Origin of the sequence: Methylobacterium sp. GXS13 (genome assembly GCF_001455965.1) — a bacterium.
GTDB lineage: Bacteria > Pseudomonadota > Alphaproteobacteria > Rhizobiales > Beijerinckiaceae > Methylobacterium.
On sequence record NZ_LKKO01000080.1, the window covers coordinates 1 to 55,849 of the forward strand.

Sequence of the window (55,849 nt, forward strand, 5' to 3'; positions counted from 1 at the left end):
GACCGAGGACGGCTCGGGCGGCTGCGCGGCCGCGGCGATCGATGGCCCGGTGACAAGCTGGCGCTTCCGACCCCTCGACCGCACCACGCCCTTCGTGCTGATCCCCAGCCCGGCGGACCGGCGCGTCGCGACGCGGCCGATCACGCCCGCCAGCAGCGGCATGGAACTCGACGCAGAGGGGCGGATCAGCGTCCGGGCCGTCGTCCTGTCCGACGCGCCGCCGGACTACGTTCATTGCCGGGTCGATACCGGACCCTGGCTGCGGATGGAGCGGCGTCCGGATTCGCGCTGCTACGAGGCGGCCCTGGCCTGGGACGGCAGCGGGCGCAGCATCCAGGTCGAGGCGGTGGACGGGCGCTGGCCCGGCCACGGCCCGGACTACGTCGATACCGACGTGATCGAGCCCGTGATGGCCGCCTCGGACAGCGCGGCGCCACCACCAATGCCGCAGAAACCGGGTAGCGACGCGGGCCGGATTCCGTCCTGGGTCGGCAAAGGCGTGCGCGGCGACCAGCTCGGGCCCAACCGCTACGGCCGCAAGTGGTGATCCTCACCACGACTCCGGGGGGAGATTGTAAGACGTGATCGCTGGACTGACCCTCACACCGAATTTGGCGACCTGGGGCATCGCTGCGCTCGCCACCCTGGGCGTCATCGTGCGCCCGTTCTCGTGGCCGGAGGCGATCTGGGCGGTGCTCGGCGCAGCCCTTCTGGTCGTGCTCGGCCTGCTGCCCTGGCAGGTCGCCCTCGACGGCGTCGCGAAGGGTACCGACGTCTATCTGTTCCTCGTCGGCATGATGCTGCTCGCAGAGATCGCTCGCAAGGAAGGGCTGTTCGACTGGCTCGCCGGCCTGGCGGTGCGTGCCGCAAAGGGCTCGCCGACCCGGCTGTTCCTGCTGATCTACATCGTCGGCACCGTGGTCACGGTGTTCCTCTCCAACGACGCCTGCGCGGTGGTGCTGACGCCCGCAGTCTACGCCGCCGCCAAGGCGGCAGACGCCGAGCCCCTGCCCTACCTGTTCATCTGCGCCTTCATCGCCAACGCGGCGAGCTTCGTGCTGCCGATCTCGAACCCCGCCAACCTGGTCGTGTTCGCCACCGACATGCCGCCCCTCGGCCAGTGGCTCGCCACCTTCGCGCTGCCGTCGGTCCTGGCGATCGTCGCGACCTACGCGGTGCTGCGACTGACGCAGAACGCCCGGCTCAAGGGACAGACCATCAAGACCGACGTCGAGACCGTGAGCCTTGGCCTCGGCGGCAAGGTCGCCGGGCTCGGCATCATCGCCACCGCGGGCGCGCTGATCGGGGCCTCGGCCGCCGGCATCGAGCTCGGCCTGCCGACCTTCGTGGCCGGCCTCGCCACGACCCTGCTGGTGGTGGCGTTGAACCGCGGCGGCCTGGTGGAGGTGGTCAAGGACGTATCCTGGGCGGTGCTTCCGCTTGTGGCCGGGCTGTTCGTGCTGGTCGAGGCGCTGGAGAAGACCGGAATCCTCACCCTGCTGGCCGATACCTTGAAGGGTTACGCGCAGGGGGATCCCACCGCCACCGCCTGGGCCGGCGGCGCTCTGGTCGCGTTCGGCACCAATTTCGTGAACAATCTGCCCGCGGGCCTGCTGGCCGGCGCCGCGGTCCAGGCCGCGGACGTCTCGCACAAGGTCGCGGGGGCGATCCTGATCGGCGTCGATCTCGGGCCGAACCTTTCGGTGACCGGCTCGTTGGCCACGATCCTGTGGCTGACCGCGATCCGCCGCGAGGGCGAGGATGTGTCGGCCTGGCAGTTCCTCAAGCTCGGCCTGCTGGTGATGCCGCCGGCCCTCGTGCTCGCCCTGGGCGCCCTGCTGCTCGTCTGAGAGCCCGGTCTCCGGTTCCCAGGACGACGCCTTTGCAAACCGCCTCGCCCTTCCACGACCGGAGACCATGCCGTTGAACGCCGCCCTGCTCTATCCCTTCATCCTGGTCGCGGGTGCGCTCCAAGCGCTCGGCAACTCTATGAACGCGCGCCTGCGCGACGCGCTGGTCAATCCGTGGCTGGCCGCGACCTACTCGTTCATGCCGATCGTGATCGTGTTCACGATCCTGTTCTTCACCATGCCGACGCCGCTGCCGACGCTGCAGACCCTGGGCGCGATGCCCTGGTACGCGCCGCTTGGCGGCGTCGCCGGGGCGGTGGCGGTGTTCGGCGGACTCGCCTTCGTGGACAAGGTCGGGGCCGGCCCGTTCAACGGCTTGACCATCACGGCCAACATCCTGACCTCGCTGGCGCTCGACAGCCTCGGACTGTTCGGCCTCAAGGCCGGGGGCTTCAAGGCGATGCCCTGGCTCGGCGGCCTGCTGATGGTGGTCGGGATCGTGTTCATCGCCCGCGCCACCGGCCCGAAATTGGAGGACGAGAAGGCTGAAGGCAGCGAAGGCGGCCTGATGGCCCGGCTGCTCTACCCGTTCATCCTGGTCGCGGGCTCGCTTCAGGCGGTCGGCGTGGTGCTCAACGCGCAGTTGCGCGGCGCCCTTGTGAACCCCTGGCTCGCCGCCACCGTGTCGTTCATCCCGGTGGCGCTCGTCTTCCTGTTCGTGTTTCTGCTCCGCCCGACTCCGCTGCCGACCCGGGCGGACGTGGCCCGGGTGCCGTGGTGGGGCGCGCTGGGCGGCATCGCCGGGGCGGTGGCGGTGTTCGCCGGCCTGCTGTTCGTCGACAAGGTCGGCGCCGGTGCCTTCAACGGGCTCCTGATCACCGCGAACCTGTTCACCTCCATCGCCATCGACCATTTCGGCTGGCTCGGGATGAAGCGCGTCCGCGCCGGGATCGGCCGTCTGATCGGCGGCGTGCTGATGGCGGCCGGTATCGTGCTGATCTCGGTGTTCTGACCGACCGCAAGATCGCGCCGGCATCGTCGCCCTCTGACGATGCCGGCGCCGGGGGTTTGCGGGACCCGATACGTCTTTCGACGCGCCGGCTTGCCCTGTGCACACCGTCTACCGCTTAAGACCATCTGGGTGCCGCGTCGGAAGCCGGCCTCTTTAGAACCTTGCTAAAGATCAGCCCGACAGGCCCCCCATGCCGCCGCGTCACCTTCCCGTGCTCGACGGCTGGCGCGGCTGCGCGATCCTGCTGGTGCTCGTCGGCCATTTCGCGACGAGCCGCGGGATCAATCTCGGCCGTTTCGGGGTGGAGCTGTTCTTCGTGCTCAGCGGCCGGCTGATGGCCGAGATCCTGTTCGTGCGCGCCACGCCGCTGACGCGGTTTTTCGTCCGTCGGGCGTCCCGGATCTATCCGGCGCTGATCTGTTTCGTGCTGGCGATGAGCCTTCTCGTCCTCGCCACCGGCCATCATCGGCAGCTCTACGGCTGCCTCGCGGCCGTGACCCTGACCTACAACTACTATCACCTGTGGTTCGGTGAAGTCCCCAATGTCGACCACATCTGGTCGCTCTGCGTCGAAGAGCACAGCTATATCCTGCTGGGCGTCATCGCACTCCTCTGGCACAGATTCGGGTTCCCGCTGCTCCCGGTCCTCGCGACGCTGGCGGCCCTGGCCTGCGTGAACGGGCTGGTCTCGACGCTGACCGGCGGCACCTACACGGAAGTGTACTGGCGCAGCGATGTCCGGGGCGCGTCGATCCTGCTCGGGGCCGCCGCCTATCTGAAGTTCGGCCGCGACGACCCGACGGATGAGACGCCCTCCTGGAGGCCCGTCCTCCTGCTGCTCCTCGGCCTGATGCTGAACGTCGAGGCCGTCCCGGACCCGATCAAGTACAGCCTCGGTACCGCGCTGCTCGCTGTGGCGGTCGCGGCGATCCCGCGGGCGCCGGCCGCCGTGCGGGAGAACCTGGCCGTGACGCCGCTCCTGCTGTTCGGAGCCTGGTCCTACTCGATCTATCTCTGGCAACAGCCCTTTTATGTGCTGCACGAGAGGATGGGCGGACGGATCAGCAAGGCTCTCGTCGTGCCGGCCATCGCCATGGGCATCGCCAGCCGGTTCCTGATCGAGCGACCGATGCGCGGCTACCTCAACCGCCTGTTCGACCGCGCGACGGGCCGGGGCGGCGAGGCGGTGAAATCCTATGCGACCTCATGAGAAACCGACGACGGGTCCTGATGGAGGGACAGTCGCGCGGCCGACAAACCCGTAGCGCCGGGACGCGGTGCCGACGGCCGGCGCGGCGCGACGGGCGTTGAGCGGGCCGCCCACGCAGGCCCGGAACCGTAAAGGGCGCGCGCTCTCTCTGTGACCGACCCGCTCAGACAGCTGCCGCCATCTGCGGCACGGCGGCGGCGAGCATGGCAGGCGTGGGCTCCGGCGGAGCCTTGCGGGAAACGTAGTACAGATCGACCGCGCGCCAGAACGCGGTCTGCTCTTCCACCGACCGGCGAGCGAGCGCCGATTCGAGGATGGCCATGGCGGCCCGTGCGGGCTCGCTCCGCTCAAGCTCGTCGAGCAGTCCGGCGAGATGCAGCATGGGGGTCTACCTCCGAACGAACGACGATAGGGAGAAACGCCCAAGCTTACGAAAAGGATCCCTTCGCCAGCGGATCGCCTGCACGAAACTTGCCTCGCACCGGGCGGGGTCTACGATCCCGGCCGGCGAGCCCGACTCGCGATCGCCTTTCAAACCGAAGGATCCCCGATGATCTCCTGCCGAAGCGGCGCGGCCCATGCCCTGCGCGGAGCGACCCTGGCGCTGGCGCTCGCCGGCGCCCTGGTGGCGCCCCCGCTCCGCGCCCGCGAGATGACGGATGCCAGCAATGCGGCGGCCGTGAAGAAGCCGAACGTCGTGATCCTGGCCACCGGCGGCACGATCGCGGGGGCGGGCGCCGACGCGGCCAACAGCGCCACCTACACGGCCGCCAAGGTGCCAGTGGACAAGCTGATCGCGGCCGTCCCGCAGGTCAGCACCATCGCCAACGTGCGCGGGGAGCAAGTCTTCCAGATCGCCTCGGAGAGCTTCACCGACGCGCAGCTGGTCCAGCTCGGCAAGCGGGTCTCCGCCCTCTTGAAGCAGGACGACGTCGACGGCGTGGTCATCACCCACGGCACCGACACCCTCGAAGAAACGTCGTTCTTCCTCGACCTCGTGGTGAAGAGCGACAAGCCGATCGTTGTCGTGGGCTCGATGCGGCCGGGCACGGCGATTTCCGCCGACGGCGCCCTCAACCTGCTCGACGCCGTGACGGTGGCGGCGAGCAAGGAGGCGATCGGCAAGGGCGTCACCGTGACGATGAACGACACGATCCAGTCGGGCCGTGACGTGAACAAGCGGACCAACGTGGTGCCCAGCGCCTTCTACAGCCAGTGGGGGCCGCTCGGCATGGTGATCGAGGGCAAGACCTACTTCGTCCGCTCCCTGGCGAAGCGTCACAACAGCAGTTCCGAGTTCGATATCGATACGATCGACAGCCTGCCGCTGGTCGGCATCGTCTACGGCTCGGGCAACATGATCCCCGGGGTATACGATGCCGAGGTCCAGGCCGGCGCCAAGGCGATCGTCAATGCCGGCACGGGCAACGGCTCGGTGGCCGGCTACCTCGTGGACAAGCTCAAGGACATCCGCTCCAAGGGCACGATCGTGATCCGCTCCTCGCGGGTTCCGGACGGCCTGGTCCTGCGCAACGCCGAGCAGCCGGACGACAAATACGACTGGGTCGTCGCCCACGACCTCAACCCGGCCAAGGCCAAGATCCTGGCCGCCGTGGCGCTGACCAAGACCCAGGACACCAAGGAGCTGCAGCGCATCTTCTGGGAGTATTGAGCGGCTCTTCTATTAGGATGACTCTCACCCAGCCTCTTTGAAGATGCATGAGGCCTGAGACGGGCACCTCCCCCTCCCCCCCCTGCGGGGGAGGGAAAGCCGCGGTGCTTTCCGTGTATTCTGCCGACCCGATGTACGAATCCGCGAGCCTGCAAAGGGGGGGAGGAAGGGCGCGTGTCCATTCTCGTGGCGTTTCATCCGACAGCGGGCGATCCGGGTCGGGATCGAAAAACCCGCCCTTCTGGAGCGCAAGCTTCGGCCCTCCATCGATCGCGATGGTCATACGCCGTCGCGCCCATCCCGCGTCGGCGGCCGCGCTCGGCCGCCCTGCGCGGGGGCCGGGTTACAACATCTCGGCCACCGCCTAGATAGCCCGGTGCGACGCGGTCGCGGCCGGGATCGGTACCGGCCCGGCGATCCGTCGCCATCCTGGACGGAGGTACGTGCATGACCGAGCTTCATCCCGAGGTCGCGGCGGTCACCGAGCGCGTGGTCGCGCGCTCCCGCGAGTCCCGGCGGACCTATCTCGACCTGATCGCCCGGGAGCGCGATTCGGGCGTGCACCGGCCGACGCTCGCCTGCGGCAACCTCGCCCACGGCTTCGCCGCCTCCGGCGAGGACAAGCCGGCGCTCCGCGACGGCCGGACGGTGATGAACATCGGCATCGTCACTGCCTACAACGACATGCTGTCGGCCCATCAGCCCTACGGGCGCTATCCCGACCAGATCAAGGTCTTCGCCCGCGAGCGCGGCGCCACCGCCCAGGTGGCGGGCGGCACCCCGGCGATGTGCGACGGCGTCACGCAAGGGCAGCGCGGCATGGAGCTGTCGCTGTTCTCCCGGGACACGATCGCGCTCTCCACCGCGGTCGGCCTGAGCCACGGCATGTTCGACGGCGCCGCGCTTCTCGGCATCTGCGACAAGATCGTGCCGGGCCTGCTGATCGGGGCGCTGCGCTTCGGCCACCTGCCGACGATCCTGATCCCGGCCGGGCCGATGCCCTCGGGGCTCGCCAACAAGGAGAAGCAGCGGATCCGCCAGCTCTACGCCGAGGGCAAGGTCGGCCGCGCGGAACTGCTCGAATCCGAGTCCGCCTCCTATCACGGGGCCGGCACCTGCACGTTCTACGGCACCGCCAACTCGAACCAGATGATGATGGACATGATGGGCCTGCACATGCCGGGCGCCTCGTTCATCAACCCGGGCACCAAGCTGCGCCAGGCCGTGACCCGGGCGGCGATCCACCGGCTCACCGAGATCGGCGCCGCCGGCAACGATTACCGGCCGCTCGGCCTCTGCGTGGACGAGAAGGCGATCGTGAACGCCGCGGTGGGCCTGCTGGCGACCGGCGGCTCGACCAACCACGCGATCCACCTGCCGGCCATCGCCCGCGCCGCCGGCATCGTGATCGACTGGGAGGATATCGACCGGCTGTCCAACACCGTGCCGCTGATCGCCCGGGTCTACCCGAACGGCGCCGGCGACGTGAACCACTTCCACGCCGCCGGCGGGATGAGCTTCGTCATGGCGGCGCTGCTCGATGCCGGGCTGCTCCACGACGACATCCTCACGGTGGCCGGCCAGTCGCTGCGCGATCACGCGCGCGACCCGAAGCTCGACGGCGAGGAGCTCGTCTTCCAGGATGCGGTGCCGGAGAGCCTGGACGACACCATGATCCGCCGGCCCGACAACCCGTTCCAGCCCGATGGCGGCATGCGGCTGGTGTCGGGCAATCTCGGCCGGGCGACGTTCAAGACCAGCGCCGTGGAGGAGAGCCGCCGGACCATCGAGGCCCCGGCCCGGGTGTTCTCCGACCAGGACGACGTGCTCAAGGCGTTCAAGGCCGGCGAGCTGGAGCGCGACGTGGTCGTGGTGGTGCGGTTCCAGGGGCCGCGGGCCAACGGCATGCCGGAACTGCACAAGCTGACGCCCCCGCTCGGGGTGCTGCAGGACCGCGGCCACAAGGTCGCTCTGGTCACGGATGGGCGCATGTCCGGCGCCTCCGGCAAGGTCCCGGCCGCCATCCACCTGAGCCCGGAAGCGCTCGGCGGTGGTGCCATCGGGCGGATTCGCGACGGCGATATCGTCCGCCTCAGCGCCGCCGAGGGGTTGCTGGAGGTCCTCGTCGACGCCGCCGAACTGGACGCCCGCGAGGCAGCGGTCCAGCCGGTTCCGGAAACGGGAACCGGGCGTGAGCTGTTCGCTCTCATGCGCCAAGGGGCCGACACCGCGGAGCGGGGCGCCTCAGCCATGCTCGCCGCGGCCGGCCTGTGAACGTCGAACGGGAGAAGCCGATCATGAACGATCTGACCAGCATCGACGCGCTGATGCGCTCCGTGCCCGTCATCCCGGTCTTGGTGATCGAGGATGTCGCCCAGGCTCGGCCGATCGCCGAGGCTCTCGTGGCGGGTGGGCTCACCGCCCTGGAGGTCACCCTGCGCACCCCGGCAGCGCTGGATGTGATCCGCGAGATGACCCAGGTCGAGGGTGCGGTGGTCGGGGCCGGCACAGTCCTGAACCCCGTCGATCTCGAGAACGCCCTGGCGGCGGGCGCCGAGTTCATCGTCTCGCCGGGGCTCACGGAGCCGCTGACCGACGCCGCCAAGGCCAACGGCGTCCCCTACCTGCCGGGCGTGGCCACGGCGGCCGACATCATGCGCGGGCTCGATTACGGGCTCGACCGGTTCAAGTTCTTCCCGGCCGAGGCCGCGGGCGGGATCAAGGCCCTGAAGGCGATGACCGCGGTGTTCGGCCAGGTGAGGTTCTGCCCGACAGGTGGGATCACCGAGGCGACCGCTCCGGATTGGCTCGCCATCCCGTCGGTGCTCTGCGTCGGCGGCAGCTGGGTGGTGAAGCCCGGCCCGCTCGACCGGGACGCCATCAAGCGCGCGGCCCGGAATGCCGCCAACCTGCGCAAGGCCGCCTGAACAGGGCGCCCAACAAGAACGCCCGCCGCGGCTGAGCCGGGCGGGCGTTCCATCATCCAAAAACTTGCGTGGTGACGATCAGCAGTCGTCGCCGCCCTTGCCAGCCTGCGCGGCGGTCGGCTTGCCCTGCGACTGGGCCTGCACGTCCGACGGCGACGTCGCGGTGCCGGCATTGGTCATGGCACCGACGGTCCCGGGGGATTCGGCCTTGGCGCCCGGGGTGGTCGGGGTCTTCACGCTCGGATCGACGGTCGAGGCCTTGCTGGCTTCCTTGTCGCGCGTCACGGTCGTCCCGGTCGCGCACGGCGCCGCGAAGGCGGCGGTCGACATCAGGATGAGAGCGCCGGCGCCCGCAAGGGTCTTGATCTTGGTCATGCGTTCCTCCGATTTATTCAGCGCATGACAAACGGACCCCGCAGTCTCAGGTTCCTTAATATTTCCAACTCGCAACTTCTGCGGGGCATTTTCCCCGGGCCGTCGTGACGAAGTCCACTTATTCCGCCGGTTGCGGCGCGCGGCGTTCCCGCGGGGTGAAGACGCTGCCCTGGGGCTCAAGGACGATCCGCCGGTCGTGGAACGCGTCCAGCGTCGAGCGGTGGCCGATGGAGACGATGGTGGTGTCGGGCAGCCGCTCGCGCAGCATCGCGTAGATTTTCGCCTCGGAGGGCTCGTCCAGGGAGGCGGTGGATTCGTCGAGGAACAGCCAGGCGGGCTTGGCCAGGATCGCCCGGGCGATGGCGAGGCGCTGCTGCTCGCCCCCCGAGAGGCGCCGCTCCCAGGTGTCGGTCTCGTCCAAGCGGTCGATGAGATGCGGGAGCTGCGCCGCCGTCAGCGCATCCCGGATCGCGGCATCCGAGAACTGGTCGGTGGTGTTCGGGTAGACCACGGCGCCCCGCAGGGTCCCCTGCGGAATGTAGGGCCGCTGCGGCAGGAGCAGCGTCGATTGGCCGGCCGGCACGTCGACCCGGCCCTTGCCGAACGGCCAGATCCCGGCGATCGCCCGGAACAGCGTCGACTTGCCGGAGCCCGAGGGGCCGGTGACCAGAGTCGCGCCGCCGCGGGCCAGGGTCAGTTCCGGCGCCGACACGATCTCGCGGCCATCCGGCAGGGCGAGAACCAGCCCGCGCGCGGTGACGCCGTTGGCGGTCTCGTTGCCCTGGACCAGTCCGTAGCCCGCCGATTCCAGCGCCTCGGCCTTGCTCATCGCCCGGCGGAAGGACCCGAGACGGATGGTGTTCGCCTTGTAGGAGGCGAGCGTGGTGTAGGAATCCACGAAGAACGACAGGGAACTCTGCACCTGTCCGAACGCCTGCGAGGTCTGCTGGAGCGCGCCCAGGGTGATCTTCTTGGCGAAGAAGGACGGGGCGGCGAGGACCATCGGGAAGATGACGCTCGCCTGCCGGTAGCTGAACGTGAAGGCGATCAGCTTGATGCGGCGGAAGATGATGCCGACGTAATTGTCGATGATCATGTGGAACAGCGAGCCGAGACGCGTGGCCTCGGCGCGCTCGCCGCGCAGCAGCGCGATCTGCTCCGAATAGATCCGGTTGCGGGCCAGCGAGAAGCGGAAATCGGCCTCGACCTGCTCCTGCCGGAAGTTCAGCCCGATCAGGGGCCGGCCGATCAGGTGGGTGAGCCAGGTGCCGACCACCGCGTAGGCGATCACCAGCCAGACCAGGAAGCCCGGGATCACCGTGTCGGTGAACGGCACGACGAAGTCGCGCGACAGCGTCCACAGGATCACGATGAACGAGACGAGCTGCGCCGCCTGGCTGAGCAGCCGGATCGACAGGCTCGCGGTCTGCTGGATGAACAGGTTGACGTCGGCCTGGATACGCTGGTCCGGGTTGTCCGCCTCCTCGTCGGTGAACGGGATCCGGTAATGGGTGCCCTTGCCGAGCCAGCGCTCGTACAGGCTGTGGGTCAGCCAGGTGCGCCAGCGGATGTGCAGCGAGGAATCGACGAACAGGTCGAACATGCCGATGGCGATGTTGAGCGTCGCCAGTGGGACGAAGATCCAGAGCAGCTGGTACCAGAACGCCGCCGCGTCGTATTCCTGCAGCGAGTTGTAGATGTCGCGGTAGAAGAAGTTGAACCGCAGGGTCAGCGCCACGTCGGCGAAGTTCACGAAGATCGACAGGGCGACGAGGTTGCGCCCGATCCGGCCCTCGGTGCTGCCGAACCAGCGGAACAGGCCGATCTCCTTGGTCGGCTTATCGCGGTTGGCGAAATACGGGTCGGCGATGTCGGTGATCGCGCGGATCGGCTCGAGATGCGAGACGCCGAGCACGATGGCGCCGAACACCACCGCGCCGGTGGCCGCGAAGTCGGGCGGCAGCAGCGCCGCCACCACCGGGGGCAGCAGGCCCATGGCGGCCACGGTCTTCATGCCGGCGAGCAGCAAGTAGCCGAACCCGTAGACCGAGACGAACACCTTCAGGTAGGCGGAGATGCCGTTCGCCGCGAGCAGGATGCCGGCCATCACGAAGCCGGCCAGCGAGACGTAGAGCGGCGGGCTGGGGATCCCCGGGAGCGCCAGCAGGATCAGCGCGGCCAAGGCCGTGAGCACGGCCTGGATCCCGAGCCCGGTCCTGAGTGAAGCCACGCGTGTCTCCCGCCTAACGTGAGCGCCCCTTTGGGAACGCAACCCGGCGGCCTTGGCCTTGGGTCGTGGCGACAACGTGGCACTTCGCGTGTGCTGTCACGTGAAAGTTTCGTCAGAATCCGGCGGTCGCGACGTCACGCCGCTTCCCGCGCTACCAGTTCCACTCCTCGAAGCCCGGCTCGCGACAGCGATAGCCGATCGGGCATTGCGGATTGTCGCGGGTGGGGACGAAGCGCAGTTCCGCGATCTCGGAGCCGTTGCACTGGTCGGGGCCGCTGACGAAGCGCTCCGAATTCGTCCCACCGGCGATCACAACGTCGCCCTCGTTCTTGATGAGCGCCATCGCCTCCGCGCAGGTCATTCGCGTTGTCCCGGCGGGACGCGGCGTCCGGGATTGCTGGGCGAGCGCGCCCGCCCCGATCGCGCCAGCGACCAAGTGAATGCACAGCCAGGCGAGGACCAGCGGCCTCATCAAGAGTGGGTTCCAGAACGCACGCACCCGAGAAGAAAGTCCTCGGGTCTCGCGCCATCCTGCACGGCTGAGGGGCCCGCGACTGTCACCGGAATGCGCCACCATGCGGCTTTCGCCGTTGGACCGCCGCAATCACCGGATTATGGGATTCCCGGACCACGGAGAGCGCTCGTCACTTCGGGACCGCGGATGCCCCAGGGGCAGCCCCGGCACGAGCCTCCCGGTCGGCCCTCCGGCACGCGCCTCCGGCGCCCAGCGTGCCGGCCGACGTGCGCTGGAGCCCAGGGACCCGCAGATGTCCGCCCTCTCGATCCTCGATGTTTCGGCCGTGCGCGCCGCCCCGGTGGCCCGCGAGCCCTACCCGTACACCCTCGGCACCAACGTCCTGAACCCGGACGCGATCGACGCGATCCGGCGCGACTTTCCGGACATCGCCAAGCCCGGCTACCTGACGGTGGACGAGGTCGCCCTCAAGGGCCGGTTCAAGGCGCTGATCGACGAGCTGGAGAGCGACGCCTTCTCGGAGATCCTCGGCGAGAAGTTCGGCATCGACCTCGTCTCCTGCCCGCGGCTCACCACGATCATGCGGAAGAGCCAGCTGAAATACGGCTCGATCCACACCGACGGCCCGTCGAAGGTGCTGACGCTGCTCGTCTACATGAACGACGCCTGGGATGCCCCGGCGGCCGGCCGCCTGCGGGTCCTTTATGATGGCCGCAACTACGCGCCGTTCGCGGTCGAGGTGCCCCCGACCATGGGGACGATGTTCGCCTTCCTGCGGGCCGACAATTCCTGGCACGGCCACGAGCCGTTCGAGGGCGAGCGCCGGGTCGTCCAGGTCGCCTGGCTCAAGGACGCGACGGAACTGGAGCGCAAGCGCAAGCGCAACCGCACGGCGCAGTTCCTGAAGGGGATCTTCGGGCGCTGAGCACGGCGGCAGTTCCCCATAGTCTCTTGTTGGGGCATGCTTTTCACCCGCAGGCCGGTGACCGAATCGGCACCGGATGCCTGGACCAGGGGGATCGAATGGGCGCGGTCGTGCTGGCCGATCCGGGTGAGGAGACCCGAACCGGTTCCAAGCGCCGCTTCATCGTGCCGGACCTCCTCGTGCTCGGCTGGGTGGGGCTGTTCGCCTACAGCGCGGTCTACCTGACCGAGGACCTGCCGTTCCGCTCCCAGCCCGCCGCGACCCGGCCGGCGCCGAAGCCCCCCGGCCGCCGGGTCGTGATGCTCGACATGCCGGAGGAGGCCATCCCGGACGTGCAGCGCCCCGACGCCGCGTTGCAGGCCGCGACGCAGGCGGCCCCGAGCCAGGCACCGCCGAGCACGCGGGCGGCCGCCTCCGCCCCGATGGCGGCCGCATCCGCCAAGCCGCAGACCTTGGGCAGCGCCGAGTTCGTCGGGATCTGGGGCCCGACCGCCGAGGCCTGCGGCGCCCGCTCCCGCCGCCGGGGCTTCATCCCGGCCACGATCACGCAGGAGCGCGCCCGGGCCGGAAGGACGATCTGCACGTTCCACGACAGCCGGCGGGTCGGCAACGCCTGGGTGATGGGTGCCGAATGCAGCGACCGCGGCCGGCACTGGTCCTCCCAGGTCCGCCTCATGGTCGCCGGCGACCGCCTCACCTGGTCGAGCGCGCGCGGCACCGCGGCTTATGTCCGCTGTGGCCGGCGCGGAGGGTGAGCAGCACTCTACGGCAACAGTTCCCGGTTGGGCTTCTCGGCCGATAATGCCCGCTCCGTCATTGCGAGCGCAGCGAAGCAACCCAGGGCAGCGCGCGATCTGAAACCGTGCCGTTTCACGAGGTTGCTTCGCTGCGCTCGCAATGACGGTGGGAACTTCGCCTGACCTGCACCGGAACGTCCGTTTCGGCTCCGGTCATCCTCGATACGTCAGGCGATCCCGCTCATCCGCCCCCCGGCGGCGGCGTTCAAAACAATCCGTGCGGCGGCCTGGCTCGGCGTGTCGTCGCCGGAGAGCCGCATCGTCCCGTCGATGCGGGAGAGCGCATCGCTCTGCGCGTCCCGCTCCGCCCCGCCGACCAGCAGGGGCAGCAGCGCCCGGGTGAGACGCTCGGGGGTGCACGCGGCCTGGACGAATTCCGGCATGGCGTTGTCGGCCAGGATCAGGTTCGGAAGCACGATGCTTGGGACCTGGATCAGGCGCCGGGCGATGAACTCTTCCGCCCGCGAGACCTTGTAGGCCACCACCATCGGGACGCCGGCCAGAGCCAGCTCCAGCGTGACCGTGCCGGAGGCCGCGAGCGCCGCCCGGGCGCCCCGGAAGGCGGCGTATTTCGACTCCCCGCCGGTGAGAACCCGCACCGGCACGGGCCAATCCAGGGCCAGTCGCTCGATCAACGCCCGGTGGCGGGTCACCGCGGGCAGCACCGCCTCGACCTCCAGGATGCGGGAGACCTGCTCCAGCACCCGCCCGAACACCGGCATCAGCCGGTCGATCTCGGCCCGGCGCGAGCCCGGCAGGATCACCAGGCTATAGGGCACCGCCTCCCGCCGCCGGATCTCGGCGCCGGAGGGGCGCAATTCCGAAAAGCGCTCGATCAGCGGATGGCCGACATAGGTGCAGGGCGGGCCGCCGAGCCGCCGATGCGCCTCCGGCTCGAACGGCAGCAGCGCCATCACATGGTCGATGAAGCCGCGCATGCCCTTGGCCCGCCACGGTCGCCAGGCCCAGACGCTCGGCGACACGTAGTCGACGATCGGGATGCCGGGGGCTGCCTTCCGGACCCGCTGGGCCACGGCGTGGGTGAAGCCCGGGCTGTCGATGATCACCAGCACGTCGGGCCGGGCGCGCACCACGGCGTTCGCCGTTTCGCGGATCCGGCGCAGCAGGGTCCGGGCGCGGGCCAGCACCGGCAGGTAGCCCATGACGGCGACGTCATCGAGGGGGAACAGGGAGACGAACCCCTCCTCGGCCATGGCCTCGCCGCCGACCCCGCCGAACACGGTCCCGGGCGCGGTCGCGCGCAGGGCCCGCATCAGCTTGGCCCCGAGCTGGTCGCCCGAATCCTCGCCGGCCACCAGCCAGATGTTTTTGGATGGGAACACGGAGGCGGCGCTCACGGCTCGGCTCCGTAGCCGACCAGGAACAGCCCCAGGCGGTCGGCCTCTGCGGCAGTGGCCGCACGGTCGATCACCAGGGTGCCGCCGGCCTCCAACGCCAGGCCGACGCAGCCGGCGGCGGCGGCGTTGCGCACCGTCCGGGGGCCGATGGCCGGCAGGTCGATGCGCAGGTCCTGGCCGACCTTCGGCGCCTTCACCAGCACGGTCGCGGGCAGCGCCCGCCCCCGCCCGAACGGCTTGCGCCCGAGCGCCCGGGCGCGGGCGAGCATGCGGTCGGTCCCCTCCGGCCCCTCGACCGCGATCACCCGCTCGCCCGAGACCGCCGCGGCCTGACCGAGATCGTAGGGCGCGAGCGCGTCGAGCACCCCGCGCCCGGTGCGGATCGATATCTCGGCATCGCCATCGGGGCCCATGCGCCCGAGGCGGCCCTTCGGGCAGAGGAGATCGGGGGCGGCCTCGTGGACGCCCAGCACCCGGTGGCCCTCCTCCTCGACCAGCGCCAGGGCGGCGCGCAGCAGCCGGTCGTCGCCGCCGCCGGCGATCGCCCGCAGGGTCTCACGGTTGCGCAAAGCCGCGCCGGCATTGAGCAAGGCGGCCGGACTCGGCCGGGAGACCCCGCCCGCCGGCACCATCACGGCCGGCCCCCAGCGGCGCAGCAGCTTGAGGATCGCCGCGAGGTCGAGGAGATCGACGGTGGCGTCGGCCCGGGCGCGCAGGGACCTATCGGTGAAGCCGCGGAGCGCAATCAGCCGGAACGGCCTTTGCGTCCGGGTCAGCGACTCGGCGACGAGCTCCGGCAACCGGCCGGCGCCGGCGATCAGGACGAGCGTGCCCTCGGGCAGCGGAGCGGCCTCGGCCATGCGGGGAGGCTCAGGCCGCCCCGATCGGAACCGGAAGCTCGCGCGGCGTGCAGATCGAGCGCTTGCCGCCGGCGCGGATGAAGGCAAGGATCTCGGACACGGCGGTGTGGGACTCGAAGGTCGCGGCCACGTCCTCGACCCGCTCCATCAGCGTGCCCTCGGGGGCGAACAGCAGCCGGTAGGCCCGCCGGAGGGCGTGGATGTCCTCGCGGGCGAAGCCCCGGCGCTGCAGGCCGATGATGTTGAGCCCCGATAGGTAGGCGCGGTTGCCGAGCACCATGCCGTACGGGATGCAGTCGTTCTCCAAGCCCGAGAGGCCGCCCACGAAGGCATGCGCGCCGACGCGCGCGAACTGGATCACGGCGGCGCCGCCGCCCAGGATCGCATAATCGCCGACGCTGCAATGGCCGGCCAGCATCACGTTGTTCGAGAAGATGACGTGATCGCCGACCCGGCAATCGTGGCCGACATGGGAGTTCGCCAGGAAGGTGCAGTGATCGCCGATCGCGGTCTCGAGGCCGCCCCCGCTGGTGCCGGGGTTCATGGTCACGCCCTCGCGGATCAGGCAATCGGCCCCGATCGTCAGCGTCGAGGCCTCGCCCTTGTATTTCAGATCCTGCGGCTGATGGCCGATGGAGGCGAAGGGGAAGATCCGGGTGCGGGGGCCGATCGTGGTGCGGCCGGCCAGCACCACGTGGCTGAGGAGCTCGCAGCTGTCACCGAGCACGACCTCAGGCCCGACATGGCAGAACGGGCCGATCCGCGTCCCGTCGCCGATCACCGCGCCGGATTCGATCACGGCGCTCGGGTGGATGAGGGCGTCGCTCACTCCGTCACCAGCATGGCGCCGATCTCGGCCTCCGCGACCAGCACCCCGTCGACGCGGGCCTCGCCGCGGAACCACCACATGGTCCGGCGCTGGTTCATCTTCTTCATGTGGAAGCGCACCTGGTCGCCGGGCGTGACCGGCTTACGGAACTTGCACTTGTCGATGGTCATGAAGAACACCTGCTTGGTGCGCAGCTCGTCCGTCCGGATGTGGCGGCAGCAGATCGCGCCGGCGGTCTGGGCCATGCCCTCGATCAGCAGCACCCCGGGGAAGACCGGCAACCCGGGAAAATGCCCCATGAATTGCGGCTCGTTGGCGGTGACGTTCTTGATCCCGACGCAGGATTCGTCGCGGTCGATCTCGACGATGCGGTCGATCATGAGGAACGGGTAGCGGTGCGGCAGCAGCTCCAGCAGCGTCTGGATATCGGCTGTGCCCAGCTCCTCGTTGGTGTCGCGTGCCGCCTCGCTCATCGAATCCCGTACCTTGCCTCACCGCCATCGGGCGGACCGATATCCGCCCCCCATGACGGGCGGACGCCCTCTTCGGAAGAAATCGCCGGAAGCGCAAGGGTTTCCGGGACGTGCGGCCGATATCACGCGGCGTCGGGGGCCGGATCCTTCTCCGGGTCCTTGCCCGAGCGCTCGGCCAGGCGTGCCAGCGTCGTGAGCTCGCGGAACCAGGCCCGCACGGGTTTTGCCGGCGTTCCGCCCCAGCGGCTTCCCGGGGGGACATCGCGGTTGACGTTGGAGGAGCCGGCGATCTGGGCGCCGCGGCCGATGCGCAGATGGCCGACGACGCCGACCTGGCCGCCGAGCACCACGTAGTCTTCGAGGGTGGTCGAACCCGAGATGCCGACGCCGGACACGATCACGCAATGGCGCCCGATCACGACGTTGTGGGCGATCTGCACCAGGTTATCGATCTTGGTGCCCTCGCCGATCACCGTATCGCGCGAGGCGCCCCGGTCGATCGTCGTGTTGGCGCCGATCTCGACATCGTCCTGGACGATCACCCGGCCGATCTGCGGCACCTTGAGATGGGTGGCGCCCATGGCGAAGCCGAACCCGTCCTGGCCGAGCCGGGCGCCGGGATGCAGGATCACCCGGTTGCCGACGAGCGCATGGCTCAAGGTCGTGCCGGCGCCGATGGCGCAATCACGGCCGATCCGGACGCCCGGGCCGATCACCGCGTTCGGGCCGATGACGCTGCCGGAGCCGATCTCGACGCCGGGCCCGATCACCGCGCCGGGATCGACCGTGACCCCCTCCTCCAGCCGCGCATCCGGATGGACATGGGCCCCCGGGGCGATGCTGCGGCCGCCGAACTGCGAGCCCGGCCGCATGGCATCCGGGTGCAGGCGCCCGAGCAGGGCCGCGTAAGCCCGGTACGGGTCACGGGTCACCAGCGCGACGGTTCCGGCCGGGCAGCGTGCCGCGAAGCGCGGGCTCACCAGGCAGGCCCCGGCCCGGGTCGCGGTGAGTGCCTCGCCGTAGCGGGCATTGTCCATGTAGGCGAGGTGGTGGGGGCCGGCGCTCTCGAGGGGCGCGGCGCCGGTGAGCCGGTATTCCGGGTCCGCGCCCTCAGGCAGGGCTATGCCAGCGGCGGCGGCGACGTCGGCCAGGGTGAGGGAGCCGGTCGCGGCGAAAAAATCGAGATCTGACATGCCTGACAACGCGCCGGCCGGAAAACCCGGCCGGCGCGCCTGTATTTTATCAGAACCGCGAGCCGCCGGAGAAGCGGAACGCCTGGGTCTGATCCTTGCCGATATGGCCGACCTTGCCGAGCAGCGGCACGTAGACCGACTGGCCCTCGTCCTTGGTCAGCGCGTAGGCGTAGTCGAAGCGGATCGGGCCGAGCGGCGAGTTCCACAGAATGGACGCGCCGATCGAGGAGCGGATCGCGGCGGTGTCGCGGACGTTCACACATTCCGGCTCGACGCCGATGTTGAACGCGGAGAAGTTGCACTTCCCGGTCTGCGGCGAGATGCCGTTGATGAAGCCGTCGCCGTTCACGTTGAACTCGCGCCGACCGTGATAGCCGAACAGCGTACCGGCATCGGCGAAGACCGCGCCCTTCAGGCCGAGATCCCGCGGGATGAGCGGCAGCGGGAACTGCACCTCGAGGGTACCGCCGATATAGGTTGAGCCGCCGATGGCATTGGAGCGGGCATCGGCGATGCCGACGTCGCGCGGGCCGATACCGTTCGGTGCGAAGCCGCGGACCAGCGACGGGCCGAGGAAGAACTCGTCGGTGACGCGCAGCGGCTTGCCGTCGATGGCGTTGATGTGGCCGCCCTGGAACCGGACGAAGCCGATCACGTCCTCGAACAGCTCCTTGTAGTAGCGCGCATCCGCGGTGACGCGGAAGAACTTGGAGTCGCCGCCCAGGCCGGCCACGTCGGGCTTCAGCTCGGCGTAGAGGCCGTTGCGGGGCGCGCCGACCACGTCGAGGGTCGAGTAGGCGAGCGTCAGGCCGGCCAGCGAGGTCAGCGTGTTGCCCTGCGAACCCTTGATGGCGATCGAAGCTTCGCCGTCATACGCGCAGTTCGGGTAGATCGACTGGCCGCCGATGTTGCGGCCGCTATTCGGGTCGATCGTGCCGCCCGCGTAGGTCGCGGTGTAGCCCGGGATCGGCGTCGAGCAGTCGTTGTACGGCCGCTTGAGGGTGTTCGGGACCTTCAGCTCGGTGTTGTACAGCGAGTAGCGCAGGGTGATGCCGAACTCCTCGGTGATCGGCAGGCCCAGGCGCAGCTGGCCGCCATACACCGTGGTCTCGTAGCGCGAGTACCGGGTCAGGTCGGAGTACTTGTAGAAGGCGTCGAAGCCGGCGGCGAGCCGGTAGCCGAGGAAGTACGGCTCGGTGAACGAGAAGTCGACGCCGCGCGAGTACTGGCCGCCGGTGCCGGCGAGGCGGACATACTGGCCGCGGCCGAGGAAGTTGGACTCGGAGACCGAGACCTCGCCGATGATGCCGTCCTGGGTGGAGTAGCCGCCCGCCACCGAGAACGAACCCGTGGGCTGATCCTCGACATCGATGTTGATGACCACGCGGTCGGCCGCGGAGCCCGGCTCGTTGGAGAACCGGACCTTCTTGAAGAAGCCGAGGCCGTTCAGGCGGCGTTCGGCCCGGTCGGTCAGCACGCGGTTGTAGGCGTCGCCTTCCGCGATATCGAGCTCGCGACGGATGACGTAATCGCGGGTGCGGGTGTTGCCGCGGATGTTGATGCGCTCGACGTAGACGTGCGGGCCGTCCTCGACCACGAAGCCCAGGGACACCTGGTGGGTCGCGGGATCGCGCTGGCCGGTCGGGCGGACCTGGGCGAACGGGTAGCCGGCGCGGTTGACCTCGCGGGTGACGTTGTTGAGCGTCCGCTCCACGTCATCGGCGTTGTAGACGTCGCCCACGGCGGCGGTGATGTTGCCGTCCAGCTTGGCGGTGTCGACGCCGGGCAGGCGGGAATCCACCGCCACCGCGCCGACCTTATACTGCTCGCCCTCGTTCACCGTGATGGTGATGACGTAGCCCGAGCTGTCGCCCTCGACGTAGCGGGCGTCGGCGCTGACCACCTGGAAGTCGGCATAGCCGTTCTTCAGGTAGTAGCGGCGCACCTGGTCGAGGTCGTTGGTGATGCGGTCGGGATCGTAGACGTCGGAGGTCTTGATGAACGACAGGAAGTTCATCTCGGAGGAGCTCATCAGACCCTTCAGGGTCCGCTCCGAATAGGCGTTGTTGCCGACGAAGTTGATTGAGATGATGCCGGTCTTGTCGCCCTCGTCGACCTGGTAGATCACGTCGACGCGGCCGTTGGGCAGGTCGACGGTCCGGTAGGTGACCTTGGCGGTGCCGCGGCCGAAGCGCTTGTAGACGTCGCGGATGCGGGCGAGGTCGGCGTTGACGATGGCCTCGCTGTAGGGGCCGCGGGCCTTCGCCTCGACGATGCCCTCGAGCGTGGCCTTCTCGACCTTCTTGTTGCCCTCGAACACGACCCGGTTGATCAGGTTGTTCTCGCGGACGGTGACCACCGTGCGCCCGCCGGACTGGGCGACCTTCACGTCCGAGAACATGCCGCTGGCGAGCAGGTTGCGCCGCGCCTCCTCGGAGGAGCCCGAGGCGGTCCCCGTCACGTAGGAGCGGATGGTGTCGGCATCGACGCGCTGGTTGCCCTGGACGACGATCTGCTGCGCCTGGGCGGCACCGCTCAGGACGAGGCCCGCACCGGCAGCGACTAGGACGATGGTCTTCCGCACCGACTTACGTCGGGGCTTCCCCGTCAACGACATCATGCAATCGCCCGTTTCTGTTCTGGTCGCGGGGGTTAGCCCGTCACAGGCGGCCGTTGACCGGTCGTCCTGTCACCCTGGTCCAAGCGTGGCTTCAGGTCCAAGCGTAGCTCTTAGCGGGATTCCCCTGCCAAGCAAACGCGCGGGAGGCCATCGTCAGGGGATTTTGGGGGGTCGTGGCCTTCGAGCCACTTAACGGAGCGGGAGCCCCGGAGGCAAAGCGCCGAACATGGTAAATGGCCCGTAAATCTTTGTCAGATCGACTGTTTTCGGGCCAGCCGTGACTGGCGTTAACCGTGTTTTAAGCCTCCGCCGGGCCGCCGGCGCGGCGCCTTCTGGGCGCTCTCCGGGCGGCATCGCGGCGGGATTGCGGCACCGATTCCGGTGGAGATCGGAACCGGTGCGCATGCGGGTCCCGAGATCAGGTGTTCCGCCAGGAGGCGCCGAGATTGAGGATGTCGTTCCAGGCGGCGAACAGCATCAGCATCAGCACCAGGGCGAGGCCGATCCGGAAGCCGATCTCTTGGGCGCGCTCGCTCAGCGGGCGGCCGCGGACGACCTCGAAGGCATAGAACAGCAGGTGCCCGCCATCGAGCAGCGGCACGGGGAAGAGGTTCAGCAGGCCGATCGAGACCGAGAGCAGTGCGATCAGCCCGACCAGGCCGCCGACGCCGCCGGTCTTGGCGACCTCACCGGAGACCCGGGCGATGCCGATCGGTCCCGAGAGCTGGTCGGCGGATTCCCGGCCGGTGGCGAGCTTGCTCAGGTACGAGAAGGTCCGCTCCACCACGAAGTAGGTTTCGCGCACCCCGAGATCGAGGGAATCCAGCGCCCCGTACCGGACGAGCCGGGCCTCCGAGCCCGACGGCGAGCGGATCCCGAGCCGGCCGATCCGATGGCGGCCGAAGGGCGTCTTCTCCTCGTAGGTGGCGGGGGTCGCCTGGATGGTGATGGGCTGCGCGTTCCGCTCCACCGTGAAGGTCAGCGGCGTGCCGGCGCTGCCGGTCACGGTGCGGTACATGGCGTTGAAGTCGCCGATCTTCTCGCCGTCGATGGCGGTGATCACGTCGCCGGGCTGGAAGCCGGCCTGGGCAGCGACGCTGCCCGGCTCCACCGAGGACACCCGGGCGGGCAATTCGTAGCGGCCGGCAAGCCAGATCGCCCCGGCGAACAGCAGGATCGCGAGGATGAAGTTCGCCACCGGGCCGGCGGCGACGATCGCGGCGCGCTTGGCCACGGGCTGCGTCGGGAAGCTGATCGCCCGCTCCTGCGGGGACATCCGGGCGATCGCCTCGGGATCCGGTATACTCGCGCCGTTCACATCGCCATGGAACTTGACGTAGCCGCCGAGCGGGATCGCGCACAGCTTCCAGCGCGTGCCGCGGCGGTCGTTGAAGCCGAACAGCTCCGGACCGAAGCCGAGGGAGAAGGCGTGCACGCCGACCCCGCACCAGCGCCCGACCAGGAAGTGGCCCATCTCGTGGACGAACACCACGACCGTGAGCACGAACAGGAACGGGATCACGGCCCCGAAGAAGCCGCCGGCGGTCCCGCCCATCGCGTTGAGGAAGTCCATGAGCCGATCCCTGGCCGTCTCTGCGCCGGCTTCTCAGGCCGGCCATCGCGCCGGTTTAGCAGATCGGTGCGGCTTACCGCCAACGCAATCCGCCGGGACCTGCCGCGGGAGGTCGCGGGCCTCGCGCGGCGCGGCGGCGCACGTCGAGGAAAGCAATCCCCCTCGGTCCCGCGCCCCGGAAACCGTCAATGCCCCCCACCCCCGCCCGCGGCCGCGCGGGGTCGGCGGATCAGCGGCACGGCGCAGGCCATCGCCAGGAACAGCACGGTGAGCGCGAGGAACACGTCCTCGAACGCCATCACCAGCCCCTGGATCCGCACCGTGTTGGACATGGCCTTGAGCGCCATGCCGGGGGCGGCGCTGCCGAAGGCGTCGAAGCCGCGCTGCATGGAGTCGAGGCGCTCCAGCGCGGCGTCGTTGGCCCAGGTGAAGCGCTCGTGGAGCCGGGCGAGATGCAGGTCCCAGCGGGCGTTGAGCACGGTGTTGATCAGCGCCAGGCCGACGGCGCCGCCGAGGTTGCGGGTGAGGTTGTAGAGCCCGGACGCGTTCTTCATCCGGGCCGGCGGCAGGGTGCCGAGCGCGATGTTGTTGATCGGGATCATGCAGAGCATCAGCGAGCAGCCGCGCAGGATCTGCGGCCACAGCAGCTCCGAGAAGTCCCAGTCCTTGGTGAGCCCGGTGACGATCCAGGTGCCGCAGGCGAAGCCGACGAAGCCGATCCCCATCATGATCCGGGGATCGACCTTGCCGGAGAGCCGGCCGGCGATCGGGGCGGTGGCGAACATGCACAACCCTGAGACGAACATGGTCTCGCCGATCATCAGCGCCGAGTAGCCGCGCACCCGGGCGAGATAGACCGGGTAGATGTAGGTCAGCCCGTAGAGGCCGATGCCGAGCACGAAGCTCGCCATGCAGCCGCTCGCGAAGTTGCGGTCGGAGAAGGCCCGCAGATCGACGATCGGCTGCTTCGCCGTGAACACGCGCCAGAAGAACAGCAGCCCCGAGACGCCGCCGATGATCGCACAGGTGAAGACCGCCTCATCCTGCAGCCAGTCGTGGTTCGGCCCCTCCTCGAGGACGTATTCGAGGCAGCCGAGGAAGCCCGCCATGAAGGCCAGCCCCGCCCAGTCGAACGCCTTCAGCAGGTCGTAGTTCGGCTTGTCGAAATCGATGAGGATCCAGGTCGAGATCGTCACCGCGATGCCCGGCACCACATTGATCAGGAACAGCCAGTGCCAGGACATGAGATCGGTGAGGTAGCCGCCGATCGTCGGCCCGATGGTCGGGGCGAGCGTCGCCACGAGGCCGATCATCGGCGACACGATGGTGCGCTTCGAGGGCGGGAAGATCGTGAACGCGGCCGCGAACACGGTCGGGATCATGCCGCCGCCGATGAAGCCCTGCGCGGCCCGCCAGACGATCATCTCGGAGATTGACGAGGAAGTCGCGCACATCACGCTCATCAGCGTGAAGCCGCCGGCCGAGAGGGCGAACATCCAGCGGGTCGAGAGCACCCGCGACAGGGTGCCCGACAGCGGGATCGAGATGACCTCGGCGATGAGGTAGCTGGTCTGGACCCAGGGGATCTCGTCCCCGGAGGCCGAGAGGCCGGCCTGGATCTCGTTCAGCGAGGCCGAGACGATCTGGATGTCCAGGATCGCCATGAACATCCCGAACACCATGCAGAAGAACGCCACCATGCGGCGGCGGTCCATCGGCGGGTCGGCGGCCGGGGCCCCGGCCGAGAGCTCGGCGGTTGCGGCCACGGAGGCGTTCAGCGGCTCGCGGCGTCGAAGCGCCGGTTCTCGGCATGGTCGAGGACCGACCGGTCGGTGCCGGCCCGGGTATCGACCCGCACCTCCACCGACAGGCCCGGCCGCAGCAGGCCCTCACGCGCGACCGCCTCGGGCACGCGCACCCGCACGGGCAGGCGCTGGACGATCTTGGTGAAGTTGCCGGTGGCGTTGTCCGGCGGCAACAGGCTGAACACCGAGCCGGAGGCCGGGGAGAACGATTCGACCACGCCCTCGATCTCGCGATCCGGATACGCGTCCACGGTCACGATCACCGGCTGGCCGGGGCGCATGCGCTGGACCTGCGTCTCCTTGAAGTTCGCGTCGATGCGCACACTCTGGAGCGGCACCAGGGCGGCGACCCGGGTGCCCGGCGCCACGTAGGCAACGGCCGCCACCGCCTTGTTGCCGATCACCCCGTCGAACGGCGCGCGGATCACCGTGAAGTCGAGGTCGCGCCGGGCGCGGTCGACCGCGGTGCGCAGCTCGGCCGAGAGCCGCTCCGCCTCGCGCTTCTGGGCCGCGAGCACGTCGACATTGGCCCGGGCGGCCAGGAGGCCGGCCTCCATGCCCTTCACCGAGGCTTCCGTCCGGTCCCGGTCGGCGCGGGCCTGGTCGATCCGCGACTTGGCGACGTAATCCGCCTGCATCTGGGTCGCCCGGGTGAAATCCGCCTGCGCGCGCACGGCATCGGCGCGGGTCGCATCGATCTGCGCGGCGGCCTGGGCGACCTGCGCCTGCGCAGCCTCGACCTGTCGGGCGATCCGCGTGATCGTGCTCTCCTGCGTGGCGAGCTTGTCCTGCGCGGCCTGGAGCGCGAGCCGGTAATCGCCGTCGTCGAGCTTGGCGATCACGTCGCCCTTCTTGACCGAGATGCCGTTCACCACCGGAACGGATTCGAGATAGCCCGAGACCTTGGCAGCCAGGATCGAGATATCGGTTTGCACGTAGGCATCATCGGTCGCGATGAAGAACCGCCCGACGCTCCACCACTGCCAGCCCTCGTAGGCGCCGCCACACAACGCCGCCGTCAGGAGGCCGAGCAGCAGCATCCGCTTGACCGGGCGTTTCCTGGTCCGGGCCGGTTCCGGCGCAGCCGGGGCCGTCGCGACGGGGGGCTCAGTGACCCGGGGCTGCGCCGGGGCCGCGGTCGCCCCCTCGGCCTGCGCGTCGTCCATACGTTCGATGCCGGCAGCGAGCCGGTCACCATCTTCGCGAAGGGACATCTCAGCGCCTCTGGACCTCTGACCGAACCGTTCGGTCAATGATTCGGACGCGCCTTGACGCACATCGAATCTGCCTTCAGGCTAGATTGACCGAACGGTTCGGTCAAGCGAGGCGGCGTCTCGGACGCGGAGCAGGGTGATGGATCAGGGCGTGGTGCTGGAGCGGGGACCGTCGCAGATCGAGGGCGACAAACGGCGGCAGATCCTCGACGGCGCCCGCCGGGTGTTCCTGGCATCGGGGTTCGACGGTGCCAGCATGGGCGAGATCGCCCGGGCCGCGGGGGTCTCCAAGGGCACGCTCTACGTCTACTTCGACAGCAAGGAGGCGCTGTTCGAGGCCCTCATCATCGTCGAAAAGACCAGCTTGGCCGAGACGCTGTTCATATTCGACCCGGCCGACACGGATGTCCCGGCGGTGCTGACGCGGCTGGGGATGAGCTTCCTCGCCGAGATGTCCAAGCCGGAACATATCTCGGTGCATCGCATGGTGATCGGGGTCTGCGAGAAGTTCCCGCATTTCGGGCAGGTCTATTACGACGCCGGACCGGCCCGCGGCGTCGCGCGGCTGGCGGCTTACCTCGACGCGCAGGTCCAGGGCGGCCTGCTGCGCATCCCGGACACGACCCTCGCGGCCCAGCACTTCCTGCATCTCTGCCTGGCGGGCCTCCTGACCCGCCTCCTCTTCGCCGCCGGCGGCATGGCCGACGACGCCCGGAAAAAGTTTCAGGTGGCGGAGGCGGTGCGGGTGTTCTTGGCTGGGTACGGGCCGGACCGCTGAAGCCTCAGCCGGCGGCACGCAGCTCCGGCAGGGCCTCGGCGCTCCAGACCCGGACATGGGCGTCGATGGCCAGCGCCTCGTCGACGTCGGCGGGCGCGGTCCGGTACTGTCCGGCGAAGTGCCCGCAGGCGCGCTCGACCAGGTCGCTGATCCCGTAGAATCCGATCCGGCCGGCGATGAAGGCCGCCACCGCGATCTCGTTGGCGGCGTTCATGACGGTCGGTGCCGCCCCGCCGGCCGCGAGCGCCGCCCGGGCGATGCGCAGGCACGGGAAGCGCGCCTCGTCGGCCGCCTCGAAGGTCAGCGATCCGAGCTTGACCAGGTCCAGGGGGCGGCCCCGGTCGATGGTCAGGCGGTCGCCGAGGCCGAGGCAATGCGAGATCGGCACGCGCATGTCGGGGAGCGCCAGCTCGGCGGTGACGGCGCCGTCCAGCCAGTGGACCAGGCCGTGGATCACCGATTGCGGATGCACGACCACGTCCAGGCGCTCGGGCTCGATGCCGAACAGGTGGTGCGCTTCGATCAGCTCCAGGCCCTTGTTCATCAGGCTGGCCGAATCGATGTTGATCTTCATGCCCATCGACCAGGTCGGATGGGCCGCGGCCTCGGTGGCGGAGGCGGCGGCGATCCGCTCGCGGGTCCAGGTCCGGAACGGGCCGCCCGAGGCGGTGATCATCATGGTGCGGACATCGGCGAGCGGCCGGCCGGCCAGCGCCTGGCTGAGCGCGTCGTGCTCGGAATCCATCGGCAGGATCGTGGCGCCGTAGCGCGCGGCATCGCGCATGAAGGCGTCGCCGGCACAGACCAGGCTCTCCTTGTTGGCGAGCGCGACCTTGCGGCCGAGCCGGAGCGCGGCGTGGGTCGATTTCAGCCCGGCCGCGCCGCTCACCGCGGCGACCACGATGTCGGCGTCGCGGGCCACCGCCTCCATCACGGCGCCCTCCCCCGCCCCGTTGGGGATGCCGCTGCCCGAGAGCGCCTCGGCGAGCGCCGGGCCGGCGGTCTCGTCGGCGAGCGCCGCGAAGGACGCGCCGAGCTCGCGGGCGACCTTGGCCAGCGCGACCGCGTCGCGCCCGCCGACCACGGCGCCGGTGCGGAACCGATCCGGGTGCTGGGCGAGCAGGTCGGCGGTGGAGCGGCCGATCGAGCCGGTGGCGCCGAAGACGGTGACGATCTGGGTCACGGGTGAAACTCCCTCATCGTCACGGGATGAAACCGCTTCCGCGCAGGGCGAGATAGAGCCCGGCCAACACGGCCACCGCGAAAAATCCGTCCAGCCGGTCCATGACGCCGCCATGGCCCGGGATGATCTTGCCCGAATCCTTCACCCCGTACCGACGCTTGAGGCCGGATTCGACGAGGTCGCCGGCCTGGCTCAGCACGGAGGCCAGGGCGCTGACGCCGGCCACCACCGGCAGGGAGGCGGCGCTCGGCAGGTCCAGCCCGGCGAGGTCGGCGGCCACCGCCACCAGCGAGCCGGCCGCGACCGCACCGATCAGGCCGCCGATGGCCCCCGACCAGGTCTTGTTGGGCGAGACCCGGGGCATGAGCTTCGGGCCGCCGATCTTGCGGCCGGCGAAATAGGCTGCGATGTCGGTGGACCAGACCACCGCGAACATCCAGGCCGGGCCGATCAGGCCGATCCCGGGATCGTCGCGCAGGGCGACCGGCACAGACGCGATCGCCGCCGCCCCGAGCACGCCGGCGAGCGCCCGCACCCGGCCGAAGCCGGTGCGCGCCACCGTGGCGCAGGCGGCGGCCCCGAGGAGCAGCACTGCGATGCAGGCGAGCGCCGGGGCGCCGCCGCGCTGGCAGAGCAGGAGGGCGGCCAGCGTCGCCGCGCCCAGCGCGATCAGCACTTCGCGGGGCTCGGTCCGGCTCATCACCATCCATTCGGCGAAGCCGATGATGCCGGCGGCGAGCCAGATCCCGGCGAAGGGCCAGCCGCCATAGACGAGGGCCGCGAGGATCGCGGGGGCCAGCACCACGCCCGAGGCGACGCGCAGCCAGAGCTCGCGGCGCCCGGAGGGGCGCGCGGCCGGAGTGGCGGTGGGGGTCACGCGCGTCTCGGCCTTCGCCTCAGACGTGCATGATCTCCTTCTCCTTGGCGGCCAGCACGCCGTCGATATCGGCGATGAACTGGTCGGTGGCCTTCTGCACGTCGGTGGCCTGACGCTTCTCGTCGTCCTCCGAGATGGCGCTGTCCTTCAGGAGCTTCTTGAGGTGGTCGAGCCCGTCCCGGCGGACGTGGCGCACGGCGACGCGGGCCTCCTCGGTATACTTGTGGGCGACTTTGACCATCTCCTTGCGGCGCTGCTCGTTCATCTCGGGGATGCGCAGCCGGATGGTCTGGCCCTCGGTCTGCGGGTTGAGGCCGAGATCGGATTCGCGGATCGCCTTCTCGACGGCCGTGACCATGCTGCGGTCCCAGACCGAGATCGACAGGAGCCGCGGCTCCGGCACGCTCACGGTGGCGACCTGTGCCATCGGCATCGACGAGCCGTAGGCGTCGACCTGGATCGGGTCGAGCAGCGACGGCGTGGCCCGGCCGGTCCGCAGGGACCCGAGATCCTTGGAGAGCGCCGCGACCGCGCCCTGCATGCGGCGCTTGATGTCGTTGAGGTCGAATTCCGGTGTGGCCATGGTGGTCGTCCCGACACGTCTGACGTTGTCTTCTCGCCCGGTACGGGCAGTCGCGGCCTCAATGGCGGAATTTTCCCGGTGCCGCAAACCGCCGGCGCATCGTCCCGAACGGTGGCTGCCGGCTTTCGGAAGACAACGATGCGAATCGAGCGGCGAGCGCAGCCTGCCGTTACGGCGCCACGAGGGTCGAGGGCGCCTCGCCGGACAGGATCCCGGCGATCGAGCTCGGCGGATGCAGGGAGCCGACCACGATCGACAGCCGGCTCTCGCGGGCGAGCGCGAAGGCCGCGGTGTCCATCACCTTGAGGTCGCGGGCGATCGCCTCGTCATGGGTCAGGCGGTCGTAGCGCGTGGCGGTCGGGTCCTTCTTGGGGTCGGCCGAGTACACGCCATCGACCTGCGTGGCCTTGAGCACGGCGTCGCAGCGCAATTCGGCGGCACGCAGCACCGCGGCGGTGTCGGTGGTGAAGAACGGGTTGCCGGTGCCGCCGGCCAGAACCACCACCTGACCCTTGTCGAGATGGTGCAGGGCCGGCTGGCGGGCATAGGTCTCGCAGATCGTCGGCATCGACACCGCCGACATGGTTCGCGCCGGCACGCCCGCGGCGTTGAGCGCGGTCTCGATCGCCAGCGAGTTCATCACCGTGGCCATCATGCCCAGGGAATCACCCGTGGCGCGGTCGATCCAGCCGGCTGCCGAGATGCGGGCGCCGCGGATCATGTTGCCGCCGCCGACCACGATGGCGATCTCGGCCCCGGCCTCGATGGTCCGGGCGATGTCGTCGGCCAGGGCCGCCAAGGTCGGCGGATGGAGCCAGTACCCGTCCGGGGCGGCCAGGGCCTCGCCCGACAGCTTGAGGAGGATCCGGCGAAACGGCGTCGCTTCCGGCATCTCGATCTCCGGCTCCATACCGCATCACCCGAACCCGCGAGGCTTCTACGTCAGCCGCGGGAGCGGCGTCGAGGGGCGGGCGCCGATCCGGGCGGGGATCACGGGGACGATTCGCTACCGACATGCGATCGACGTGCAGCTTTGGCAGAGGAGCGGGACCCGCCATCGGGATGGACGCCCGGGATTCCATGCGCATCGCACTCGTCATCAACGGCGCCTCCGGCGCGGTGGCGTCCGGCACGACGCCGGAGGCGATTCGGGAGAAGCTGGTCGCAGCGGGATTCGAGCCCCTGGGCGAGGCCGACCGGGGTGCACCCCTGCCGGTGCGGATCGACGGCGCCGCGGCGGAACTGGATATCGACGCCCTGGTGGTGGCGGGCGGCGACGGCACCATCGCGTGCGCGGCCGCGGCCCTCGTCGGCAAGACGACGCCGCTCGGCATCCTGCCGCTGGGCACCATGAATTTTCTGGCCCGGGACCTCGGCATCCCGCTGGATATCGACGGCGCGATCGCGGCTCTCGCTTCCGGGGCCCGGCGACGGATCGATGTCGGTGAGGTCAATGGCCGCACGTTCCTGATCAACTCCGTGCTCGGCCTGCCCGCCCGGGTGACGCGGCACCGGGAGGCGCATCGCCGGCATGTCGGCCTGCGCAGCCTGCTGCGCTGGGTCCTGGGGGTGCTGCGCCATCTCGGCCGATATCCGCGACTCACTGTGACCGGCACGATCGACGGCACGCCCCGGACCTGGCGGTTCCGGCTGCTGGCGGTGGTCATCGGCGATTACGTCGAGCGGCCGGGCCGCGTGCTGGTGCGGGCGCCGGTCGATGCCGCGCAGCTGACGCTCTACGTCCTGGCGCACCTCTCTCCGTGGAGAACCCTGCGCCTCGCCCTCGGCTTCGCCCTGGGCGACTGGCGGCGCCTGCCGGACATCGAGCGGCTGCCGGCGGCCAACCTGACCATCGCGTCGGAGACCCGGGCGCTCCGGGTCATGAATGACGGCGAGATGGCGCTGATCCCTGCGCCCCTGCGCTACCGGATCCACCGGCAGGCGCTGACGGTGATCGTCCCGAGAGCGGGCGACCACCCGTGAGACGGATCAGCCATATCTCCGACCTGCATTTCGGCCGCACCGACCCAGCGGTGGTGGAGGCCCTGGTCCACGAGCTGAACGCCGACGCCCCCGACATGATCGTCGTCTCGGGGGATTTCACCATGGCCGCGCGGCCTTCGGAATTCGCGCAGGCCCGGGCCTTCCTCGATCGGCTGGCGCCGCCCTGGATCGGCGTGCCGGGCAACCATGACATCTCGCCGTTCCGCCTGGTCCAGCGCTTCGTGCATCCCTTCACTCGCTACCGGCGCGCCATCGCGGCCGAGACCGAGCCCTGTTTCCAAGATGCCGAAATCGGGATCGTCTGCCTGAACACGGTGCGGCGCTGGGCGCCGGAGCCGGACTGGTCGCACGGCGTGATCCGCCGCAGCCAGATTGTCCGGGCCGAGGCGCGGCTCGCGGCGATGCCCGGTCATCTGTTCAAGATCGTGGTCGGCCACCACCCGTTTCTGCCGCCCCCCTGGGACGCAAATGCCAGGATGGTCGGGGGCGCCGATCGGGCCCTGACGGTGTTCCGCCGCTGCGGCGTCGGCCTGACGCTGGCGGGCCACCTGCACCGGCACTACGCCTGCGAGGCCGCCATCGGGGGTTCGGAACCCGAAACGCTGTGTCGGGGCTCGGCCGGATCGCGCCCGGGGCGGTTGCTAGCGGTCCAGGCCGGCTCGGCAACCTCGACACGGCTGCGGGGCAACGAGCCCAACGCCTACAACCGCATCACCGTCGCGGAAGGCCGCGCCGCCGTGCGGGTCCGGCTGTGGGACGGTGATGCCTGGGTGGATGCGGCGCCGGCAAGCCCCGAGGCGGTCATGCCGGCGCCGATATTTTAGCTTCCGCTGAAGAGCCCGACGGAGCCGAGGAGCGTCATGACGAGGCCGGACGCGAACACGCCGATCATCAGATAGGAGAAGGATTTCATTGCCATGAGCGAGATGTAGTGCGGCCGTGCCGAACCGGGTGTGCGCTGCAACACCAGGCGGGCGGGATTAGGTTTTCTCGATGCGGGGCGCAGCGTGAACCAGGCCGGAATGATATGTACCGGCAATGGCTTGCGTCTTCTCAACAAACCCGATTGCGGCGCAAGCGATGGGTCCGGCGGTGCTGTCGAGTTCGCGAAGCGAAGCCCCCGCCCGCACGGGCTACGATGTTCGCTCTCCAGTTTGTGCAAGCCACCAGGCGCCCCCTCTCCCGTGCGGGCTTGCGGATTCACCCATCGAGGTCGGCAGAAGACACGAGAGACACCGCGGCTCTCCCTCCCCCCTCTGCGGGGGAGGGAGACGCGCTTGGGGCTGGCCCTGGCCCTCATCCGGCAGCGATGCGTGGACGTCGTGGCACGCACGAAAGAAGGGGCCCGCGCTCCATCCTGGGTGGTGTGATCGACACGGATCGTCGCGATGAGGCGGGTTTCTATCTGGCCAAACGCTATCCAACCCGCTGCTCGCACCAAGTCTCCTGCCCTCTCGCCGACGCCCTCGTCACACGACAAAAGAAAACCCCGCCCGGCTCGCGCCGGACGGGGTCTCGTGGTTCTCGGCCCAAGGGTCCGAAAAGATCAGGCGCGGCCGGCCTGCTGGGCGACTTCGGTGGCGAAGTCCGGGCCCTCTTCCTTCTCGATGCCCTCGCCCAGGGCGTAGCGGACGAAACCCGTCAGGGCGACGGGGCCGCCGACCTTGCCGGCAGCTTCCTTGAGTACCTGGCTGACCGTCTTCGAGCCGTCATGCACGAAGGGCTGCTCCAGGAGGGTGACCTCCTTGTAGTAGCTCTTGAGGCCGCTCTCGACGATCTTGGCGAGCACGTGGTCCGGCTTGCCAGCGTTCTTCTCGCGCAGGATGGTCGACTCGCGCTCCAGGGTCGCGGCATCGACACCGGACGCGTCCAGCGCGACCGGGTTCGTGGCGGCGACGTGCATGGCGATCTGGCGGCCGAGCGCCGACAGGGCTTCGACATCGCCCTCGGATTCGAGCGCCACGAGCACGCCGATCTTGCCCAGGCCGTCGGCGATCTGGCTGTGGACGTAGGAGGCGATGACGCCCTTCTTCACCTCGAGCTTGGCGACCCGGCGCAGGTTCATGTTCTCGCCGATGGTGGCGATCAGGCTCTGCAGCTTCTCCGAGACGGTCTCGGTGGCGCCCGGGAACTTCGCGGCCTGGAGACCCTCCAGGGTGCCGTCGGTGTTCAGGGCGATCTTGGCGGCCTCGCGGGCGAAGGCCTGGAAGGCGTCGTTGCGGGCGACGAAGTCGGTCTCGGAATTCACCTCGACGATCGCGGCGTGATGGCCGGCGGACTCGACGGCGACCAGGCCCTCGGCGGCGACGCGGCCGGCCTTCTTGGCGGCCTTGGCGAGGCCCTTCTTGCGCAACCAGTCGATGGCCGCCTCGATGTCGCCCTGCGTCTCGTTGAGCGCGCCCTTGCAGTCCATCATGCCCGCGCCGGTCTTCTCCCGGAGCTCCTTCACCATCGCGGCGGTGATGTTGGCCATGGCGGTCCCTTTCGTATGGTCTGGATGAGAGAGGCCCGGCACGCGGGTGAGCGGCCGGGCCCGGTATGCTTGGTTTCACGACGCCCCGATGACGGGGCGCCGCGACGGACCGAGACTCAGACCGCGGCGGCGGCCTCGACGAAGCCACGGGCCTGCGAGACCCACGAATCGCGGTCGATGCGGCCGTTGAGCTTCAGGTCGGAATCGACCTTGGCGACCTCGTCCGGGGTCATCGCGGCGATCTGCCAGTAATGGTAGATGCCGGCGTCGTTGAGCTTCTGCACGATCTGCGGGCCCGCGCCGTGCAGCTTGGTCAGGTCGTCCGGCGCGCCGCGCGGGGCGGCGAGCAGCTCGAAATGCTCGGTGGTCTCGGCGAGCATCGCCACGTCGGCCGGATCGAGCGCATCGGACTCGACCGAGACGGCGGCGGCGTCGTTGGCCGGCAGCTCCTCGGCCTGCGGCTCCTCGGAGGCGCCGAGATCGAGGCCCGACGAGCCCTGTGCCCGCGAGATGCCGTCGATGGCGGCCTTGGCGATCAGGTCGCAGTAGAGCGCGATGGCGCGGCCGGCATCGTCGTTGGCCGGGACGATGTGGGTGATGCCGTCGGGGTTGCAGTTGGTGTCGACGATGGCGGCCACCGGGATCCCGAGGCGGTTCGCCTCCTTGATCGCCAGCTGCTCCTTGTTGGTGTCGATCACGAACAGCAGGTCCGGCACGCCGCCCATGTCCTTGATGCCGCCGAGCGCCTTCTCGAGCTTGTCCTTCTCACGGGACAGCATCAGACGCTCCTTCTTGGTCAGGCCCGGGCCGCCGGTCTCCAGCGTCTCGGTGACCTTGCGCAGGCGCGAGATCGAGCCCGAGATGGTCTTCCAGTTGGTGAGCATGCCGCCCAGCCAGCGGGAGTTGACGTAGTACTGGGCCGAGCGCTTGGCGGCGTCGGCGATCGTGTCGGCCGCCTGGCGCTTGGTGCCGACGAACAGCACGCGGCCGCCCTTGGCGACGGTGTCGCTCACCGCCTGAAGGGCCGTGTGCAGCGCCGGCACGGTCTGGGCCAGGTCGATGATGTGGATGTTGTTGCGGGTGCCGAAGATGTACGGCTGCATCTTCGGGTTCCAGCGGTGCGACTGGTGACCGAAATGGGCGCCCGCTTCGAGGAGCTGACGCATAGAGAAATCGACGGCCATATCTTTGTACTCTCCGGTTGGATCCGCCGCGGAGGGATGCAGCCGCCCGAAGATTCGGACGGCCACCGGAAGACGCCTCATTCAGGCATGAGGCCGGCTCCGCGTGTGGGATGGGCGGGCGCTTAGCAGAGCCCGGGGCCGGATGCAAGGATTCGGGCGACGCGACGGTCGTAGGCATCCTGTCGACACCGGACCTGACGACCGCATGCCAGGGCCGCGGGGCAGTTCTTCGCCGGTTACGGAAACCTTGGCGTCGGCGACCGGCAATTCTTCGAAGGCTACGCCATCACGTCGAAGAGACCGCGCAGAGATGGCGCACGGCAAGCCGGGCCGAATTTCGAATTAAGGGGCGCCGAACACGGCTGCGACATCCGCCGGCGCCATCACCCGATATCCCCCGGCCGGCAGGTCCGCGGGCAGGTCGAGCCCTCCGACCCGGTCCCGATGCAGCGCCACGACATGGTTGCCGATCGCCGCGAACATCCGGCGCACCTGATGGTAGCGCCCCTCGGTCAGCGTCACCGCGCAATGGGTGGGATCCTCAACCGTCAGTTGCACCGGCAGCAACGACCTCTCCTCGCCCTCCAGCATCAGCGCCCCGGACGCGAAGGTCGCCGCCTCGGTGCCGTCGAGCGGCCGGTCGAGAACGACCCGGTAGCGCTTTGCCACGTTCGCCTTGGGGGCGATGATTCGGTGCAGCAGCGCGCCGTCATCGGTGAGGAGCAGCAGGCCGGATGTCTCCTTGTCGAGGCGCCCCACCGTGGAGAGCGGCGGGTCGCGCCGGCGCCAGCGCTCGGGCAGCAGCCCGTAGACCAGCGGGCCGGCCTCCTTGTGCGAGCAGGTCACGCCCAGCGGCTTGTGCAGCATCAGGCACAGGCCCGGCAGCGGATCGACCGGCACGCCGTCGATGGTCAGCCGGCTCGGGAGATCGGCGCCGAGGGCGATCCGGTCGCCGGCATCGGGCACCTCCGCGCCGTCCAACAGGATCGCGCCGGCGCGCGCCAAACCCTGGATCTCGCGGCGCGACCCATAGCCGAGATTGGCGAGCAGCTTGTCGAGGCGGACGGACTTCGCGGCCGTCATTTGCGCGCCTCGTAGACCCGGTAGCCACCGGCCTGGATCGTCACCGAGACGTCGCGGAACGCCGCCCCGAGGGCCGTCTCGTAGGGCAGATGCGCGTTGGCCACGAGCCACAAGGTGCCACCCTTCCGCAGTGCCTCCGCGGCCCGGGCAATGAAGGTGCGGCCGAGGGCCTGGTCCTCGGTCCCGCCATCGTGGAACGGCGGGTTCATGACGACGAAGTCGAGGCTCCCCGGCACCGTGCCCGCCACCCGGATATCGGCCCAGACAATCGTGGCCCGGGGATCGGCGACGTTGCGCTGCGCCATCTCGACCGCGCGCCGATCGACCTCGACCAGCGTCAGCGCGGTCACGGCGGGCGAGCCCAGGATCGCCCGGGACAGAATCCCAAGGCCGCAGCCGAGATCGGCTCCCCTGCCCTTCAAGGGCGGCAGGTTCGCCAGGAGCAGCGCCGTGCCGGGGTCGAGCCGGTCCCAGGAGAAGATGCCGGGCTGCGTGCACAGGGCGAGATTATCGACGTGGCGCGGCCCGCCCTCGTCGATCGCATCGCCGTGCCCGGCCGCATCCGGCGGCCGCGCGAGGCGGCAGATCCGGTGGTGGCGGCGCGGCTCGTCCGCGGCGGGACAGTCGAAGGCCGCCAGCTCCTTGGCCAGCCGGGCGCCCCCCCGGTCCTTGGGGGCGAGCGCGATCATCCGGCCGCCGGGCACGAGGGCCCGCAACGTATGGGCGAGGACGTAGCGCCGCTCGACCGTGCCGGGCGGCGCCAGCACGGTCGCGGCGTCGAGGCTGCCGTCGGGCAGGTCCTCGAGCCGGGCAGAGCCGGGAATGAGCGGGGAAACCTGGACGGCGTCACCGGGAACCTCGGCGAGGTCCACCGGCGGCAGGCCGTAGACGGCATGGCGCATGAGATATTCGGGATCTTGAGTGCCGGCACCGGAACGCGAATCCACGGAGGAGCGGGAAACCCGCGCCCGACTCGGATCATCCGGGGGGAACGTCGCCTGTTAGCCGCAATAGCTCCGAAAGCCCAGCCTCCGAGTCGTCCCGGGTGACGGGGCGGCCCCGGCCACACGGCTGTCCGTCCACCGCGGGCGAGCCTCTACCTCCTTGCTCCCCCTGCGCCATCGGCGCGGTTCCCGAATCCCCGAACACGGGTCTATCCTGTCGGTCATGACTGCTCCCATCGATCCGCGCCCGACCCTTCAGCACCCGGACGACGATCCCTACCTCTGGTTGGAAGAGATCGACGGGCCGGAGGCCCTGGCGTGGGTCGAGGCGAGCAACGCCGAGACCCTGGCGCGCTACGGCGATGCCGCCTTCGCCCGGGACCGCGACACCGCGCGCACCATCCTCGACCGGCCGGAGCGCATCCCGTTCGTCTCGCGCCGGGGTGGGTTGCTCTACAACTTCTGGACGGATGCCGAGCATCCGCGCGGCCTGTGGCGACGGACCGACGCGACGAGCTTCCTCACGACTTCGCCCGCGTGGGACATCCTGCTCGACCTCGACGCCCTGGCCACCGCCGAGGGGGAGGATTGGGTCTGGGCCGGGTCTTCGGTCCTGAAGGACGGTCACGACCGCGCCCTGCTGTCCCTCAGCCGGGGCGGCGGCGACGCCAAGGTCGTGCGCGAGTTCGATTTGAGCAGCCGCAGCTTCGTGGCGGACGGCTTCGTCCTCCCGGAGGCGAAGGGCGGCGCGGCCTGGCTCGACCGCGACACGCTGCTGGTATCCAGTGCCTACGGCGACGGCATGGCCACGCGCGCCGGTTATCCGCGGACCATCCGGGCACTGTCGCGCGGCTCGGATCCGCACGCCGCCGCGGTGCTGTTCGACGTAGCTGAAACCAGCATGGCCGCGTGGGGCGCCGTCGACCGGGAGACCGGCGTCGAGCGGCTCATCTTCATCGAGCAGGTCGGTTTTTTCGACACGACGATCCACCTCGGCGACCGGACTGGGCCACGCACGCAGCTCGACCTGCCCTCGGACGCCGACGTGCAGATCGACCGGAACCAGATCGCCGTGCGGCCGCGCCAGCCCTGGCAGGTGGGCGGCACCGAGCACGCGACCGACACCGTTCTGGCAATCGCCCTACCCGACTTTCTCGCCGGCAACCGCGCTTTCACGGTGCTATGGCGGCCGGACGAGCGCCGGGCGCTCCAGGACGTGTTCTGGTCGGCGGGACGCCTGTTCGTGCACGCGCTCGATGACCTGCGGCCGACCTACACGGTTTGCGAGCATACCGAAGCGGGATGGACGACGCGACCATTGGACGGGCTACCGACCCTGGGCAGCGTCCATGTCTGGCCACTGGACGGAGACCCCCAGGAGTCGGACGGTACGTTGCTCGCGACCGTGCACGACCCGGTGACGCCCGCGACGCTGCTCAGCATCCCGCCGAGCCTCGAAGCGCCCACGGTGCTGCGGCGAACCCCGGCGGTCTTCGATGCGCGCGGCCTGCGGGTGACGCGCCACGAGGCGGTCTCGCCGGACGGCACGCGCGTTCCCTACGTTCAGACCGGCTCGGATGAGCTGACCGGCGAGGCGCCTCTGTACCTCACCGCCTATGGCGGTTTCCGGGTTCCGTTGCTGCCGGGCTACCAGCCGGTCTTGGGCAAGCTCTGGCTGGAGCGGGGCGGCACGAGCGTCGTCGCCAATATCCGCGGCGGCGGCGAGTTCGGCACACGGTGGCACGATGCCGGGCGGCGGGAGGGCAAGGCCCGGGCGCATGACGACTTCGCCGCGGTCGCGGCCGATCTCGTGGCGCGCGGCGTGACCCGGCCGGGCCGGATCGCCGCGGAGGGCGGCTCGAATGGCGGCCTGCTGATCGCCAACATGCTGACCCGCTATCCGGAACGGTTCGGGGCGCTGTTCTGCACGATCCCGCTGATCGACATGCGCCGCTACACCAAGCTCCTGGCCGGGGCGAGCTGGATCGCGGAATACGGCGACCCGGACGACCCGCAGGACTGGGCGTTCCTCAGCGCGATCTCGGCCTACCATGCGGCCGAGGCGGGGCGGCCCTACCCGCCGATCCTTCTCGCCCCCAGCCGCCGCGCCGACCCGGTGCATCCCGGCCACGCCCGCAAGATGGCCCGGAAGCTGAACGCGCTGGGCTACGATGCGTCCTTCTACGAGCCCGCGTCTGGCGGCCATGGCTACGGCAAGGACAACGCCGAGACGGCCGCATTCCTGGCGTTGGGCCTGACCTTCCTGCGCCGTTCGATCGGCTGGGACGTACCGGAGGCCTGAAGTCCTGGTTTCAAAAGGTCGTCGACCTTTTGCGGGTGCAGGGTGGAACCCTGCCGTCGGGCTCCGCCCGATGCATCAGGGGCTCCGCCCCTGAACCCCGCCAAAGGGCTGAGCCCTTTGGAAACCCGGTTCAGCCGCGCGGGAATTCCAGGCCCATCTCGCGGTAGCGGGCGGGGTCGTCGGCCCAGTTCTCGCGCACCTTCACATGCAGGAACAGGTGGACCTTGGCATCCGCCGCCTCGGAGATTCCGATCCGCGCCGCCTGGCCGATCGCCTTGATCGTCTGGCCGCCTTTGCCCAGCACGATCGAGCGCTGGCTCTCGCGCTCGACGAAGATCGTCTGCTCGATCCGCACCGAGCCGTCCGGCCGAATCTGCCACTGGTCGGTCTCGACCGTGGAGCGGTAGGGCAGTTCCTCGTGCAACCGGTCGTAGATCTTCTCCCGGGTGATCTCGGCAGCGAGCATGCGCAGCGGCGCATCCGAGACCTGATCCTCCGGGTAGAGCCACGGGCCGGACGGCATCCGGGCTGCGAGCGCCCGGCGCAGGTCGGCGACGCCGTCGCCCTTGAGGGCCGAGATCATGAAGGTCTCGGCGAAGGGCGAGGCCGCGTTGAGCTTGGCGGCGAGATCGAGCAGCCGCTCACGCGGGATCAGATCGATCTTGTTGAGGATCAGCATCTTCTCGCGCTTGACCTCGCCGAGACGGCTCAGGATCGCCTCGACTTCCTCGTCCATGCCCTTGCGGGCATCGACCAGCAAGCAGACCGCATCGGCGTCGGCCGCGCCACTCCAGGCGGAATGCACCATCGCCCGGTCGAGGCGGCGCTTCGGCGCGAAGATGCCGGGGGTGTCGACCAGGATGACCTGCGCCGAGCCCTCGATGAGGATGCCGCGCACCAGCGCCCGGGTCGTCTGCACCTTGCGCGAGACGATCGAGACCTTGGTGCCGACCAGGTTGTTGAGCAGCGTCGACTTGCCGGCATTCGGTACGCCGATCAGCGCGACGAAGCCCGCCCGCGCATCGGCGGGCGTGCCCGGGAGAGCCGTGGGCGCCTTTGGTGCCAGCCCCTCAACAGGGTAGTCGTCGTGCCCATCGTCGTGATCGTGTTCGGTCATGCTGTCTCCGTCGGCCCCGTCTCCGGGACGGTTCCGATCCCCTCGCGCTCCAGCAGCGCACGGGCGGCCTCCTGCTCGGCGACTCGCTTCGAGGTCCCCTCACCGTGGCCTGGCTCGAGCCCCTCGACTTGTACAGCAATGCGGAAGCGCGGTGCATGATCCGGGCCGGTGCGCTCGACCACTGCATAAACTGGGATCGGCAGGCCTCGGCCCATCGCCCATTCCTGCAGGGCAGATTTCGCATCGCGCCCGCGATGCGCCGCCATCGGCTCGGCCGGATGGAAATGCGCTTCGACGATCACTCGGGCCGCATCAAAGCCGGCATCAAGGTAGACCGCCCCGAGGATCGCTTCGCAGACATCGGCCAGGATCGTCTGGTTGCGCCGGCCACCACCCATCACCTCGCCCTGGCCGAGGACCAAGTGAGGCCCGACCTCCCAGGAGGCGGCCACCGCCGCGCAGGTCTCCCGGCGCACCAGGCCGGCGAGCCGACGGGATAGATCGCCCTCGTCCGCATCGGGAAAGGCGGCATAGAGCCGGTCCGCTACCGCAAGTCCGAGCACGCGGTCACCCAGGAATTCCAGGCGCTGGTAGCTGCTGCCGCGGCCGGTGGCCTTGCTGGTATGGGTCAGGGCCCGAGTCAGCAGGGTCTGGTCGGCGAAGGTGTGGCCGATCCGCTCCTCCAGGACGCCGAGCGGCGGCCTGGGCCTGTGGGAACGCCGCGCCCGGGAAGACGGTCGGGCCTGTCCAGCCTCGTCCAAGTCCGGCTTCAAGTCCGGGCCGGTCAATGGATGGTCGAGAACAGGCGCGACCAGCGCACATGGGCCGGCCAGTTCCAGAGCTGCCAGGCCGGGGTGCCCTCGTCGATCGAGAAGAAGATCATCTCGGCGCGCCCGACGAAGTTGGCGAAGGGCACGTAGCCGACGCTGGCAAGGTCGCGCGAATCCGTGGAGTTGTCGCGGTTGTCGCCCATCATGAAGAAGTGGCCGCTCGGCACGGTGTAAAGCTCGGTCTTGTCCCAGAAGCCGTTGTCGCCGTCGCGCTCGATCACCCGGTGGACGACGCCGTTGGGCAGCGTCTCCATGTATTGCGGGACCTTGGTCGCTTGGCCGTAGGGATCGGTTGTCTCGTAATCGGCGATCCGCTCGCGCTTGACGGCCTTGCCGTTGATGTTGAGCACACCGTCGATCATCTGGATTTTGTCGCCCGGCAGGCCGATCACACGCTTGATGTAGTCGGTCGCATTGTCCTTGGGCAGCTTGAACACCGCGATGTCGCCGCGCTTCGGCTCAGCTGCCCAGACGCGCCCATCCGCCTGGATCGGAATGTATTCCGATAGCGGCAGCGAATACTTCGAATATCCGTATGAATATTTCGAGACGAACAAGTAGTCGCCGATCAGCAGCGTCGGCACCAGCGATCCGGACGGGATGTTGAACGGCTGGAACAGCAGCGTCCGCACCACGAGGGCGATCAGCAGCGCCTGGATGCCGACCTTCAGGGTCTCGCGGATGCTGGCCCAGGTGCCGGTCTCGGCCTGTTTCATCAGCGGCTTGCCGTCGTGATCCACGCGTGCGCGTTCCATCTTCAGACTCAGATTCCGTCGCCGGAGCGTGCTCCGGCGCTTCCGTTATCGCATGATGGCTTCGGAAAACCGGAACCCGCTTTTCCGCATCATACGCCAGCCGCCTGCACGGCTCGGCCCCGCCGCTCACGGCTGATCTGCGGTTGTCCCGAGGAATGCGCCGCAATCGTGTCCGCTGGTGCGGCGGTCTAGACCAAGCGCGAGCCCCCCGCAACGCGCGAGGGCGGCAGGCTAATCCATCGCCGCGGATCTCAACCGGGCGGAACCTTCGGCAAAGCCTCGATGATCACGAAGGCTTGAGCCATCGGCGGATCATCCGTCAGACTTACATGCAACCGGCCCTCATGGCCCGGAGGCAGCATCTCGGCCAAGCGCGCGGCCGCGCCGCCGGAGAGCCGCAGGGTCGGCTGGCCGGAGGGCAGGTTCACCACCTCCATATCGCGCCAGAACACGCCGTTGCTCAGCCCAGTGCCCAGAGCCTTGGCGCAGGCTTCCTTGGCGGCGAAGCGCCTGGCATAGCACTCTGCGCGGGAGGCGCGGCGGTCGCAGCGCGCACGTTCACCATCCGTGAATACCCGGTGCGTGAAGCGGTCCCCGTGGCGTGCCAGCGCGCGACCGATCCGGTTGATGTCGCACAGGTCAGAGCCGATGCCGAGGATCATGGGCGCCGCGCACGATCCATGGCGGCGCGCATATCCCGAACGGCCTGGGCGAGCCCGACGAAAATCGCCTCGGCGATCAGCGCGTGGCCGATATTCAGTTCCCGGATCTGCGGCAGCGCCGCGATCGGTCCGACGCTCTCGACCGTCAGCCCATGTCCGGCATGGATCTCGAGGCCGAGCGCGGCGCCATGCTCGGCCGCCCGCCTGATTCGCGCCAGTTCGTGCGCGAGGCGCGCAGTATCGCCCGCCACGGCGGCCTCGCAGTAGCTCCCGGTATGCAGTTCGACCACCGGTGCCCCAAGCGCGCGCGCAGCTTCCATGACGGCTGGTTCCGGCTCCACGAATAGGGAAACGCGGATACCGTCCGCGGCCAGGGCCCGAATGCGCGGGGCGAGGTGATCGCGTGCGCCGACGATATCGAGCCCGCCCTCGGTCGTCCGCTCCTCCCGCTTCTCCGGCACCAAGCAGGCGGCGTGCGGTCGAGTCGCCCGGGCGATCGCGACCATCTCGTCCGTCGCCGCCATCTCGAAATTCAGCGGGATCGTTAGATTACGCTTCAGCGCAGCAATATCGCTATCGCGGATATGGCGGCGGTCCTCGCGCAGGTGCGCGGTGATGCCGTCCGCTCCCGCCTCGACTGCCAGCAGAGCCGCTCGAACCGGGTCAGGATAGGACTCGCCGCGGGCGTTACGCACGGTGGCGACGTGGTCGATGTTGACGCCGAGGCGCTGCTTATCGGTGGTCATGGGCTCATTCGTCCCGGGCCGCCACAGTCCCGCAGGCGCCCTCGAACCGCCGATATGCTGGTGTTGCGCCTCACCGACAAGACGGGCCGGCTTACAGGCCTGTCGAGGCACCCCGGTCTTGCCAGCCCGGGAAAAACCGATTATGCGCCGCCCCTCGCGTTCGCTCCGGCCGGGGGCTGAACGGATGGTGCCGCTTGCGGCATAGGGTCTTCACCGATCCGTCGTCCGGTGTCTCCGCCTTCGATCAACCGCTCGGGCCTGAAAATCGGCTCGAAGGGCTTGGCGCCGAGCGTCTCGCGAATGAACCGGCCCGAACCAGCCGCTTGTCAGCGGCCGGGCTCCTTTTGACACTGAAAGGCCCGATATGCCTCTCTACGAGCACGTGCTCTTGGCCCGGCAGGACGTGACGTCCCAGCAGGTCGAGACGATGATCGACACCTACAAGGGTGTGATCGAGCAGAACGGCGGCCGCCTCGAGAAGATCGAGATGTGGGGCGTCAAGTCCCTGGCCTACCGCATCAAAAAGAACCGTAAGGCGCATTTCGCGCTCCTCAACATCGACGCCCCTCCGGCCGCCATCGCCGAGATGGAGCGCCAGATGCAGATCTCCGAGGACGTGCTCCGCTTCATGACTGTCCGGGTCGAGGATCTCGATTCCGAGCCGTCGGCGATGATGCAGAAGCGCGACCGCGACGATCGCAAGGATCGCGAGCGCGGTCGGCGTCGTGACGATGACGGCTTCGGTGGCGGCGGCGGCTTCGGCGGCGACCGTCCGGACCGGGGTGCTCGCGGTGGTGATCGTCCCGAGCGCAGCTTCGGCGGGGAGGCCTAAGCCATGGCATTTGGTGCTGGTGCTGGTGCTGGTGCAGGCGGCGGACGCCGTCCCTTCTTCCGTCGTCGCAAGACCTGCCCGTTCTCCGGGGCGAATGCGCCGAAGATCGACTACAAGGACGTCAAGCTCCTGTCCCGCTACGTGTCCGAGCGCGGCAAGATCGTTCCGTCCCGCATCACCGCGGTGTCGGCCAAGAAGCAACGCGAACTCGCCCAGGCGATCAAGCGCGCCCGCTTCCTCGGCCTGCTGCCGTACGTGATCAAGTAGGTCTTTAAGCTCGGCCGGCCCGGCATCTGTCTGGGTCGGCTTTCATCGAGAGCGATCTGGCATCGCTCGATCGTTGGGGCGCGGCGTCGCCTCTAACCCTGCCGGACGGGCAGCGGGACAGCGGAACCCATGGCAAACCATATCGGCATCGGTATCGGCGCGGGTCTCGTCTCCGCACTCCTGTTCGGGGTGCTGCTGAAGGCGACCCCTCTGGCGATCGTGCTCTACCTCGTAGCGCCGCTGCCGATCCTGATCGTCGGTCTTGGGTGGAGCCACAAGGCCGCTCTCGCAGCGGTGGTAGCCGGCAGCTTGGCGCTGGCCCTGGCGATCGCGCCCTTCATGGGCCTCGCCTTCGCGGCCTACATCGCCGTGCCGGCTTGGTGGCTGGCCTACCTGACGCTGCTCGGCCGCGAGACACCGTCGGGCCTCGAATGGTACCCGACCGGCCGGTTGCTCGGCTGGACCGCCGCCACGGCCGCCCTCGCCTTCATCGCCATCGCGATCTTTTCCTCCCCGAACCACGCGGCCTTCGACGCGCAGCTGCGCGGGCTCGCCCGCACGCTGGTGCAGGTGCGCGATCCAGCAGCCCGCGCGACGATCGAAAGTCGCCATGCGGAGACGCCGCAAGCCGAGACCGGCGATGCCGGCTCTGACTCGGCTGTCGGGCCGGATGCAGCGCCCAAGACCAACTCGGACGAGGCCGAGGTGACGCGCAGCGAAGTCGCCGATGCCCTAGCACGGGTGGTGCCGGCCTTCGCGGCCAATGGGCTCGCGCTGCTCCTGACCTTTTATCTCTGGGCCTCGGCCAAGATCGTAAAGATCTCGGGCCGGCTGCCCCGCCCCTGGCCCGATCTGCCATCCACCGCCATGCCGCGCGCGACCTTGGTGACGCTGGCGGCCGCCGTGCTGATGTGCTTCGCCCCCGGCTTTATCGGCGTCTTCGGCGTCGCGCTGGTCGGCGCCTTCAGCGCGGCCTTCGCACTCCAGGGGCTTGCCGCCTTCCACGACCGCTCGCGCGGCCGGCCGGGGCGCGGGCTGATGCTGTTCGGCATGTACCTGATCCTGTTCGTGACCCAGGGCGTCGCCCTGGTGGCACTCACCCTGTTCGGCCTGGCCGACACAGCCCTCGATCGCCGCCGTCCCAAGGACAACCCGGCGCCCTGAGTCCCCGGCCCCTGAGGCCAACCCACTGAAGGAGTAAAGACGATGGAAGTGATCCTGCTCGAGCGCGTGGCCAAGCTCGGCCAGATGGGCGAGACCGTGAATGTCCGCCCGGGATTCGCCCGCAACTTTCTGCTCGCTCGCGGCAAGGCCTTGCGCGCAACGGAAGCCAATAAGAAGCACTTCGAGGCGCAGCGCGCCCAGCTCGAGGCTCGCAACCTCGACCGCAAAAAGGACGCCGAGGCCGTCGCCGAGAAGCTGAACGGCCAGAGCTTCATCCTCATTCGCCAGTCCGGCGAGACCGGCGTGCTCTATGGCTCCGTCTCAACCCGCGACCTTGCAGAGGTTGTGGCCAAGGAAGGCTTCACGGTCGATCGGGGTCAGTTCATCCTGAACCAGCCGATCAAGACGCTGGGCCTGCACACCGTCCCGGTGGTACTGCACCCGGAAGTTGAGGTGCAGGTCACCGTCAACGTCGCCCGCAGCCCCGAGGAGGCCGAGCGTCAGGCCCGCGGCGAGTCGGTCACTGAGCGCGAAGCGTTCAACCTTGACGACCTCGGCCTGGAAGTCGGCATGGCTCTGGCCGATGCCGGCGAAGGCGCCGACGACCGCGGCTGATTCGTTCGGGGCTTCCCCGCGTGCGCCGCTTCGCAAGGGCTTTGGGTCCTTGACGGAGCGGCGTCATCCACCGCGCTGTATACCGGTGGAGATTGGGGATCTTCCGTCCTGAGACTTGACACGTTCCAGTTTTGTTCCAGCATGGACGCCCGCCCCTCGTAAGAGTCGGCGGGCGTTTGTTTGTCCGGGCCGAGGCCGGGACGAACCAACCGTAGGCCAAGGCGTCGTCCCGATTGGGCGGCTTCCAGCGGCAGACGATACAAGACCAAAGACCTGGAGCCTCATGGCGGATCGGAAATCCGTCTCGCGGCTCCAGGCTTCGGTAACCTTACCGTGGCCAAGGTCACGCGGTGTGATCCTGGTGCGCCCGTCCCGGCGCCTGATTCGGAGTCGTCTGCCGATGGCCCTGCCCAATGCGCTCACGGCCAAGCTGGAAGCGGTTCAAGCGGAGTACCGCGTCGCCCCGCACAACATCGATGCGGAGCAGGCGCTGCTCGGCGCCATCCTGGTGAACAACGACGCCTATTACCGGGTGTCGGACTTCCTCCTGGCCGAGCATTTCATGGAGGATGCCCACCAGCAGATCTTTTCGGTGGCGGCGTCCCTGATCCGGGCCGGCAAGCTCGCCACGCCCATCACCATGAAGACCTATCTGGGCGACGCCGATTTCGGCGGCCAGACGGTGATGCAGTACCTCGCCCGGCTGGCGGCCGACGCGACCACCGTCATCAATGCCGGCGCCTACGGCCGGACAATCTACGATCTCGCCATCCGCCGCCGCCTGATCACCATCGGCGAGGATCTGGTGAACGGCGCCTACGAGGCACCGGTCGAGCAGGCGCCCCGGGACCAAATCGAGGAGACCGAACGGCGTCTCTACGAGCTCGCCGAAGCGGGGAAATACGACGGCGGCTTCCAGAAGTTCTCGGACGCGCTGACCGCCGCGGTGGACATGGCCGCCAAAGCCTACCAGCGCGACGGCAAGCTCTCGGGCATCGCCACCGGCCTGTCCGACCTCGACGCCAAGATGGGTGGCCTGCAGCCGTCCGACCTGATCATCCTCGCGGGCCGCCCGGCCATGGGCAAGACCTCGCTGGTGACCAACATCGCCTTCAACATCGCAAAGGCGTATCGCGGCGAGAAGGCGGCCGACGGCACGATGCAGACCGTCAACGGCGGCATCGTCGGGTTCTTCTCCCTCGAAATGTCGGCCGAGCAGCTCGCCACCCGTATCATCGCCGAGCAATCGGGCGTGCCCTCGTACAAGATCCGCCGCGGCGACATCCGGCCGGAGGATTTTTACAAGATCACCGACGCAGCGCGGGATATGCAGACAATCCCGTTCTACATCGACCAGACCGGCGGCATTTCGATCGCCCAGCTCGCCGCCCGAGCCCGGCGTCTCAAGCGCCAGAAGGGCCTGGATCTGCTGATCGTCGACTACCTGCAGCTTCTCTCCGGCTCCGGCAAGCGCAGCGACAACCGCGTGCAGGAGATGACCGAGATCACCACAGGCATGAAGGCGCTGGCCAAGGAGTTGGCGGTGCCGATCATCGGCCTGTCGCAGCTCTCGCGTCAGGTCGAGAACCGCGACGACAAGCGCCCTCAGCTCTCGGATCTGCGTGAGTCGGGCTCGATCGAGCAAGACGCCGACGTGGTGATGTTCGTGTTCCGCGAGGAATACTACGTCAACAACAAGAAGCCCCGCGAGGGCACCGAGGAATTTTTTGCCTGGGAGGCGGAGATGAACCGCGTCCATGGCAAAGCCGAAGTCATCCTGGGCAAGCAGCGCCACGGCCCGACCGGCACGGTGGAACTGCAGTTCGATGCCAACATCACCCGGTTCTCGAACTTGGCCCAGAGCGAGCGGCTACCCGAGCAGATGTGATCGACCCTGTTGCGGCGGCCGAGCGCCGCCGCGAACCATCGTCAGATCAGGCCGTTGTGCGCAGGACGATTTTTCCGCAGCGCAGGATCGACGATGAGCGAGCCGACACCTCCGAAGATGCCGTACTGGCACGTCTATACCGACGCGGAGGGGGTAAGCCGCCAGGAGCTCTTCTCCATCGAGCGCTTCAAGTTCGAGGGGATCAATCCCGAAACGGCGCCCCAGTGGAACGACAAGATGGAACCGGCACCGTCGGTGGTGACCTTTACGGTCCTGCCGGTCGGCTGGATTGGCGAGTGGCATGAGAACCCGCGGCCGCAATGGATCGCGATCCTGTCGGGCCGCTGGTTCGTGGAGACGATGGACGGCCACCGGGTCGAGATGGGCCCGGGTGAGTTGATGATGGGCGAGGACCAGAACACCAAGGCGCGCGACGGCAAGAAGGGCCACCTCTCCGGCACCGTGGGCGACGAGCCCTGCACGATGATCGTCACGGGGCTCCAGGTCGAGCCGACCGTGAACCAGCCCGGTCGCTTCAAGTAAGGGCCGCACGATGGACGGCATTGAGCTGACCCAGCCGCGCTTCAAGGCGTATGTGCTGCCGAACGCGCCGCTGGAAAAGCTCGCCGAGGGCTTTGCCTGGACCGAGGGACCGGTCTTCTTCGGGGACCGCAACGAGCTGCTGTTCTCGGATCTCCCCAACAACCGGGTGATGCGCTGGACGGATGCGGGCGGCCTCAGCGTCTACCGCGAGGTCAGCGATTTCGAGAACGGCCATGCCCGGGATCGGCAGGGACGGCTGCTCTCCTGTTCGCACCGCAGCCGGCGCATTCACCGCACCGAACTCGACGGCAGCATCACCGGCTTGGTCGAGCACTACCAGGGCCGGCGGCTGAACTCGCCCAACGACATCGTTTGCAAGTCCGACGGCACGATCTGGTTCTCGGACCCGCCCTACGGCATCCAGACCGATTACGAGGGCGGCAAGCAGGAGTCAGAGCTACAAGCCGCACTCTATCGGTTCGACCCGCGTGACGGCTCTCTGGGCGTGGTCGCGGACGATTTCCAGGGCCCGAATGGCCTGTGCTTCTCCCCCGACGAGCAAAAACTCTACGTCGTCGAGACCGGGCTTCAATTCGCCGCCGATCCTGTCCAGCACGTGCGCGTGTTCGACGTCGCCGAGGATGGCCGCTTGTCGAGGGGAAAGGTGTTCTGCACGATCGCGCCGGGCAATGCCGATGGCATCCGCTGCGACGAACACGGCAATCTCTGGTCGAGCGCCGGCGACGGCGTTCACTGTATCGATCCCAGCGGCGAGCTGCTCGGCAAGATTCTGGTCCCCTCGACGGTGGCAAATCTCGCCTTCGGCGGCCGCAACAACAGTCGTCTGTTCCTCTGTGCCTCGCACACGCTCTACGCGATCTACACTAACGTGCGCGGAGCACGTCTGCTGTGAGCGGCATCCGGGCCATCACCGGTTTCAGCCGCACGGTCGCGGATCTATCGGTCACAGAGGCCTTTTATCAGGACGGGCTCGATTTCCAGCGGGTCGCCCCGCCGGAGCCGGTACCAGATGCGCAAGCCGAGGCGATGGGGCTTGCGGGGCGGCAGGCAACGCAACTGCGCCTGCGGCTCGGCGGCCAGATTGTAACCTTCCTGGCGGTCGAGCCGCCCGGCGCGCCCTACCCCGCTGATCCGGCGGCGACCGATCCGTTCTTCCAGCACCTCGCGATCCCGGTGCGCGACATGGATGCCGCGATGGCGCAGCTCGCCCGGTTCGGGGCGGCTCCGATCAGCCGGGGCGGCGCGCAGGTCCTGCCAGCATCCTCCGGGGGCGTCACCGCCTACAAGTTCCGCGATCCGGACGGCCACCCGCTGGAGCTGATCTTTTTTCCCGACGGTCCTCCAGCCCAACGCTGGCGCAACGCACCGGGCCTATTCCTGGGCATCGACCATTCAGCGATCACCGTAACCGATCTCACTGCGGCCCTGACACTCCTCACCGGCCCCCTCGGCCTCACGGTCGCGCAGACCGGGCTGAACCGGGGGCCCGAACAGGCGCGGCTCGATGGGGTCGACGATCCGAAGGTGGACGTGATCGCGCTCGCCCCCCCTGTATTCGCGCCGCATGTCGAACTGCTGCATTATCGACGGCCGATCATCCGGAGAGCCTCCCCAGCCCCGTTTGGCCCGGCTGACCGCGCCTCGACCCGTTTCATCTTCGCGGTAGACGAACTGGAGGGTCTGGTGTGGGCGTTGCGCAAGGCGGGGTTGGCGCCACGGGCGTCGGGCGATGGCTCAGTTGCCTATTGTGCTGCGCCGGACGGGCATGGGTTCCTATTGATGAACGCCTGATGCCCCCAAACGACTGCGTTGCGCCCGGCACTTGACGCGCCGCCCCTCCCGCGTCCAATCCGGCCGCCCCGGAGGTGAGATCGATGCCGCTCCTCGCCCTGCCCTTTCCGGCCATCGATCCGGTGGCGCTCGCGATTGGGCCGATCACAATCAAATGGTACGCCCTCGCCTACATCGCCGGCCTGATCGGCGGGTGGTACTACGCGCGCCGCCTCGTCATGGCCGACAGCCTGTGGGGCGTGGTCAAGCGCCCGCAGGTGGTCGACATCGATGACCTCGTCGTCTGGGTGGCGCTCGGCGTCGTGCTCGGCGGACGGATCGGCTACGTGCTGTTCTACAACCTGCCGATGTACCTCGCCGACCCGATAGAGATCCTGGCGATCCGCAACGGCGGCATGTCGTTCCATGGCGGCTTTCTGGGCGCGATCCTGGCCTTCCTGCTGTTCGCTCGCGCCAAGAAGCTGAACGGCTACACGCTTCTCGATATCGGCGCTGTGGTCGTGCCGATCGGCCTGTTCTTCGGGCGGATCGCGAATTTCGTGAATGGTGAACTCTGGGGGCGGATCGCGCCGGATTTCCCCTACGCGATCGTGTTCCCCACCGGCGGGCCGCTGCCGCGCCATCCGAGTCAGCTCTACGAGGCGGCCACCGAGGGCCTGCTGCTGTTCATCGTCATGGCGCTCGCCGTGCGCCGGTTCGGGTTCCGCAAGCCCGGCTTGCTCGGCGGCATCTTTGTCTTCGGCTACGCCCTGGCCCGGACGTTCTGTGAGTTCTTCCGCGAGCCGGACCGGCAGCTCGGCTTCCTGTTCGGCGACCATCTCGGGCCGATGGGTGGCGGCGTGACCATGGGCATGCTGCTCTGCGTGCCGATGATGATCGTCGGGCTCACCTACATCGTCCTGGCGGGCACGGGACGAACCCGTCCACGCAATCCGGTCGCCGCGTCTAATCCGCAGGAGGCGGCGCGCGAGGCGCCTGCAAAGGCGTGACGCCACTCGGAGCCGAGATTACGGCCCTGATCCGCCATGGCGGGCCGATCGGCATAGACCGCTATATGGCGCTCTGCCTCGGCCACCCGGTCCACGGCTATTACCGCACCCGTGACCCGCTCGGTGTTAAGGGCGATTTCACCACGGCCCCCGAGATCAGCCAGATGTTCGGCGAGCTGATCGGAGCCTGGGCAGGCTACATCCACGGCCAACGAAGCCAGAGGGAGCCGCTGATCCTCGTGGAACTCGGTCCCGGCCGGGGCACGCTGATGGTGGACGCCCTGCGTGCCCTGCGGATAGCGGCCCCGGGCGCGGATATCAGGCCGCATCTTGTCGAGATTAGCCCGGTGCTGCGAGCCGTGCAGGAACGAGCCCTCGCCGGCACCGGCGCGACCTGGCACGCCGGGATCGAGACCCTGCCCGAGGGCCCGGCGATCATCCTGGCCAACGAATTCTTCGACTGCCTGCCGGTCCGCCAATTCGAGCGCCACGCCACCGGCTGGCATGAGCGGCAGGTTGGGCTTGGTCCCGAGGGTGATCTCGTGTTCGGCCTCGCCCCGGAGGCGACGCCGGGGCTGGACGCTGACGGCCCGGAGGGTGCGCTGCTCAGCGTACCGGGGGTTGGCCTGGGGCTGATGCGGCTTCTTGCGCATCGCATGCGGGAAGCCGGCGGCGCCCTGTTGGCGATCGATTACGGTCATGTCCGGCCGGGCTTCGGCGACACGCTGCAGGCCCTGTCGGGACATCGCTTCGCAGACCCGCTGGCAGCGCCAGGCGAGGCGGATCTCACGCACCACGTCGATTTCGCTGCGCTCGCGAATGCCGCTCACACGGAGGGTGCGATCGTTCACGGGCCGGTTGCACAGCGGGACTTCCTGCTCGCCCTCGGCCTGAACGCACGGGCCGAGCACCTCAAAACTCGCGCCACCGCGGTTCAGGCCGCGGCGGTTGATTCGGCCGTCCGACGGCTTACGGACGGGAGCCGAGGCGGTATGGGAAGCCTCTTTAAGGTCCTGGCCGTCAGCGGCCGGGATCACGGGCCGCTACCCGGATTTCCCGAGGCCTGAGGCTCGGTCTCCAGGCGGCGGCTCGGGATGTCGTCAGCCGAACGAGCCGAACCCGGCATCTGAGGCGCTCGGCGCCCGCGGGGTTGGCGGCGCGGGCGGGTTCGGGTCGGACGGGTCGAAGGGGCCGGGCTCACGCTCGACGGGATGCTCGGCCGCGCTCTGGCTCCGACGCTCCGGAACCTGGGGGGCGGTGGTCTCGATCGGGGAGTCGTTCTCGGTCCGTCGTGACATTGCGATCCTTCTCGGAAGAATCCGGAACCCGGACTCATGCTGCAATGCAGCAAGAATCTGACGGTTCCACGACATCGTCAAGGGGCACCCATTCCGTTATCGAGCGCGACATCAGGATGGCGAGGGAGCCGACCGTGACTGCAGGCATGTCAATCGAGGCGCCGGAACTCTCATCGCATGCGGGCGTGCGCCACGCCTTCTTCACCCGGATCGGTGGCGTATCGGAGGGCGTCTACGCTACGCTGAATGGCGGACTTGGATCCCAGGATCAGCCGCAGCGCGTGGCCGAGAATCGGACGCGGATGTGCGCCCAGCTTGGCCTGCCGCCGGAGCGGCTGGTCAGCCTGTATCAGGTCCATTCGGCCGATGTTGTCGTCGTTGAAGGGCCCTTCGCGACCGCGGACCGCCCGAAGGCCGATGCCATGGTGACGCGGATGCCGGGCCTTGCCCTGGGGATTGCAACCGCCGATTGCGGGCCGATCCTGTTCGCCGATCCGGAGAACGGCGTGGTTGGCGCTGCCCATGCCGGCTGGAAGGGCGCGCTCACCGGCGTGATCGATGCGACGGTGCGAGCCATGGAGACGTTGGGTGCGCAGCGGCGGCAGATCGTCGCCGTGCTCGGGCCGACCATCAGCCAGACATCCTACGAGGTCGGCTCGGATTTCGTCGCGCGCTTCCGCTTAGAGGCTCCCGGCATGGAACGTTTTCTCGGGGCCGGACTGCGCGAGGGACACGCGCAGTTCGATCTCCCGGGCTTCATCCTGGCGCGGCTCAGGGAGGCGGAGGTCGGCGAAGTCGCGACGCTCAACCTCTGCACCTACGCCGATCCGGACCGGTTCTACAGCTTCCGTCGGACAACCCACCGCGGCGAAACCGATTACGGACGCCTGATCTCGGCCATCGCGCTGACACCGTGACCCGGACCGGATCTCCAAGCGCTGCCATCGCCTTCCAGGGGGTGCGACACTTTGTCGATCCGAGACGCCGAAAAAAAGCGTGGCCGTAAGCGAACCTTGACCATTCGAGTGCGTTTAAACGCGTGAGGTGCCGGGGAAAAACGGCGGATTGCCATAAGGGGCCGCGATAAGCGGTCGGCGATACCGCAGAGCGCAAAGCGCCCTGGAACCGCTGGAACGTAGCCAGATCCGCGTTCCGTGTCCGTCCATAGAGGCCGGCGCGGGGCCACCCGTGAGGACCAGATGATGAAATCCCTTCTTCGCGCCACCACCGCCCTCGCGGGCGTGGCCCTTGCCGGCTCCGCTTTCGCTGCCGATCTGCCGCGCCGCGCCGCCCCGCCGCCGATCTTCACCCCGGTGCCGGTGTTCACCTGGACCGGCGCCTACTTCGGTATCAACGCCGGCTACGCCTTCGACGCCAGCAGCCGCTCCAACAACTCGACCTTCGTCATCCCGGGCGGCGTCGGCCTGACCAGCGGCCCGGCCGCCGTGGCCACCTTCCGCAACCGCAGCCAGGACGGTTTCTCGGGCGGCGCCCAGGTCGGCTACAACTATCAGTTCACCCCGGGCTCCGGCGTGGTCGTCGGCATCGAGGCCGACGCCCAGTACCTCGACTTCGGCCGCGACCGGAACAACGCCTTCGTCAGCGGCGGCGCGATCGCCCCCGGCTTGATCCTCAACGACCCGCGCGGTCTGGCCAGCCTCGACTACTTCGGCACCGTGCGTGGCCGCCTCGGCTACGCCTTCGACCGCACCCTCGTATACGGCACCGGCGGCTTCGCCTACGGCTCGGGCAGCGCCGACCGCTCGTTCGGCGGTTACGCCGGCAACGACAGCTTCCGCACCGGCTACGCCGTCGGCGGCGGCATCGAGTACGCGCTCCCGACCGACTCGTTCCTGAACTTCTTCCGCTCCTCGGCGGTGACGCTCAAGGTCGAAGGCCTGTACGTGAATCTCGACCGCGGTACTCGCAACCAGGGTGTCCTGCTCGTCAACGCCGCCAACCTCGCCCCGGCCTATGTGACCCCGATCGGCCCCCGCGACGACGAGTTCGCCGTCGTCCGCGCCGGCCTGAACTACAAGTTCGGCTCGTACTAAGACCCGGCCTCGGCGCGCCGGCCGCGCCGAGGCGATTGCAACGGATGAGAAAGCCCGGCCGAGAGGTCGGGCTTTTTCACGCCTTGGTTGCGCATCCCGGGCTTGGATGAAGTTTTCGCAACCTCCCCTGACAAAGCGTCACCGCACCCCCATCTCCTCTTCGGCCGTGCGGAGCGTTCGAGCCCGCGGGTACGACTCGAGGAGGAAAACTCCATGAATAGCGAAGAACGCGACGTCATCTCCGGCATCTTTCAGCGCCTGGAGCAGGCCCAGAGCCAGCCCCGCGACGCGGAGGCCGAGCGCTTCATCGCCGACAAGCTCCGCACGCAGCCTTACGCGCCTTACGCGATGGCGCAGCTAATCTACGTGCAGGAAGAGGCGATCAAGAGCCTCAATCAGCAGCTCGAGCAGGCGCGCAACCAAGCGGCCCCGGCCCAATCTTCCAGCGGCGGCGGCGGTTTCCTATCGAGCATCTTCGGCGGCGGCAGCCAGCGCCAGGAGCCGCAGCCTGGCTACGGCCAGCAGCAGCGCCCGACTGGCCAGCCATGGGGCGGCGGCGCCGCCCCACAAGGCTACCCTCAGCAAGGCTATCAGCAACAGCAACCAGGATACCCGCCGCAGCAGCAGGGTGGTCCGTGGGGCGGTCAACCGCAGGCGCCGGCCCGGGGCGGCGGCTTCATGGCGACCGCGCTGCCGATGGCGGCTGGTGCGGCCGGCGGCATGCTGCTCGGCAGCGCGCTCTCGAACGCTTTCGCGGGCGGGCATTCGAGCCTCGGCAGTGCCGCGGCGGCGGGCCTCGGTGGCGGCGGTGAGACGGTCGTGAACAACTACTACGGCGACGGCGGCAATCAGGATCTCGGCTCTGCCCTCGACGGCGGTGGCAGCAATGATTTCCAAGATGCCAGCTTCAGCGATCCCTCCGGTGATTTCGGCGGCGATCTCGGCGGCGGTGACGACAGCGACTGGACCTGATCGCATCGAGTCGGAGCCCGGTCGCATGCAGGTGCGGCCGGGCTTTTTGTGGTTATCGATGTTTGCCGCACGTGTAGCGCGTGCAAGACTATGTCGCGCATCGCTATGGATCGACGAGGGAGCGACTCTCCCCACCCGTGATTGTGCGTCTCAGTGGTCGGGTAGCCTCGGAATCTTCAAGGAGAACGGGCGATTGCATCGCCTCCAGTTGGTGCGGTTCAAAAACCGATGACCGAACGACGCTTGCCTCATGGCTAATCTGTCATCGGGATGACACCAAGGCCGCTGGCCGAGGTGCCGAGAGTTGGCTACCGCGCAGGCGCAGTGGTGTTGGTACCCATACCGACGCCCGGGCGCGCGGTGCCGGTGCCTGGTACGGTCGCTGCGCCGGCCGCGCCTGGGGTTGAGCCCATGGTAGAACCTGTAGCGCCCTCATTCATCTTTTGACTGTCGCTCTTCACCGAGCCCGGGTTGTTCATGTTGCCGGTCGCGCTGC

The 55,849-nt window shown here is 68.9% G+C and carries 54 protein-coding genes and 1 pseudogene (1 of these 55 cut by a window edge); 26 read left to right on the forward strand and 29 right to left on the reverse strand.

The window, feature by feature from the left end; translation table 11 throughout:
• The 4 genes and pseudogenes from AO398_RS24035 to AO398_RS24050 form a co-directional block, all read left to right on the forward strand.
• Positions 1-547: pseudogene (locus AO398_RS24035) on the forward strand (metallophosphoesterase); the annotation flags it as partial.
• Positions 548-584: 37 nt separating this feature from the next.
• On the forward strand, positions 585-1,850 hold the full coding sequence (locus AO398_RS24040) for an arsenic transporter (RefSeq protein ID WP_058194810.1): 1,266 nt from the start codon (positions 585-587) through the stop codon (positions 1,848-1,850).
• A gap of 73 nt (positions 1,851-1,923) precedes the next feature.
• Complete coding sequence (locus tag AO398_RS24045) at positions 1,924-2,862, forward strand: DMT family transporter (RefSeq protein WP_058194811.1); 939 nt, start codon at positions 1,924-1,926, stop codon at positions 2,860-2,862.
• 190 nt (positions 2,863-3,052) lie between these two features.
• Positions 3,053-4,072, forward strand: coding sequence for an acyltransferase (locus tag AO398_RS24050; RefSeq protein WP_058194690.1), 1,020 nt, complete (start codon positions 3,053-3,055; stop codon positions 4,070-4,072).
• Positions 4,073-4,235: 163 nt separating this feature from the next.
• On the opposite strand, the gene AO398_RS24055 is transcribed toward AO398_RS24050, so the two are convergent.
• A complete protein-coding gene (locus AO398_RS24055) occupies positions 4,236-4,454 on the reverse strand; it encodes a hypothetical protein (protein WP_058194691.1) in 219 nt (72 codons plus the stop codon).
• Between the two features lie 168 nt (positions 4,455-4,622).
• On the opposite strand from AO398_RS24055, the gene AO398_RS24060 reads away from it, so the two are divergent.
• The 3 genes from AO398_RS24060 to eda all read left to right on the forward strand — a co-directional run bounded on the left by AO398_RS24060 (position 4,623) and on the right by eda (position 8,671).
• Positions 4,623-5,744 carry a type II asparaginase gene (locus AO398_RS24060; RefSeq protein WP_058194692.1) on the forward strand — a complete coding sequence of 374 codons (1,122 nt, stop codon included), beginning with the start codon at positions 4,623-4,625 and terminating at the stop codon, positions 5,742-5,744.
• Positions 5,745-6,191: 447 nt separating this feature from the next.
• Positions 6,192-8,018, forward strand: a complete 1,827-nt coding sequence (gene edd, locus AO398_RS24065; protein WP_058194693.1) for a phosphogluconate dehydratase — start codon at positions 6,192-6,194, stop codon at positions 8,016-8,018.
• Between the two features lie 23 nt (positions 8,019-8,041).
• The gene (gene eda, locus AO398_RS24070; protein ID WP_201025824.1) at positions 8,042-8,671 is read left to right on the forward strand and encodes a bifunctional 4-hydroxy-2-oxoglutarate aldolase/2-dehydro-3-deoxy-phosphogluconate aldolase; all 630 of its coding nucleotides are present in this window, start codon (positions 8,042-8,044) and stop codon (positions 8,669-8,671) included.
• Positions 8,672-8,749: 78 nt separating this feature from the next.
• On the opposite strand, the gene AO398_RS24075 is transcribed toward eda, so the two are convergent.
• The 3 genes from AO398_RS24075 to AO398_RS24085 all read right to left on the reverse strand — a co-directional run bounded on the left by AO398_RS24075 (position 8,750) and on the right by AO398_RS24085 (position 11,748).
• Positions 8,750-9,046, reverse strand: a complete 297-nt coding sequence (locus AO398_RS24075; protein WP_058194694.1) for a hypothetical protein — start codon at positions 9,044-9,046, stop codon at positions 8,750-8,752.
• Positions 9,047-9,164: 118 nt separating this feature from the next.
• Positions 9,165-11,276 carry an ABC transporter ATP-binding protein/permease gene (locus tag AO398_RS24080; RefSeq protein WP_058194695.1) on the reverse strand — a complete coding sequence of 704 codons (2,112 nt, stop codon included), beginning with the start codon at positions 11,274-11,276 and terminating at the stop codon, positions 9,165-9,167.
• A gap of 151 nt (positions 11,277-11,427) precedes the next feature.
• Entirely contained in the window at positions 11,428-11,748 is a 321-nt protein-coding gene (locus AO398_RS24085) for a hypothetical protein (RefSeq protein ID WP_058194696.1), read from the reverse strand.
• A gap of 295 nt (positions 11,749-12,043) precedes the next feature.
• Here AO398_RS24085 and AO398_RS24090 point away from each other — a divergent pair, with 295 nt between their 5' ends.
• Entirely contained in the window at positions 12,044-12,676 is a 633-nt protein-coding gene (locus tag AO398_RS24090; protein ID WP_007561106.1) for a 2OG-Fe(II) oxygenase, read from the forward strand.
• A 98-nt stretch (positions 12,677-12,774) separates the two neighbouring features.
• Positions 12,775-13,431: a hypothetical protein gene (locus tag AO398_RS24095; protein ID WP_058194697.1), complete on the forward strand. Its 657-nt coding sequence runs from the start codon at positions 12,775-12,777 to the stop codon at positions 13,429-13,431.
• A 209-nt stretch (positions 13,432-13,640) separates the two neighbouring features.
• Here AO398_RS24095 and lpxB read toward each other — a convergent pair whose 3' ends face one another.
• The 9 genes from lpxB to AO398_RS24140 form a co-directional block, all read right to left on the reverse strand.
• On the reverse strand, positions 13,641-14,831 hold the full coding sequence (lpxB, locus tag AO398_RS24100; RefSeq protein ID WP_244498879.1) for a lipid-A-disaccharide synthase: 1,191 nt from the start codon (positions 14,829-14,831) through the stop codon (positions 13,641-13,643).
• Complete coding sequence (lpxI, locus tag AO398_RS24105) at positions 14,828-15,691, reverse strand: UDP-2,3-diacylglucosamine diphosphatase LpxI (protein ID WP_058194698.1); 864 nt, start codon at positions 15,689-15,691, stop codon at positions 14,828-14,830. Before lpxI ends, lpxB begins: the two co-directional genes overlap by 4 nt.
• Positions 15,692-15,701: 10 nt before the next feature.
• A complete protein-coding gene (gene lpxA / locus AO398_RS24110) occupies positions 15,702-16,520 on the reverse strand; it encodes an acyl-ACP--UDP-N-acetylglucosamine O-acyltransferase (RefSeq protein WP_058194699.1) in 819 nt (272 codons plus the stop codon).
• Positions 16,517-16,993, reverse strand: a complete 477-nt coding sequence (gene fabZ / locus AO398_RS24115) for a 3-hydroxyacyl-ACP dehydratase FabZ (RefSeq protein ID WP_058194700.1) — start codon at positions 16,991-16,993, stop codon at positions 16,517-16,519. The genes lpxA and fabZ overlap by 4 nt, the downstream gene beginning before the upstream one ends.
• A 122-nt stretch (positions 16,994-17,115) precedes the next feature.
• Positions 17,116-18,186, reverse strand: a complete 1,071-nt coding sequence (gene lpxD, locus AO398_RS24120; protein ID WP_058194701.1) for a UDP-3-O-(3-hydroxymyristoyl)glucosamine N-acyltransferase — start codon at positions 18,184-18,186, stop codon at positions 17,116-17,118.
• Between the two features lie 49 nt (positions 18,187-18,235).
• Positions 18,236-20,806 (reverse strand): outer membrane protein assembly factor BamA, encoded by a 2,571-nt coding sequence (bamA, locus tag AO398_RS24125; protein WP_058194702.1) that lies wholly within the window; start codon positions 20,804-20,806, stop codon positions 18,236-18,238.
• 418 nt (positions 20,807-21,224) lie between these two features.
• Positions 21,225-22,379, reverse strand: a complete 1,155-nt coding sequence (gene rseP / locus AO398_RS24130) for an RIP metalloprotease RseP (protein WP_058194703.1) — start codon at positions 22,377-22,379, stop codon at positions 21,225-21,227.
• Between the two features lie 185 nt (positions 22,380-22,564).
• On the reverse strand, positions 22,565-24,145 hold the full coding sequence (locus AO398_RS24135; protein WP_058194704.1) for a DHA2 family efflux MFS transporter permease subunit: 1,581 nt from the start codon (positions 24,143-24,145) through the stop codon (positions 22,565-22,567).
• A gap of 8 nt (positions 24,146-24,153) precedes the next feature.
• On the reverse strand, positions 24,154-25,398 hold the full coding sequence (locus AO398_RS24140) for an HlyD family secretion protein (protein ID WP_058194705.1): 1,245 nt from the start codon (positions 25,396-25,398) through the stop codon (positions 24,154-24,156).
• 139 nt (positions 25,399-25,537) lie between these two features.
• Between AO398_RS24140 and AO398_RS24145 the strand changes: the two genes are divergently transcribed.
• On the forward strand, positions 25,538-26,176 hold the full coding sequence (locus AO398_RS24145; protein ID WP_058194706.1) for a TetR/AcrR family transcriptional regulator: 639 nt from the start codon (positions 25,538-25,540) through the stop codon (positions 26,174-26,176).
• 4 nt (positions 26,177-26,180) lie between these two features.
• On the opposite strand, the gene dxr is transcribed toward AO398_RS24145, so the two are convergent.
• From dxr to pyrH, 4 genes are all read right to left on the reverse strand, one after another.
• Positions 26,181-27,359, reverse strand: coding sequence for a 1-deoxy-D-xylulose-5-phosphate reductoisomerase (gene dxr / locus AO398_RS24150; RefSeq protein ID WP_058194707.1), 1,179 nt, complete (start codon positions 27,357-27,359; stop codon positions 26,181-26,183).
• Between the two features lie 19 nt (positions 27,360-27,378).
• The gene (locus AO398_RS24155) at positions 27,379-28,236 is read right to left on the reverse strand and encodes a phosphatidate cytidylyltransferase (RefSeq protein ID WP_058194708.1); all 858 of its coding nucleotides are present in this window, start codon (positions 28,234-28,236) and stop codon (positions 27,379-27,381) included.
• Positions 28,237-28,255: 19 nt separating this feature from the next.
• Positions 28,256-28,819 carry a ribosome recycling factor gene (gene frr, locus AO398_RS24160; RefSeq protein ID WP_058194709.1) on the reverse strand — a complete coding sequence of 188 codons (564 nt, stop codon included), beginning with the start codon at positions 28,817-28,819 and terminating at the stop codon, positions 28,256-28,258.
• 169 nt (positions 28,820-28,988) lie between these two features.
• The gene (gene pyrH, locus AO398_RS24165; RefSeq protein WP_058194814.1) at positions 28,989-29,711 is read right to left on the reverse strand and encodes a UMP kinase; all 723 of its coding nucleotides are present in this window, start codon (positions 29,709-29,711) and stop codon (positions 28,989-28,991) included.
• Positions 29,712-29,899: 188 nt separating this feature from the next.
• Between pyrH and AO398_RS24170 the strand changes: the two genes are divergently transcribed.
• Together AO398_RS24170 and AO398_RS24175 are read left to right on the forward strand one after the other, a co-directional pair.
• Positions 29,900-30,802, forward strand: a complete 903-nt coding sequence (locus AO398_RS24170; protein WP_058194815.1) for a diacylglycerol kinase family protein — start codon at positions 29,900-29,902, stop codon at positions 30,800-30,802.
• Positions 30,799-31,647 (forward strand): metallophosphoesterase, encoded by an 849-nt coding sequence (locus tag AO398_RS24175; protein WP_058194710.1) that lies wholly within the window; start codon positions 30,799-30,801, stop codon positions 31,645-31,647. The genes AO398_RS24170 and AO398_RS24175 overlap by 4 nt, the downstream gene beginning before the upstream one ends.
• On the opposite strand, the gene AO398_RS28585 is transcribed toward AO398_RS24175, so the two are convergent.
• The 5 genes from AO398_RS28585 to AO398_RS24195 form a co-directional block, all read right to left on the reverse strand.
• Positions 31,644-31,985 carry a hypothetical protein gene (locus AO398_RS28585; RefSeq protein ID WP_152997637.1) on the reverse strand — a complete coding sequence of 114 codons (342 nt, stop codon included), beginning with the start codon at positions 31,983-31,985 and terminating at the stop codon, positions 31,644-31,646. The two genes, AO398_RS24175 and AO398_RS28585, sit on opposite strands and share 4 nt — an antisense overlap.
• Before the next feature lie 384 nt (positions 31,986-32,369).
• Complete coding sequence (tsf, locus tag AO398_RS24180; protein ID WP_058194711.1) at positions 32,370-33,296, reverse strand: translation elongation factor Ts; 927 nt, start codon at positions 33,294-33,296, stop codon at positions 32,370-32,372.
• Between the two features lie 116 nt (positions 33,297-33,412).
• Positions 33,413-34,480, reverse strand: coding sequence for a 30S ribosomal protein S2 (locus AO398_RS24185; protein ID WP_058194712.1), 1,068 nt, complete (start codon positions 34,478-34,480; stop codon positions 33,413-33,415).
• Between the two features lie 342 nt (positions 34,481-34,822).
• Positions 34,823-35,563 (reverse strand): pseudouridine synthase, encoded by a 741-nt coding sequence (locus tag AO398_RS24190; protein ID WP_058194713.1) that lies wholly within the window; start codon positions 35,561-35,563, stop codon positions 34,823-34,825.
• Positions 35,560-36,465 carry a class I SAM-dependent methyltransferase gene (locus AO398_RS24195; protein WP_058194714.1) on the reverse strand — a complete coding sequence of 302 codons (906 nt, stop codon included), beginning with the start codon at positions 36,463-36,465 and terminating at the stop codon, positions 35,560-35,562. Before AO398_RS24195 ends, AO398_RS24190 begins: the two co-directional genes overlap by 4 nt.
• Before the next feature lie 265 nt (positions 36,466-36,730).
• Between AO398_RS24195 and AO398_RS24200 the strand changes: the two genes are divergently transcribed.
• Complete coding sequence (locus tag AO398_RS24200; RefSeq protein WP_058194715.1) at positions 36,731-38,809, forward strand: prolyl oligopeptidase family serine peptidase; 2,079 nt, start codon at positions 36,731-36,733, stop codon at positions 38,807-38,809.
• Between the two features lie 130 nt (positions 38,810-38,939).
• Here the strand turns inward: AO398_RS24200 and era are convergent, their stop codons facing one another.
• The 5 genes from era to AO398_RS24225 form a co-directional block, all read right to left on the reverse strand.
• On the reverse strand, positions 38,940-39,926 hold the full coding sequence (era, locus tag AO398_RS24205) for a GTPase Era (RefSeq protein WP_058194716.1): 987 nt from the start codon (positions 39,924-39,926) through the stop codon (positions 38,940-38,942).
• Positions 39,923-40,687 carry a ribonuclease III gene (gene rnc / locus AO398_RS24210; protein ID WP_058194717.1) on the reverse strand — a complete coding sequence of 255 codons (765 nt, stop codon included), beginning with the start codon at positions 40,685-40,687 and terminating at the stop codon, positions 39,923-39,925. The genes era and rnc overlap by 4 nt, the downstream gene beginning before the upstream one ends.
• Positions 40,688-40,710: 23 nt before the next feature.
• The gene (gene lepB, locus AO398_RS24215; protein WP_058194718.1) at positions 40,711-41,511 is read right to left on the reverse strand and encodes a signal peptidase I; all 801 of its coding nucleotides are present in this window, start codon (positions 41,509-41,511) and stop codon (positions 40,711-40,713) included.
• Between the two features lie 251 nt (positions 41,512-41,762).
• Positions 41,763-42,173 (reverse strand): holo-ACP synthase, encoded by a 411-nt coding sequence (acpS, locus tag AO398_RS24220; protein ID WP_058194719.1) that lies wholly within the window; start codon positions 42,171-42,173, stop codon positions 41,763-41,765.
• On the reverse strand, positions 42,170-42,919 hold the full coding sequence (locus AO398_RS24225; RefSeq protein ID WP_058194720.1) for a pyridoxine 5'-phosphate synthase: 750 nt from the start codon (positions 42,917-42,919) through the stop codon (positions 42,170-42,172). The genes acpS and AO398_RS24225 overlap by 4 nt, the downstream gene beginning before the upstream one ends.
• 364 nt (positions 42,920-43,283) lie before the next feature.
• Here AO398_RS24225 and rpsF point away from each other — a divergent pair, with 364 nt between their 5' ends.
• The 10 genes from rpsF to AO398_RS24275 all read left to right on the forward strand — a co-directional run bounded on the left by rpsF (position 43,284) and on the right by AO398_RS24275 (position 52,096).
• Positions 43,284-43,751 (forward strand): 30S ribosomal protein S6, encoded by a 468-nt coding sequence (gene rpsF / locus AO398_RS24230; RefSeq protein WP_058194721.1) that lies wholly within the window; start codon positions 43,284-43,286, stop codon positions 43,749-43,751.
• A gap of 3 nt (positions 43,752-43,754) precedes the next feature.
• Positions 43,755-44,018, forward strand: coding sequence for a 30S ribosomal protein S18 (gene rpsR, locus AO398_RS24235; protein WP_058194722.1), 264 nt, complete (start codon positions 43,755-43,757; stop codon positions 44,016-44,018).
• Between the two features lie 129 nt (positions 44,019-44,147).
• Positions 44,148-45,182 (forward strand): hypothetical protein, encoded by a 1,035-nt coding sequence (locus AO398_RS24240; RefSeq protein WP_058194723.1) that lies wholly within the window; start codon positions 44,148-44,150, stop codon positions 45,180-45,182.
• Between the two features lie 42 nt (positions 45,183-45,224).
• Positions 45,225-45,797, forward strand: coding sequence for a 50S ribosomal protein L9 (gene rplI, locus AO398_RS24245; protein WP_058194724.1), 573 nt, complete (start codon positions 45,225-45,227; stop codon positions 45,795-45,797).
• A gap of 400 nt (positions 45,798-46,197) precedes the next feature.
• A complete protein-coding gene (locus tag AO398_RS24250) occupies positions 46,198-47,685 on the forward strand; it encodes a replicative DNA helicase (RefSeq protein ID WP_058194725.1) in 1,488 nt (495 codons plus the stop codon).
• 93 nt (positions 47,686-47,778) lie between these two features.
• Positions 47,779-48,228: a cupin gene (locus AO398_RS24255; RefSeq protein ID WP_058194726.1), complete on the forward strand. Its 450-nt coding sequence runs from the start codon at positions 47,779-47,781 to the stop codon at positions 48,226-48,228.
• 10 nt (positions 48,229-48,238) lie between these two features.
• Positions 48,239-49,141 (forward strand): SMP-30/gluconolactonase/LRE family protein, encoded by a 903-nt coding sequence (locus AO398_RS24260; RefSeq protein ID WP_058194727.1) that lies wholly within the window; start codon positions 48,239-48,241, stop codon positions 49,139-49,141.
• Positions 49,138-50,040, forward strand: coding sequence for a VOC family protein (locus AO398_RS24265; protein ID WP_058194728.1), 903 nt, complete (start codon positions 49,138-49,140; stop codon positions 50,038-50,040). Before AO398_RS24260 ends, AO398_RS24265 begins: the two co-directional genes overlap by 4 nt.
• A gap of 83 nt (positions 50,041-50,123) precedes the next feature.
• Positions 50,124-51,029, forward strand: a complete 906-nt coding sequence (lgt, locus tag AO398_RS24270; RefSeq protein ID WP_058194729.1) for a prolipoprotein diacylglyceryl transferase — start codon at positions 50,124-50,126, stop codon at positions 51,027-51,029.
• Positions 51,026-52,096: an SAM-dependent methyltransferase gene (locus AO398_RS24275; RefSeq protein ID WP_058194730.1), complete on the forward strand. Its 1,071-nt coding sequence runs from the start codon at positions 51,026-51,028 to the stop codon at positions 52,094-52,096. Before lgt ends, AO398_RS24275 begins: the two co-directional genes overlap by 4 nt.
• 33 nt (positions 52,097-52,129) lie before the next feature.
• Here the strand turns inward: AO398_RS24275 and AO398_RS24280 are convergent, their stop codons facing one another.
• The gene (locus tag AO398_RS24280) at positions 52,130-52,327 is read right to left on the reverse strand and encodes a hypothetical protein (RefSeq protein WP_058194731.1); all 198 of its coding nucleotides are present in this window, start codon (positions 52,325-52,327) and stop codon (positions 52,130-52,132) included.
• 146 nt (positions 52,328-52,473) lie between these two features.
• On the opposite strand from AO398_RS24280, the gene pgeF reads away from it, so the two are divergent.
• From pgeF to AO398_RS24295, 3 genes are all read left to right on the forward strand, one after another.
• Positions 52,474-53,244, forward strand: coding sequence for a peptidoglycan editing factor PgeF (pgeF, locus tag AO398_RS24285; RefSeq protein WP_058194732.1), 771 nt, complete (start codon positions 52,474-52,476; stop codon positions 53,242-53,244).
• Positions 53,245-53,529: 285 nt separating this feature from the next.
• Positions 53,530-54,381, forward strand: a complete 852-nt coding sequence (locus AO398_RS24290; RefSeq protein ID WP_058194816.1) for a porin family protein — start codon at positions 53,530-53,532, stop codon at positions 54,379-54,381.
• 213 nt (positions 54,382-54,594) lie between these two features.
• The gene (locus AO398_RS24295) at positions 54,595-55,353 is read left to right on the forward strand and encodes a DUF2076 domain-containing protein (RefSeq protein ID WP_058194733.1); all 759 of its coding nucleotides are present in this window, start codon (positions 54,595-54,597) and stop codon (positions 55,351-55,353) included.
• Between the two features lie 308 nt (positions 55,354-55,661).
• On the opposite strand, the gene AO398_RS27815 is transcribed toward AO398_RS24295, so the two are convergent.
• Positions 55,662-55,849: the 3' portion of a hypothetical protein gene (locus AO398_RS27815; RefSeq protein WP_082643432.1), read on the reverse strand. The gene runs 85 nt beyond the window's last position; 188 of the gene's 273 nt are visible here — the last part of the coding sequence; its start codon lies off the right edge, out of view; its stop codon occupies positions 55,662-55,664.

Coding starts and splice junctions, on each gene's coding strand:
- AO398_RS24050 (WP_058194690.1), top strand. CDS start 3,053: ATGCCGCCGCGTCACCTTCCCGTGCTCGACGGCTGGCGCGGCTGCGCG.
- AO398_RS24055 (WP_058194691.1), bottom strand. CDS start 4,454: ATGCTGCATCTCGCCGGACTGCTCGACGAGCTTGAGCGGAGCGAGCCC.
- AO398_RS24060 (WP_058194692.1), top strand. CDS start 4,623: ATGATCTCCTGCCGAAGCGGCGCGGCCCATGCCCTGCGCGGAGCGACC.
- edd (WP_058194693.1), top strand. CDS start 6,192: ATGACCGAGCTTCATCCCGAGGTCGCGGCGGTCACCGAGCGCGTGGTC.
- eda (WP_201025824.1), top strand. CDS start 8,042: ATGAACGATCTGACCAGCATCGACGCGCTGATGCGCTCCGTGCCCGTC.
- AO398_RS24075 (WP_058194694.1), bottom strand. CDS start 9,046: ATGACCAAGATCAAGACCCTTGCGGGCGCCGGCGCTCTCATCCTGATG.
- AO398_RS24085 (WP_058194696.1), bottom strand. CDS start 11,748: ATGAGGCCGCTGGTCCTCGCCTGGCTGTGCATTCACTTGGTCGCTGGC.
- AO398_RS24090 (WP_007561106.1), top strand. CDS start 12,044: ATGTCCGCCCTCTCGATCCTCGATGTTTCGGCCGTGCGCGCCGCCCCG.
- AO398_RS24095 (WP_058194697.1), top strand. CDS start 12,775: ATGGGCGCGGTCGTGCTGGCCGATCCGGGTGAGGAGACCCGAACCGGT.
- lpxI (WP_058194698.1), bottom strand. CDS start 15,691: ATGGCCGAGGCCGCTCCGCTGCCCGAGGGCACGCTCGTCCTGATCGCC.
- fabZ (WP_058194700.1), bottom strand. CDS start 16,993: ATGAGCGAGGCGGCACGCGACACCAACGAGGAGCTGGGCACAGCCGAT.
- lpxD (WP_058194701.1), bottom strand. CDS start 18,186: ATGTCAGATCTCGATTTTTTCGCCGCGACCGGCTCCCTCACCCTGGCC.
- bamA (WP_058194702.1), bottom strand. CDS start 20,806: ATGATGTCGTTGACGGGGAAGCCCCGACGTAAGTCGGTGCGGAAGACC.
- rseP (WP_058194703.1), bottom strand. CDS start 22,379: ATGGACTTCCTCAACGCGATGGGCGGGACCGCCGGCGGCTTCTTCGGG.
- AO398_RS24140 (WP_058194705.1), bottom strand. CDS start 25,398: ATGTCCCTTCGCGAAGATGGTGACCGGCTCGCTGCCGGCATCGAACGT.
- AO398_RS24145 (WP_058194706.1), top strand. CDS start 25,538: ATGGATCAGGGCGTGGTGCTGGAGCGGGGACCGTCGCAGATCGAGGGC.
- frr (WP_058194709.1), bottom strand. CDS start 28,819: ATGGCCACACCGGAATTCGACCTCAACGACATCAAGCGCCGCATGCAG.
- pyrH (WP_058194814.1), bottom strand. CDS start 29,711: ATGCCGGAAGCGACGCCGTTTCGCCGGATCCTCCTCAAGCTGTCGGGC.
- AO398_RS24170 (WP_058194815.1), top strand. CDS start 29,900: ATGCGCATCGCACTCGTCATCAACGGCGCCTCCGGCGCGGTGGCGTCC.
- tsf (WP_058194711.1), bottom strand. CDS start 33,296: ATGGCCAACATCACCGCCGCGATGGTGAAGGAGCTCCGGGAGAAGACC.
- AO398_RS24185 (WP_058194712.1), bottom strand. CDS start 34,480: ATGGCCGTCGATTTCTCTATGCGTCAGCTCCTCGAAGCGGGCGCCCAT.
- AO398_RS24190 (WP_058194713.1), bottom strand. CDS start 35,563: ATGACGGCCGCGAAGTCCGTCCGCCTCGACAAGCTGCTCGCCAATCTC.
- AO398_RS24195 (WP_058194714.1), bottom strand. CDS start 36,465: ATGCGCCATGCCGTCTACGGCCTGCCGCCGGTGGACCTCGCCGAGGTT.
- AO398_RS24200 (WP_058194715.1), top strand. CDS start 36,731: ATGACTGCTCCCATCGATCCGCGCCCGACCCTTCAGCACCCGGACGAC.
- era (WP_058194716.1), bottom strand. CDS start 39,926: ATGACCGAACACGATCACGACGATGGGCACGACGACTACCCTGTTGAG.
- lepB (WP_058194718.1), bottom strand. CDS start 41,511: ATGGAACGCGCACGCGTGGATCACGACGGCAAGCCGCTGATGAAACAG.
- acpS (WP_058194719.1), bottom strand. CDS start 42,173: ATGATCCTCGGCATCGGCTCTGACCTGTGCGACATCAACCGGATCGGT.
- AO398_RS24225 (WP_058194720.1), bottom strand. CDS start 42,919: ATGACCACCGATAAGCAGCGCCTCGGCGTCAACATCGACCACGTCGCC.
- rpsF (WP_058194721.1), top strand. CDS start 43,284: ATGCCTCTCTACGAGCACGTGCTCTTGGCCCGGCAGGACGTGACGTCC.
- rpsR (WP_058194722.1), top strand. CDS start 43,755: ATGGCATTTGGTGCTGGTGCTGGTGCTGGTGCAGGCGGCGGACGCCGT.
- AO398_RS24240 (WP_058194723.1), top strand. CDS start 44,148: ATGGCAAACCATATCGGCATCGGTATCGGCGCGGGTCTCGTCTCCGCA.
- rplI (WP_058194724.1), top strand. CDS start 45,225: ATGGAAGTGATCCTGCTCGAGCGCGTGGCCAAGCTCGGCCAGATGGGC.
- AO398_RS24250 (WP_058194725.1), top strand. CDS start 46,198: ATGGCCCTGCCCAATGCGCTCACGGCCAAGCTGGAAGCGGTTCAAGCG.
- AO398_RS24255 (WP_058194726.1), top strand. CDS start 47,779: ATGAGCGAGCCGACACCTCCGAAGATGCCGTACTGGCACGTCTATACC.
- AO398_RS24260 (WP_058194727.1), top strand. CDS start 48,239: ATGGACGGCATTGAGCTGACCCAGCCGCGCTTCAAGGCGTATGTGCTG.
- lgt (WP_058194729.1), top strand. CDS start 50,124: ATGCCGCTCCTCGCCCTGCCCTTTCCGGCCATCGATCCGGTGGCGCTC.
- AO398_RS24280 (WP_058194731.1), bottom strand. CDS start 52,327: ATGTCACGACGGACCGAGAACGACTCCCCGATCGAGACCACCGCCCCC.
- pgeF (WP_058194732.1), top strand. CDS start 52,474: ATGTCAATCGAGGCGCCGGAACTCTCATCGCATGCGGGCGTGCGCCAC.
- AO398_RS24290 (WP_058194816.1), top strand. CDS start 53,530: ATGAAATCCCTTCTTCGCGCCACCACCGCCCTCGCGGGCGTGGCCCTT.
- AO398_RS24295 (WP_058194733.1), top strand. CDS start 54,595: ATGAATAGCGAAGAACGCGACGTCATCTCCGGCATCTTTCAGCGCCTG.